Here is a 57,671-nt window from a genome sequence, read left to right as displayed (position 1 = left end):
CGCCTTCGGCACGCCGCCGATCGCGCGCAACGTATTGGCGTGCAGCCCGATCCAGTCGGCCAGCCCTTCCGACCAACGCGCCTCGGCAAAGGTGTAGTTGGATGCTCCTAGCACCGCGACGAAGACATGGGCCAGCCGCTGCGCGCCGGTCGCGGCGTCGAACACCGGCACCGTGTCGCCCGCGAAGTCGACGAACAGCTTCTCTCCAGGCCCATGCGTCTGCCGCATGGTCGGCGAGATCGCCTCGCTCCATTCCCGGTAGAGATCGCAAAACCGGCTGTAGCCATAGCCGTCGGCGTGCTCCGCGCGATATTCCTCCCACAACAGGAGCAACGTCACGCTGCGCCGCTTCAGCTCCCGGTGCACCGCCTTCCAGTCGGGCAACGGCCGCGCCGGCTTCTCCTCGAATGTCGGCGGCGTGAACAGCCGGCGCTCGAGTTCGCCGTCGTCCATCCCTTCCGGCACCGGCCAGGTGATGCCGATCACGGCAGCCCGCCGCAGATACTCGCCAACCGTCGATCGGCTGATGCCGACCGTGACGGCGATCTGCCGCTCGCTCACGCCAAGGGCGTGCCGCAGTCTCAAAACTTCTCGAACCTTCCGCATCGGCGCTCTCTCGGCGGGCATCAGACCTTCCCTTGCTTGGTCGCAAAGGTGGGCTGGTCCGCGATTCGATCGCCGTCTTCGAGAGCGTCAGGCGGTCTCAACAGGGTGGCCGGCTTCGATCGGAATGGGTGGCCGACTTCCGTCGGAATCGGTGGCCGGATTGCGTCGGAATACTGGAGGGTTCAAATAGGTCCCGCGTCGCAGATCTCGCCGCAAGTCCAGCGCGGGACCTATTTGAAGCTGGATTGAACGAAGCCGCGTCTTGTGAGCGAGGACCTATGGGGGCTCGATCTAGGCGCCGGTAGGCGCGATTGACCCGATGTCGGGCCCGCGAGCGAGTGTGGCCGCAGATTGCCGTTGATATTGGCAGCAGAGGATGCCGGCGTCGATAGCGTCGAACGGCGCGTCAAGCCCAAGCGGCTGACTATCGCCCGTTCGCCGCGCGTTGTGAGCGTGCTTGATCGTTCCGACGGAGAACGTCGGCATGGCGATGCCTGCAGTGGGAGCGAACAAGTCGAGGTAGTCGGTCATGATGTATCGCAGCGAGGTGCTGCGCGTCGCGGCGTTTGCGCACGCGGCACAGGCCCAATCTCGACCATGCGGCCTCCGCAGATGGGGCACAAGTCGAGGCGGTGACCAATGAGGATGGCGCAGCGCTCACGATAGTCGACAGCTTCGGCAGGCGGAGGCGGCTCTGGCGCCTTTAGCGCCGCTCGGATGCGCGCGAGTTTGGCGACGCGGCAGGCGTTCGCCAGGAAGCCAAAATGACGGATGCGGCGAAACCCCTTCGGCAATACGTGGAGCAGAAAGCGACGAAGGAACTCCTCAGTGTCGAGCGTCATCACTTTGGATCTGTTGCCAGCGCGATAATCCTTCCACCGGAAGCGGACGTGGCCCTGGTCACAGGTAAGGAGCCGGCCGTTGGCGATTGCAACGCGATGGGTGTAGCGCCCGAGATAGGCCAGAACCTGTTCTGGTCCGCCGAAGGGACGCTTGGCGTAGACGACCCACTCGACCTTGCGGAGGGCGGTTAGATGGCGGGCGAATGCCGCTGGCTCGACGAGGTGCGCGAGATGGCCGAAGAACTGGAGCTTGGTGCCATTGAACGCCGCCTGCAGGCGCTCCAGGAACAGCCGACGATACAATCGTGACAGGACGCGAACGGGAAGGAAGAAGCCGGGGCGACAATGAACCCAGCTTCCATCAGGGGCGATCCCGCCGCCTGGCACGAGGCAATGGGCATGCGGATGATGCGTCAGGGTCTGGCCCCAGGTATGGAGAATGGCGATCATCCCGGTCTCGGCACCGAGATGCTTCGGGTCGGCGCTGATGAGACGGATCGTCTCGGCTGCTGCCTTGAGCAGGATGTCGTAGACCGCCGTCTTGTTCTGCAGCGCGATGGCGGCCACCGGCGCCGGCACGGTGAAGACGACATGGAAATAGGGGACCGGCAGCAGGTCGGCCTGGCGCTCGGCGAGCCATTGGGCGCGCGCGAGCGCTTGGCACTTTGGACAGTGCCGATCGCGACAGCTGTTATAGGCGACGCGGACCAGGCCGCAGTCGTCGCACCGCTCGACGTGGCCGCCGAGCGTCGCTGTGCGACACGCCTCGATGGCCGCCATCACACGGCGCTGATCGGAGGACAGCCGAGGACCCTGCGCGGCACGGAAGGCGCCGCCGTGGCGGCGGAGGATGTCCGCCACCTCGAGCACGGGGCGCATATGCGCAGCTCAGTCGGGTGGGATCACCCTGACGGAGAGTCCATCGAATGGGCTGGTCGTGCGGGCGAGCAGGTTGGTCGCAACCTGAGCGTAGCGCGCGGTCGATCCCAGGTCGGCATGTCCGAGCAGAACTTGAATGATGCGAATGTCGATCCCGCTTTCCAGGAGATGGGTCGCAAACGAGTGCCGGAGCGTATGGACAGTAATCGGCTTGGCAAGCCGAGCGCGGCGGCGGGCGGCGCGGCAGGCCGCCTGGACGCAGCGGACGCTGACATGTTCACTTGGGTCTTGGCCTGGAAATAGCCACAGCCCCGGTCGGGCTCGCATCCAGTACGTACGCAGAATCTCCAGCAGTCGCGGAGAAAGCATCGCGTAACGATCCCTGCCGCCCTTACCGTTCTCGATGTGGATCAACATTCGCTTGCTGTCGATCGAGCTCACCTTCAGGCGGACGACTTCACTAACCCGTAAGCCAGCCGCATAAGCCGTCGCCAGCACGACGCGATTGCGCACCCCTGTAACCGCGTCCAGGAAGCGCTCGATCTCTTCGGCACTAAGCACGAGCGGGAGCTTGTCGGGCTTCTGGCCACCAATGATCCGCTCGAATGCCTCCGTCTGCCCGAGTGTGACGCCGTAGAAGAACCGCAGCGCGCAGGCCACCTGATTGATGTGGGACCACGAGCGCTTTTGGCCGATGAGATGTAGTTGGTAGGCGCGGACCTGCTCGAAACTCAACCGGTCCGGGGCATAGCCGAAATGGCGGCTAAACTTTGCGATCGCATAGATATAGGATTGTTGAGTCGACGGCGACAGATTGCGGACCGTCATGTCCTCGATCATGCGCTGCCGAAGAGGGCTCATCGTAGCCATCTGGGTCTCCTGTCTTGAGAGGGGTGGTGCGAAGACCAACATCCTCTCAGACAGGACACCTCAGTTCAGCAGGTTTGCCCCCTACTGCCGCGTAGCGGGTTCGTTCAATCAGTGGCCGGCTTGCATCGGATTACGCATGCTGGGGCCGGCAGCCATGGCGACGGGCGACGTCTGTGACAACCGCCCCCAGCTCGAGGCTTTCCGCGGCAATCTGTGCCTTCAATTCATCCGGCCACCGCTTGCGACCTGCGCCAGCGAACACTTCAATACGCGGTGACAACGGTCGTCTTATGGTAAGCGCGAATTTCTCCGCACCTTTTGCTTTTGAGTGCCGTGATGCATGAGGTGTCCACCAAAATAGGTGGACACTGAACCTCCTCCGAATGAGTGGACACCTGTAGTAGGCTCGTTGAGCCCGGAGGTGTCGAATGGAACGTCAACGTCGGTCGTTTACCGAGGATTACAAGCGTCGGGCCGCCGAACTGGTCGCGTCGAGCGGTCGCTCGATCGGGTCGGTTGCTAAGGAGCTCGGTCTGCGGGATTCGGTGCTGCGACGGTGGGTAGATAAGCTCCGGCAGGAGCCGGGATCGGCGGCGTGGCGACCCACCACGCAGGCGACGCCGATGCCGGCGGACCAGGCTTCGGAGATCGCCCGCCTACGTCAGGAGAACGAACGGCTGCGCATGGAGCGCGACATTTTAAAAAACTGTCCAGCGTCGTGGCGCGCCTGCGCGGAATAGAAACAGCCTTGTGCTATCCTTTAGCTCGGAGGGTAGCGGCCGTCAGCTTATTGGAGGCGCTGTCCCCGTTAAAAAACGTGGTCCATGGGCGCATGCGGACTTGAGAGTGGTGACGCCGTTTCGACGGCGATCCCGATTAGGAAGATGACAAATTGGCATAGCCCTGACCCTCCAGCCCATCATCGGACGGAGGAGTTGCGATGCCTAACAGGACAACCGACCGCGGCCCGGACCTAAAGCTGGTCAACCTCGGCGCGGCCCTATCGATATCGGATCAAAGATGCACATGGCCGCGGTAAACCCGGCCTGCACCGACAAGCCAGTGCGTGCATTCGGCACATTCACGCAAGACCTGCATGAACTGGCGGACTGGTTCAAGATGTGCGGCGTGACCAGTGTCGCGATGGAATCCACTGGGGTCTATTGGATCCCAGTCTACGAGATCTTAGAACAGCGCGGGTTTGAGGTCATTCTGGTCAACGCGCGGTACGCCAAGAATGTACCTGGCCGTAAAACCGATCTCAGCGATGCCGCTTGGTTACGCCAGCTCCACTCCTATGGCCTGTTACGGGGCAGCTTCCGACCCGATGCCGAGATCGCAACGTTGCGAGCCTATCTACGCCAGCGCGAGCGGCTCGTGGAATATGCTGCCGCCCATATCCAACATATGCAAAAGGCTCTGATGGAGATGAACCTGCAGCTCCATCATGTTGTGTCGGATATCACCGGCGCGACCGGCATGCGGATTATCCGAGCCATTGTTGCAGGCGAACGCAATCCCGACGTCCCGGCAACCTATCGGGACGTGCGCTGCCACTCATCGATCGAGACGATCCGCGCAGCGCTCGTAGGCAATGACCGCCACGAACATGTTTTCGCGTTAGCTCAATCACTGGAGCTCTACGACGTTTATCAGGCAAAGATGCTCGACTGTGATCGCAAGCTCGAAGTCCTGATCAGTGCATTGAACACCAAAGGAGCAAGACCGGTCGGAAACCTAGCCAAGCCGCGCGTAAAGACCAAGCAGGTCAACACCCCCACCTTCGATGTCAGGACCGCACTGTACAGAGTGCGGGGCGTCGATTTGACTGAGATCCACGGGTTGGGTCCGTCGCTCGCATTGAAGCTCATTGGCGAGTGCGGTATCGATCTAACGGCATGGCCGAGCGCCAAACACTTCACTTCCTGGCTCTGCCTCGCACCCGGCAACAAGATCTCCGGCGGCAAGGTGCTGTCTTCGCGCACACGGAGATCTTCAAGTCGCGCAGCTGCGTTGTTGCGTTTGGCAGCCACAACCGTGGGGCGGAGCGAGACAGCGCTGGGAGCATTCTATCGCCGGTTGTCAGCACGTGCGGGTAAATCGAAGGCGGTGACGGCGACGGCTCGCAAGATTGCGGTTTTATTCTACAACACACTCCGGCACGGCATGAGCTACAAGGATCCTGGCGCCGACCAATATGAGCAGCAATATCGTAGCCGCGTCCTCGCCAACCTACAGCGCCGGGCGAAATCGCTAGGCTTCGTGTTGCAGGCCATCCCGGGCGACGCCAATCCGGCTGTTTCTTAGGAAGTCGATCGCGATCTTCGTCGGAACCCGGACATGAGCTTCCGCTTCATCGAAGACCATCGCGAGACCTATCCGGTCCGCCTGATGTGCGCCGTGCTCGAGGTCTCGCCGGCCGGCTATTACGCCCGGCGCGAGCGCCCGGTGAGCGAGCGGGCAAAATCAAATGCCACGCTCCGGGCAGCGATCCGGCTGGTCCATCAAGACAGCAGCGGACGCTACGGCAGCCCCCGCGTCCATGCCGCCCTGCGGGCGCAGGGCCGTGGTCCCAGTCGCGGTCGAATTGAACGGATGATGCGTCGGTACGGTATTCGCGCCATCATGGCACCGCCGCGCCGTGTGCGCACCACCGACAGCCGCCACGGTCTGCCGATCGCACCGAACCTGATCGCGCGGGACTTCACCGCGGAAGACCCGAACCGGGTCTGGCTCGCCGATATCACCTATATTCCGACCGCTGAAGGTTGGCTGTATCTGGCGGCCGTCATGGACCTGTTCAGCCGAAAGATCGTCGGCTGGGCCATGCGGGATCATATGCAGGTCGAACTTGCATCTGCCGCCCTGACGATGGCGATCCAGCAGCAACTCGCGCTCAAGTCCAGAGCGATATCTTCGCCTTCATCGAGGGCTTCTACAACCGAACCAGGCTCCATTCCGCCATCGGATATATCCCCCCGATCGAAATGGAGCTAAAAGCCGCTTAACCCGTCCACTTTTTCGAGGGAAGATCAGGATCGCTTATTATGGGCAATACACCCGCTCAGCGCTTTATCCGTTGGCGCGCTACATCAACCAGACGTTAGGTATTTGGTTGAAGCGAAAGTACAAGCGCTTCCATCACCGTTTAGGACGCGCGCGTCTCTTCCTGGAGAAGATCGTGCGTGAGAACCGCAGGCTCTTTGTGCATTGGCAACTCGGCGGTGGCGGCAAGCTTGCCTGATGGGAGCCGGGTGAGGCGAGAGTCTCACGCCCGGTTCTGCGAGAGGCTGGAGGTGAAATCCCTCCGGCCTACTCACCCCACCATCCGGATCCTGGCGAAGGGCAAATGCACGACCGGCCGGATCTGGACGTATGTGCGGGATGACCGGCCGTTCGCCGGGCCTGCGCCGCCGGCGGCGGTCTATTATGCCTCGGGCAACCGACGGGGCGAACATCCTCAGAGGCATCTGGCCGCCTTCGCCGGCATTCTGCAGGCGGATTGCTATGGCGGCTTCGAGCCGTTGTTCGATCCAAAAAGGAAAGCAATGCCGATCACTCCGGCATTTTGCCTGGCCCATGCGCGGCGGGGATTCTTCGAGCTGGCTGACATCGAGAAAGCCGCCCGGGAAGGCAAGGGCAAACCGGTCTCCCCGATCGCGCTGGAGGCGGTCAGGCGTCTTGACGCCCTGTTCGAGATCGAGCGCGCCATCAACGGCCGTGGTGCCGACGAGCGGCGTGCTGTGCGCCAGGAGCGGAGCAAGCCGCTGCTCGACGACATGCACGCCTGGCTGCTCCGCGAGCGAGAAAGCCTCTCCCGCTCCGCCGAGGTCCTGAAGCCCATGAACTACATGCTCAAGCGCTGGGACGGCTTCGTCCGCTTCCTCGACGATGGCAGGATCTGCTTGATCAACAATTGCGCTGAGCGTGCATTGAGAGGCATTGCCTTGGGAAGGCGCAACTGGACCTTCGCTGGCAGCCAACGTGGCGCCGACCGTGCCGCTATCATGCTGACGATGATCACGACCTGTCGCCTCAACGACGTCGATCCCAAGGCTTGGCTCGCCGACGTCCTCGCCCGGATCGCCGATCTTCCCACCTCGCGTCTGCGCGAACTGCTGCCCTGGGAATGGAAGCTCCTTCACCAAGCCGGCAAGTCCGCCGATCAGCAAGCCGCCTGACCTTCACGCAACGCCATCGTAGAACTCGCCGTGCTCGCGCGCATGCGTCAATCAGGCGGCCTTCGTCGTATGCGTACGCTCCTCAAGCGGTGGAATTGGTGAAAGCTCCTGTCGCGGCTTAGCCCCGGCGGATACCGACAGGCTTGGCACCACGATCGATGATTTCGGCGCGAAAGCCGTCGCCGTCGTACCCTTTGTCACCAATGAGGGCAGACATCGGTGGCGCGAGTTCCAAAAGGGCCGGCGCTGCGGCTATATCTGCATCCTGGCCTGGAGTGAGATGAAATGCGCAAGGTCTGCAGTCAGGGTCGCTCAGCGCATGGATTTTCGTGGTCCGCCCACCGCGCGAGTGGCCGATCGCTTGTTCATGCTCCCCCCCTTTTCCGCCGCTCGCCGAGCGATGCGCTTGATCGAGGTGGAGTCGATGGATAAAGTCACGCCGTCCTTGCCACAGCGGGCGAGCGCTTCAAAGATCGCCTGCCAATGTCCACGCTTGGCCGAGCGATTGAACCGATTGTAGATCGTTGTGTAAGGACCGTAGTCGGGCGGACAATCGCGCCAGCGTGCGCCGCACTGAAGCATGTGAATGATACCGCTGATGATGCGCCGATCGTCATCGCGCGCCGGGCCGGTCTGGTTCATCGGCAGATGCGGCTCTATCTGAGCCCACTGCTTGTCGTTAAGCCAAAACAGCCCTTTGCGCATCGAAGTCCCCCGTGCCGAATCAACTCGGTGCGAGGGAATCAGAACCGGCTAATTAGGTACAGACCCTAAATCCAAAGATCAAATCGCTCAAGCGGCGCGCTGCACGGGGGTCCGTCAGTGGCGAACAAAACACGCTTGCTTAGATCCATAATGATGGCGGAAAGGGTACTATTCGGATACTGCGTATCCTGGTTCGGGTGACAGCAAATGGATGCCGGGTAAGAGAAATGGTCTTTGAGGCCCAACAAAATATGATCCACATCCACCTGCCCGAGCCTTGAGCGCAGATGTCGACCAAAGCGACGGGACCGAAACGGACTGTCGGGCACAAAGCGCTCCCATTCTGAAGGTATTCGTGTTCCCGGCTCAAAATGATTTGCGTGTGAAATTACCCCATCCTCAGGATAAATGTACCGTTTGTCATTGGGGGAGCTCTCAATGTTGATAATCTCGCCATCAGCATGGCCAATCAGGTAGTTCATAGAGATGTTTCGATCAGCGCGGATAATCGCGCTTATCGCGCGGTCGAATGTCGGCGCCTGAAGGATGGACCGGCACCTCAGCTTAAACGGGGCGGTCATGAGTGCCGAGCCATCAATAGGCGAAACCAAGCTGTTGCAGACTAGCCCGATCCCAGCTTCATTCAGTCCCGCTATGGGGCCGGCGCAGCCTGCTTCGAAGATGCCCAGCCATTGCGGGTTAGCGGGCGTCACTACTTTGCCTACAAAAAGGGTGCCCCGAACTGCCGCTTGCCCATCGATCGTTTGCGCCAGCATTGTTGTATTTTGCGCGGTTACCTCGGGCATTAATCCGGCAGACGTGCAGCCATCCAAAATCCCATACGATAGATCGGCGGCTCGACGTGCCATCAGGCGTAGCCAAATCTCATGCCGGACGTTAAGCATCACAACCGTATAGAGGGGCATAAAGGCAGCGTCGGCAATTCCCCTCAGCTCTTCAACGTAGTCGGGTCGTAGATCTTCAAGGAAGCGCAACCAACCAGTTGCTTCAGCTTGAATTTGCGCAAGATTAGTTCCGTTAGCGCAAAAGCGTTTTAAATAAAAGTCAGCATTGGCCGCGATTTCCGATCGCATCAGCTCTCCTTGCTGCTGTCCCCTTTCGCGGGGTATCGCAGTAAAGACGGTAAGCTTAAGACTCATTGAAAGATCTCCTTGCATTGGTATGTCCGCTTCTACGCGGTGGGCGGAGCGACGCGATAACTCGGATCGAAGTCGTGAGCCTTGTACGGTGACCCGGATGGTGTATAGAGATCCGATGGAGAGGCTGCTGGTAGCTGAAGTGCTTGGCACGCTCATTAACTCACAAGCGTATGGCATCTAGTCTAGAGAGCGGCAATCGGTGGGGCGTTAGCTCAAGACCTTCGTCGCCGGTATTGTTCCGGCCCGCAGCCCGCAAATGCAACGACGTTAGACGATCAGTTCAGGTCCGGCGTTACGTCTAACAATTGCTTAAGTTCATAGCCTGTCATCCAGAACAGCCAATCGTTAGCGACGATATTCTCTTGCACCAGGTGAATGTCTGCTCCGCCTGGTTCATTGTGAACCGGATCATAGACGTTCTTATCCAACGACCACCGCCCAGCTAGGCCACAGAGAAAGTCGGGAGCCCACATCGCAAGACTGACGCCACGCATAGTCCCCGTCATGATCTTGAGCAGGCCCGAGCCCCTGAAGTCGGGGCGGATCCAGATATCCCCGTGGTACACCACTTTACCTGTAATGCTGCGCGCCATCTGAGCAGTACAAACGCAGCGATCTTCAGGATGTGCATCTATCGTCGGATTCGCATAGAAGAACTTCAGCGTTTCGAGGTGTGCTGCAAGGGTGGTTTGCGACAGGTCATAGAAGCGCGCGGCCTCGACGAGCGCCACTTTGTTTTCCTTATCAAAACCCACAAGCCAATACCCTTCGCCCGTTCGAATCGGTGAGCGGTCTGGCCGAAAGATGGGATAAGTATTGGGTTTGTCTGCTAGCGAGGCTGTGATCGCGATGTACTCGTTGAAATCACACCCAATGGAAAGCCTGATGCCCATTTTCGCGGCCGCGTCATCGTAAACCTGGAGAAAGCGCAGCAAGGGATTCAAGGTGTATGTCATATTTGTTAGTCCTCTGTGTGAGGCTGGTTGTATCCTTTTATCGATCCTCACTGCTCGGCCGCAAGAGATTCCTGCCTATCTACTCTTGTAGGGTGAGTGATCTAGGCCGACCGCTCGTAGCTAGGAAACGTTCTCTTCCTGGATTGCCTAAGGAAAACCATGCTGTGAAAGCGACGGCCGTGCGGACGGCATGTCCTATCGTTAGGAGCAATAGGATTGAGGCGACGCCGATCCTATGCCAGGATCATGCGTAAACTCGGCGTGAGCCGCAACGAGCTGTTCGCACAGATCGACAAGCCGGCGCTCAACGCCCTGCCGCCGATGCCATATCAGTATGCCGAGTGGAAGAAGTGCCGAGTCGCGCCCGACTATCACGTCGAGATCGCCGGTCACTACTACTCGGTGCCCTCGCGTCTGATCCGCGAAGAGCTCGAGGCGCGCGTCACCGACAGGACGGTCGAGATCCTGCACAAGGGCAGCCGGGTTGCCAGCCACGCCCGCTCTGACGTACCCCAATGCCACACCACGATCCCGGAGCACATGCCGAGCGCGCACCGGCGTTATGCCGAATGGACCCCGGCGCGGATCAAGCGAGAAGCCGCCAAGATCGGCCCTGCCACGATCGCTCTCGTCGAAGCAATCATGAAAGCCAAACCACACCCCGAGCAGGGCTTCCGGGCTTGTCTCGGCATTTTGCGGCTCGCGCGCAGCTACGGCTCGGCCCGCATCGAGGCCGCCTGCCAGCGTGGCAACGACATCGGCGCGACCACCTACGGCTCGATCAAGTCGATCCTGCAGCACGGGCTCGATCGCGCCTACGCCAACGAGAGACCGCCAGACGGCCCACCGATCCGACACGGCAATATCCGCGGCACCGATTACTACCAGTGAAGAAAGGAGAGACGATGTTGACACATCCCACCCACGACCGCCTCGTCGCGCTCGGGCTTACCGGCATGGCGAAGGCCCTCGACGAACAGCAGCGACAACCCGACATTGCCGCGCTGGCCTTCGAGGAGCGCCTCGCACTGCTCGTCGACCGTGAAGCGACCGAGCGCGAGAACAAGCGGCTGGTTGCTCGGTTGCGGTTCGCAAGTCTCCGGCAGAACGCCGTCGTCGAGGATATCGACATGAAGGCGCCGCGCGGGCTCGACAAGCCGCTGTTCCAAAAGCTCGTCGCTGGCGAGTGGATCGACCGGCATCAGAACCTGCTCATCATCGACCCGACCGGCGTCGGCAAGAGCTGGATTGCTTGCGCCTTGGGCCACAAGGCCTGCCGGGACAACCGCTCCGTGCTTTATCAACGGCTGCCGCGGCTGTTCGAGGCGCTCACTCTCGCGCGGGGCGACGGCCGCCACGCTCGCCTGCTCAGGACCCTGGCGCGCGTCGAGCTTCTGGTCCTCGACGACTGGGGACTTGCCCCGATGACTGCCGAGCAGCAACGCGACCTGTTGGAGATGATGGAGGATCGCCATGGCCGCGGCTCGACCTTGGTGACAAGCCAGCTCCCGGTCGAGCATTGGCACGAGCTCATCGGCAACCCAACCATTGCCGACGCTATCCTCGATCGCCTCGTACACAACGCCCACAGGCTCAATCTCAAGGGCGAGAGCCTGCGCAAAGCCGCCGCCAAGCGTCAGACGCTTGACGACGAGCCCGCCAACTGACCTGATGACGACGTCGTCGCGAGACCCCGCCTCGGCAGGCGGCCGGGATCATCGGAATCCACGGCCGGCTTCAATCGGTACAGGCGGCCGGCTTCGCCCGGAATCCGCGGCCGACTTCGTCGGAATACGCACCCAGCAGGTGCACGACTGGCGACGCCGGGCACGTTTGGGCCAGTTGGTGCTGCCGACTTCGGAGACGCTGTCGTTCGTGCCGGTGGTATCGGAATCGGCGCTACCGGCGGCCGCAGAGCCGACCAGGTCGCCGGAAGCAGCCATTGTGACGGTTGAGCTCCAGGGAGCACGCGTGGAGGTGCGGGGGGCGCCTGGCCTTGCTGTGTTGAGCGACGTGTTCTTAGCGCTTCGACGGACACGTTCATGCTGACGCCGCCCGCGAGCCTCATGCTTTACGTGGCGACGCAACCTGTAGACTTCAGAAAAGGTGCGGAGGGCTTGGCGCTGTTGGCGAAGGAGACGCTGGGCCATGACCCGATGAAGGGTGTGCCGGTGGTGTTCCGTGCGATGCGCTCTAACCGGGTGAAGATCGTCGTCTGGGATGGCAGCGGCCTTGTGATGTACTGGAAGCGGCTCGATGGCAGCGGCTTCAAATGGCCTCACATTGTGGCCGGCGTGATGCGGATGAATGCCGCCCAGCTGTCGGTGCTTCTGGCTGGCATGGATTGGACGCGCATGCATGCGCCTCGCGACGCACCGCCGAAAGCACTTGCGTAAAGATACAAATCTTCGCTGCATCGGGGCGCGAAGCATGGCAGACTCGGGGCAATGAGTGATTTGCCTGATGAACTGCCGAGCGATCCGGCCGAGTTGCGGGTCTTTGCCGCGGCTCTGCTGGATCGCTGCGCCAGGCTCGAGCGGTTGCTCAAGCTTGCAAAAGATGCGCAGTTCGGTCGGTCCTCGGAAAAGCTGGACGCTGATCAGCTGCAGTTTGTTCTGGAGGATATCGATCAGGCCGTCGCCGCCCTCGAAGCAGCCGAAGATCGCCCCAATCCCAGAGTTTGCGAGAAGAGAGCTGCCGCGCGCAGAGCCAACAGGGTTTAACTTCCGTGGCATTTGCCGCGCATCGTCGAAATCCTGATGCCAGCGGAGACCAGTTGCCCGTGTTGTAACGGCGACCTCTTCGAGATCAGTCACGATGAGAGTCAGAGGCTCGATGTCGTTCCGGCGCAGTATCGCGTCATCGTAACCCGCCGGCCCAAGCTGGCCTGCCGCGCCTGTCACGGCGTCGTCCTCCAGCAGGCTGCGCCCGAGCGACTGATCAGGGGAGGATTGCCCACCGAGCGGCTGGTCGCGCATGTGATCGACGCCAAGTATCATTGGCATTTGCCGCTTTACCGCCAGGCGCAGATGTTGGCGACCCACGGAATAGCGCTGGATCGTTCCACGCTCGCCTTCTGGGTCGGCTATGCGGCCCAGGAATTGAAGGCATCGTCTGCGCCAGCTTCTGCTCGCCTCCTCGAAGCTCTGTGTCGATGAGACTCCCGCACCGGTGTTAGATCCGGGGCGCGGCAGGACGAAAACTGGCTACTTCTGGGCGCTGTCACGCGATGACAGGCCCTGGGCCGGACCTGACCCACCTGGGTGGTTTACGCTTATGCACCGGGCCGTGGAGCCGTCCGGCTTGAGGCTGCTCGAAGGCTATCGCGGCATCATCCACTGCGACGGAGCTTACAAGACGATGATCCGAGAGAGGCGTGCGGACGCCCTGTCCGGGACGCTCGCCTTCTGGTCGCATCTGCGGCGCCAGTTTGTGAAGATCGAGCGCGAGGCTTCGCCGGCGCCAGCTCCGGTTGCCCGCCAGGCTCTTGAACGCATCGCCCAGCTTTACGCAGTCGAGAAGGCCCTCCGCGGCCGATCGGATGCGGAGGGCTGTGCCGGCAGGCAGGCGCATGCTCGGCCTCTCGCTACAGCCTTGAAGCAGTGGGTTGAGGCCAAGCTTGATCACCTTGCACCGAAGAGCGACACGGCGAAGGCCTTGCGTTACGCGCTCCGTCATTGGAGCGGCCTGACACTCTACCTTGATGACGGGCGCATCGAGATGGACACGAATGCTGTCGAGCGTGCGATGCGGCCGATCAAGCTCAACGCCAAGAACTCTCTTTTTGCCGGGTGCGACGAGGGCGCCGAGGATTGGGCAGTCCTGGCTTCGTTCATTGAGACAGCCCTATGCCGCGCGCGGCATAGGGCTGTTTATGCCGCCCGCCGAACTATGCCGAGTCGGGTCGTTTTCCCCAGATTTCTGGCTGACCGGCGTTTGGTCGGTTCGGCATAGTTCGTTCTGTGCCTCCGCTTTCAACAGCGGAGAACAGGAAGATGGAAGTTGAAAAGTACTTGGGCAGAAGCCGGCTGTACCGGCGTCTCAGAAGCGGGCCGCACGGACAACTCGTCGAGCGCTACGCCGCTCGTCTCATCGAAGAGAGGCTCGTTCGGCACGGCACGTGGCGTTGCCTCAACGTGGTTGGCGGGCTCCTGAGTTGGATGGCGGGCCGTCGCTACAAGCTGGTCGATCTCGATGAGCAGGTCGTTGAGCGGTACCTCCGGCATCGAGGCGGAAGGCAGTCTATCCAACCCGGTGACCGGGCCGCGCTCAAGCGATGGCTGTCGGTGCTGCGCGAGGAAGGCGTGATCGCGCCGTCGGTGCTGCCGCCTCTCACCCCGCACGAACGGATCTTCAAGGAGTTCGATGCCTACCTGCGATCAGAGCGCGGCTTGGCCCCGAGGTCCATCGTCCGCCATCTCCCGGTCATCCGCAGGTTCCTGCACGAGGTGTGCTCCGGCGGCGCCGCCCTGGGCAAGATCAGCCAAGAGGACGTGATCCGCTACATTGAGCGCCACGCCCAGGATTGGAGCCCGGGAACAGGCAAGGCGATGTGCTGGTCGTTGCGCGCCTTTCTCCGTTACCTCCACCATCGGGGGCTGAACGCGCGCCCGTTGGCGGATTGCGTTCCATCGATGCGGCGATGGAAGCTCGCAACTCTGCCGACCTATCTGCCTGCGGCACAGGTGCGGAAGGCTCTCGACGGTTGCGACCGAGAGACAGTGATGGGACGGCGGGACTACGCCATTCTGTTGTTGCTAGCCAAGCTCGGCCTGCGGGCCGACGAGGTCGCGACGCTCACCCTTGATGATATCGACTGGCGCGCCAGCGAGATACTCGTTCGCGCCAAGGGCCGACAGCGTGCACGGATGCCGATACCGCCAGACGTTGGCGCGGCCATCGTTGCATATCTCCGCAATGGCCGCCCAAAGTCGTCGTGCCGACGATTGTTCGTCCGTACGCTCGCGCCACACGTCGGCTTTGCTTCCGGATGTGCGATCACCATGATCGCCAAGGCCGCTCTCGATCGCGTTGGAATCGAAGGTTGCGCACATCGCGGCGCCCATATCTTCCGACACAGTCTCGCTACCGAGCTTCTCCGATCTGGCGCCACCTTGTCGGAGATCGGACAGTTGCTGCGGCACGAGAACCACGACACTACCCGGATTTACTCGAAGGTCGACATCGATGCGCTGAGAACATTGAGCCTGCCCTGGCCGGGAGGCGTGCAATGACCAATCTGCGCGCCGCACTCGATAAGTACCTGAGCATGCGCAAGGGTTTGGATACAAGTACGAGCACCAGACCCGTCGGCTCGCCGACTTCGTCGCCTTCATGGAGAAGCGCAAGGCGAGGATCATCACGACGAAGCTGGCCATGGAATGGGCAACGCTGCCGCCCGATCGTCATGCATCCTGGGCGCTGCGATTGAGCGACGTGCGCGGGTTCGCGCGCCATGTCGCCAACTTCGACCCGAGAACGGAGGTGCCGCCCGTCGGCATGCTGCCCGGATGGAAGCGCGCCAAGCCCTATGTTTACAGCGACGCGGAGATCGATGCGTTGCTGACGGCAGCGCTGGCTCTGCCACCAGCGGACGGGCTGCGCCGATGGACCTACCATGCCTTGTTCGGGCTGATCGCGGTGACGGGCATGCGTATATCCGAGGCGATGGGCCTGGAGCGTGATGACGTCGACCTCGACGCCGGCGTGCTGACGGTCCGGCTGACCAAGTTCGGCAAGTCGCGGCTCGTGCCATTGCATCCGACGACGAGAACCGCGCTGCGCGACTACGCCCACCGGCGCGATGCGCTGCTCGGGTCACGCTGCGGCTCGACCTTCTTCGTTGCCGAACAGGGAGGCCGCTTGCTGCACCAGTACGTTCATCGCGTCTTCTGGCGATTGTCCAGAGAGATCGGGCTGCGGCGCCCAGGTGATCGTACCGGGCCACGCGTGCATGACTTCCGTCATCGCTTCGCCATCCGGACGCTGCTCAACTGGTATCGCGAAGGCAAGAACGTCGAGCAACAACTCCCAGTGCTCTCCACTTACCTCGGCCACGTCTGCGTGCGCGACACTTACTGGTATCTCTCGGCCTGCCCCGAGTTGATGGAGGAAGCCGCGCGGCGTCTCGATCGGCGATGGGAGGTGACGCCATGAAGCCCGCTTGCAATGTCGCCACGTTGATCGAGCGCTTCTTCACCGAGCGCCTCATGCGCCAGCGCAATGTTAGCGGCAACACGATCGCCTCCTACAGAGACACGTTCCGGCTGCTGTTCATGTTCGCTCGGGTGCAGCTGCGCAAGTCCCCATCGGCCCTGACGCTCGCCGATCTGGATGCAACGTTCATCGGCGCGTTCCTCACCGATCTCGAGGTAACGCGCGGCGCCAGTGCGAAGACGCGTAACCTGCGTCTGACGGCCATCCGATCCTTCTTCAGGTTCGTGTCCTTCGAGGAACCGGCACACAGTGCGCTGATCCAGCGCGTGCTCGCCATACCGAGCAAGCGTCACGACAAGCGAAAGGTGCACTTCCTGACGCGCCCCGAGATCGAGGCGGTTCTCGCAGCGCCCGATCGAACGACGTGGCTTGGCCGCCGCGATCACACCTTGCTGTTAGTCGCGGCCCAGACAGGCTTACGCCTCTCAGAGCTGACTGGCCTTGACCGGGATGCCGTCCACCTCGGGTCTGGCGCACACGTGCGATGCGTCGGTAAAGGGCGGAAGGAGCGGACCACTCCGCTGACCACACTCGCTCGGTGTGCGCTCCAGGCATGGCTCAAGGAACCGTTGCGGAAAGGAGCAACAGCGTTGTTCCCGAACGTGCACGGGGGCCGGCTCAGTGCCGACAGCGTCCAGTCCCTGCTGGGAAAGCATGTTCGTGTCGCTCACAAGAGTTGCCCGTCTTTGAAGGCCAAGAGCGTGTCGCCGCACGTGCTGAGGCACAGCGCTGCGATGGAACTGCTGCAAGCCGGCGTCGACTGTTCTGTGATCGCGCTGTGGCTCGGTCATGAATCGGTCGAGACGACGCAGACGTACCTGCACGCCCACCTCGCCCTCAAGGAAGCTGCCCTGGCGAAGCTCAAGCCGTACGAGCGCGGCAAGCTAACCCGCTTCCAGCCGAACGACCGCCTGCTCGCCTTTCTGGAGGCGCTCTGAACGACCAGACTATGCCGAATGGAATGGGGCTGCCCTGCACGCGATCGGCGGTGCCAGCGTGACAACGGCGTGCCATACCAACTCCGTTCGGCATAGTTCGGCGGGCGGCATAAACCTGTAAGCTCAATGGCGTCAGTGCCGAGCACTGGCTCGCTGATGTTCTCGCCAATCTCGTCAATGGTTGGCCTGCGGCGCGACTGGACGAACTGCTCCCTTGGGCATCGATCTACACGATGCTTCCATACGATCCGAGGCTGGCGGCATGAGCCTGAACACGACCGCGGTCCGGATCAAGGTGACCTCAAGGACGTGAAACCGGAGGTGATGCGTCGCCTCGTCGTACCCGTCACCCTGCGCTTGGATCGGCTGCATCTGTCGCTTCAGGCGGCATTTGGCTGGACGAACAGCCACCTCTTCGAGTTCTTCGCTGGTGAGGTCCGTTGGGGGATTCCAGATCCTCACAACGATTACGCCCACCAGCCCATGGATGCCAGCAAAGCGCGGCCTTGCGATGTCGTTCGCGAGACTGGCGCCAAGACGATCCATTATCTCTATGACTTCGGCGACAGCTGGGACCATGTGATCAAGCTCGAAAAATGGTTCGAGAACACCACGACGGAGGGACTTCCCTTCTTGCTCGAAGCCGCCGGTCGTTGTCCTCCGGAAGACGTCGGCGGTGCGCCGGGTTATGCCGAATACCTTGAAGCCATCAGAGACCCTGCCCATCCGGACCACGAACATATGCGCCTCTGGGGTCCGGCGCGGTTCGATCCCAACATCGTCGACCGGAAGGCGCTCGAAGCCGCCGTCAACGCGCTGTCCGACACATGGAAACCGCGGCGACGCGCGACGCGAACAAAATAGGCGTCAAGGGCCAGTCAAAAGCCGCAGAACTGCGCTTACGGTTAAGGCAACGCAGCCGCGGATAAAATGTCCTCCAAATTTCGTAGTCCGATTCGCGGCGCATTGATCAGAACAGCCATGTTTCCGGGCCTGTGCTGATTCTTCCACATCTTCGTATGCGCTCGCGCAACTTCCTCCCACGGCAGGACCTCGCTCATACTCGGGTCGATTCGGCGATCGAGCACAAAACGGTTCGCAGCATTTGCCTGTTTGAGATTCGCGAAATGAGAACCTTGAATTCGCTTCTGGCGCATCCAGATATAACGGGCATCGAAGGTAAGATTGAAACCTGTTGTGCTGCCGCAAACGACTACCATGCCACCGCGCTTTACGACGATCGTCGAGACGGGGAATGTTTGCTCACCTGGATGCTCGAACACAATATCGATATCGCGCTTTCCAGTAACATCCCAAATTGCCCTTCCAAACCGCCGCACCTCCTTGAGCCAAGGCCCGTATTGAGGTGAATTTACTGCCGGCATAGGGCCCCAGCAATTGAATTCAGTGCGGACTATAACACCCTTTGCACCAAGCGATCTTACATAATCGGCCTTAGTCCGATCGGAAACGACTCCGATTGCATTGGCGCCGCATGCTGTTGCAAGCTGCACTGCAGATACCCCGAGCCCGCCCGTAGCACCCCAAATCAGCACGTAGTCGCCAGCCTTTAGAATGTGCGGCGGGTGTCCGAACAACATCCGGTAAGCCGTTGCAAGCGTTAGCGTGTAGCAACAGGCCTGCTCCCAGCTGAGGTGAGCTGGCTTCGGCATCAATTGCCGTGGCTGCACGCGGCAGAACTGGGCGTAAGAACCATCAGGCGTCTCGTATCCCCAGATCCTCTGGGAAGGTGAGAGGAGCGGTTCGCCACCATTGCAATCCTCATCATCCCCGTCGTCCTGATTGCAGTGGATGACCACCTCGTCCCCAACCCTCCACCGGCGCACCCTTGCTCCTACCGCCCAAACCACTCCAGCCGCATCCGATCCGGCCACATGATAGGAGCATAGGTGCACATCAAAGGGGGACATCGGCGCCCCTAACGCCGCCCACACTCCGTTATAGTTGATGCCTGCAGCAGCGACCATGACCAATACTTCATCCTCGCCGATCGGCCAAGTCGGCACCACTTCTACCAGCATCGAACTCTCTGGCGGCCCGTGGCGCTCGCGCCGTATGGTCCACGCGTACATACGTTCGGGAACGTGTCCGAGGGGCGGCACTTCGCCGACCTTGTACAAATCCTTCTGGCGGGAGGCCTGTCGTGATGTATTGGGGTCCAACTTCAACTCCTCTGCGCTGTGATGTGGTGCGCGGGCAGAGTGCTCTCCGCCTTAGTACAGTCGTCGGCCTGCGCAGCCTCTCCAAGCAAGCAGCAATTAACGTGCCGCCACAGTGAGAGGAGTAGACGGAGGCAAACGCTTAACGTGGACACGATGCAAACGGGACAGCTTCACCTTGCACCAGGATCGTCGACCGCGCCTGTCGAGGCTGCACGAAACGCTTCCATTGGAGACTTCGACTTCTAAGTCTATCTGCCACCATCCTAGCACTACGACGTCGGTAAGTCGGAGTGGACACCTCATCGAACGGTAGACCCATCCAGCCGCTTCGTCGCGGCCACAGTCAGCGTAGAGAGGACCAATCAACCCTTCTGTCATCGCGCATCCCGAACTGACGACCTTGCGACAGAGGAGATCCATGACGGCAACCAATTGTAGCTAGCGACCCTCAAGCCGAGGGCCCACGGGCAGAACAGTGCCTTTTCAGATGCGGGGTTTTGTTCCGTCTCGAGTCCTCTCAAATCCTGCGTCCTGACTTCTCCCAATAAGGATCTTTCAGCAGCCTCTTGAATAACTTGCCAGACTCTTCACGCGGAAGGCTGGTCCGGATCTCGATTATTTTCGGAATCTTGTAGTCCGCCAACACCGTCTTCAACTTCTCGCGGATGTCATGGACTCTAAGCACCTCCCGTCGGCGCGGTTCGATCACCGCCATCAGTGCCTCGCCAAAGTCCGCGTCCGGAACGCCAAACACAGCACAGTCTTGAACGCCCGGTATCATATGGAGAGCCGCTTCGATCTCCGCGGGATAAATGTTGACACCGCCTGAGATTACAACCTCCCGTTTTCGGTCACAAAGAAATACATATCCATCAGCGTCGATATAACCGAGGTCACCGGAAGCAGTGAAACCGTCGTCATCGGCCTCGGCAGAGCTCCCAGGTCGATTGTGGTACTTGAACCGTGGGTACCATACGTTGCGTGAACAGATTTCTCCTATTTGTCCGGCCGACAATTCTCTTCCGTCTGCACCAATCACACGCAGCTGAACGTGCTCTAGCGGCTTGCCGACCGTTCCCGGCTTTGCAAGTGATTCTCGCGAACTCGCAAATGTTACCGCACCGGCCTCCGTCGAGCCGTAGAACTCGCATATAATGGGGCCCCACCAATTTATCATGGCATTCTTCACGATCGGGGGGCAGGGCGCAGCCCCGTGGACTACGTGTCGCAAGGACGCGAGATCATAGCTTCGTCGAATACTGTCGGGCAGCTGCAGAAGGCGAATAAACATAGTCGGCACCATCAAGATGGTGTCGATCCTCTCCGCCTCTATCAGCCGCAACAACTCTTCAGGCTCGAACCGCGGCATCAGCACAAGCGCACCACCGCGGCGGCTGAACCACATTCCAAATAAATTCGGCGCTGAATGATAAAGCGGGCCTGGGAGTAGCGCGCGAGTGCCAGATCCATAGACTATGGCTCGCATTTCCTCCAATCCGATCGCCTGCTCGCTGGTTGGTGGGCTACGACGCACGCCTTTAGGACAACCAGTCGTTCCTGAGGTGTAGATCATCGTCATCGGCTGCCGCGCGGGCGCTCCTGCAAAGAGCGGCTGATCCGCTATCCACTCTTCAAAATCCCGCGCGAAGTGCGGCACTTTGAGGCGCGTCCCTTCAATCTTGTACGCCTCTGCTACTTCGGGCGGCGTCGGAACGCTTAGAATTGGCAATCTGCTAGCGAGATCGGCATCCAACAAATGCAAGAGGTCCGCGTGGCCTATTAGCAAACGTGCTCCACAGTCGGCCAGAATGTACCCGATCTCCTGTCGCTTGAAATGCCAGTTTACAGGTACTGCAAGGGCTTCGGCTCTCATGATCCCATCGGTAACTTCGACGAATGCGATATCATTCCGCATTAAGATGCATACACTGTCCCCTTTCCCAATGCCGAAGCGCTTGAGCCCCCCAGCAACGCGAATTGCGCGATCTGAAACCTCAGAATGACGGCGGCGCCTCTTACCTGAGATAATACCCCGAAATCGTTTAGACGGCTGATACATCGCTCTTCCTTTAGTGGAGAAGGGCGACGTCGACGATCCGGCCGTTGGCTGGACATGCCCGAGACACGTGCCCTGCCTTGCCTCAGAGCAAAGCGCGTGCCGATTTCATACAAATTGGGACAGTGTAGAAACGCAAGAGACACCTCAGCTGCTCTGACAACTACTATGCTTTTTCTGACACTCGTGTTTGTCCGCCGCACGCGGGTACCTTTTCATCCGGCTTCACCACTCTGGAGCCCGCGTCGACATTATGGCAAGGCGCGTCGGCCCCCTTTTCCTGCAACACAAGCTCGCAATCGGAGAACTAAACTCAATCCCATTCGATGTGTTGGAATCGGCTTACTGACCGGCGACGACTTATCTGATGTCGGTCCACAGACTTGGTTGTCCCAATATCGCGATCATGATGATGATGGAGATCGACCTGAAGTCGCTGACGAGGGTCGAAATACAGTGCAGGCTAGCTGCGAACCCGGGTCGTGTTGGCTTTCTTGCAGAGGGCAGAACCAGAAGGAGACGACCACATGGACCTGAAGTCCGAAATGGGAGAAGTGGCGGCGCCCGATTCCCGCATCGAAGCCGGTGATCGCGCGAGGGAAACTGCCCCAAGACGACCAACCATCGGAGTTTTCGCGGCACGGTAAAGGCCAGCGGCGGCCGGTATCGACATGCACCGCATTCGCCGGCCTTCCGGCTCCCCGCGCCTCGGATCAGAGAGATTCAGGCTCGACCGATCCGTACGTCTTGATCGACATTCGCGATGCCGTCGGATTTTAGGGCTCCCCAAGGATCGTTTCGTGTGCGGACACACAGTAGTAGCCTCAAGTCATGCTTTGGGCCGCAGCGCGCCGATGTTGCCGATGCGTCCTGGCCACCCAGCCGCAAGGAGCCATGACTACAAGCTGCATGGCGCCAAATCGCTATTCACGTTTAACATTGCGAGGCAAACGCCGAACTGGCACTGCGAATAACCCGAAAGAAACACCTAGATACTACTCAGTAACTGGTTTCAAGTTATTATTACAGCCGCCTCAGGCTTTGAACCGCAGGAGGTCATGGCCCGAAGCTGACTTGAGGCTTTAATCGTTAGGTTGTTTGGACCACAAAGAGTTGACCGTGACACTCTGCGCGGCTGGTTGGATTGACCGCAAGTGCCAGCCCTGAGTGACCCAGCAGCCCCGCTCTTCCCAACGGGGACTGTCGCAGATGCGACAGCTGTCCGCCTCATGGCGCCTTCCCTTCGGCAAATTCACTCAGACTTTCATTGTGGCACAGGTTTTGAAAGGACTTGCTCATCTGCCGGGACGGTAGAAAACGCCCCAATGACAGAGCACTACCTTACGGCACTTCGGCGCATCCTACACTGCGCACTTAACCTCAAGACTAGCTGGACAGCGTTAGCGATACTTTCTTGGAGAGAGAGACGCACCAGCGCGCGGCGCTCACTATGGCGGCTTCCGTACGTTCATCATGTCTTCTTCCAAACCAACATGCACCTTAGCACGTTGATCGCGTTTTCGTTGTCAACGGACACAGGCTCGCTTGGGCCTACCAATGACGGCACTAGCATCGAACCGGGGCACCGTATCCTGAGGGCTGCGACGCACCTGGTTCTACCTTCTTTACAGAATCAACACCTTTTGCACTCGACGCCCAACATCGCGGGACCGTGGGCTCGAGGCGGGCAGGCGTCTTCACCGAGCACGAAATACACCAAATGAAGCAGCTTTCTGCCTTGCGTCGCAATCCAAGGACACGAACGGTTTTGAGTAGATTCGCTGTCGAGCTCCGTGCGACCGCGGTGTTGGCTTGGCCAATGGCACTGGCGCAGCTTGCTCAGGTCGCAATGATGGCGACGGATCTTGCCTTTGTTGGTCGTCTTGGGCCCCGGGAGCTCGCGGCCGCAGCATTGGCCACCACCCTGTATGTCATAAGCTTCACGTTCGGCGCCGGGTTACTGACGCCGATCGCACCTTTGACGGCACAATCTCTTGCCGGCAAGGGTGCGGCCGATGTGCCGCGTGCACTGCGCATGGGGCTTTGGCTGGCCCTGCTTTTCTCGTTGCCTATTATGGCTGTTTGTACGGCAGGCGAACAAGTTCTGCTCGCCCTCGGTCAGGAACATTGCGCAGCACGGCTATCTCAGCAGTACCTGCTTGGACTCGCGTGGGGCGTGACGCCAGCGCTGTGGTTTCAGGCCATTCGACATTTCATGGGCGCAGTGGGACGGCCGCAACCGATCTTCCGAATTACCCTGGCCGCTATCCCGGTCAACGCGGCCATTGTTTATCTTCTGGGCTTCGGAAAGCTCGGGCTGCCACCACTAGATCTTCTTGGCGTCGGCATTGCGACCGCCCTCGTAAATTGGGGCATGTTCGTAGCAGCTCTATGGCCCGCAATAGCTTGCCGCCCGTTCCGCGACTACCAGGTGCTTGCGCACCTGTGGCACTTCGACTGGCCGCTCCTACGAGCGATCATTTTGATCGGAGCGCCGATCTCGGTAGCAGTCATCATGCAATACGGCGTGTTCGCCGCCGCCGCACTCCTTGTAGGTAGGATCAGCCCGAGCGCGCTTGCCGCTCATCAGATTACGATGCAGATCGCCACAATCGCCTACACGGTGCCCTTCGGCATCAGCATGGCGGCCGCAGTGCGGGTCAGTCATGCGGTCGGGCACAATGACGCCTCCGGTATCAAGCGCGCAGGCCTGGCTGCGATCCTGCTCGGTGTTTTGGCCTCTGCGCTTGTGACGGTTGGGGTCATTGCGACGCGTTTTCGGATCGCCGCGTTTTTCTTAAACAAGTCACTGAACGACACGGACACGGCAATCGGACTGACGTCATCCCTCCTTATGGTTGCCTCAAGCTTTTTCGTAGCTGATGCAGCGCAGGTCATTGCGGGTGGCGGGCTCCGTGGGCTGAAAGACACGGCAAAACCGCTTCTGTTCGCAATCTTTGCGTACTGGCTAATCGGCTTCCCGGTCAGTTTCGCCTTGAGCTGGGTCTTTGGTGCAATTGGAGTCTGGATCGGGTTATCCGCCGGCGCAATTACCTATGCAGGTTTCCTCGTCACCCGTTTTCTGTTGCTGGCAAGTCGCTTTACTGTATAGGCCGCTCCTATGCCTCTTAAACCCAAGGAGAAGATTCCGTGCTCGCGCGTGCCTCCGGGGTGAACTTCATGTTCGGCCTTTAAGCAATGAAACGCTGACTGCAGCAGCATTTTTAGCGTTTCGACGGGAGATACTCTCATTACGAAGGCCGCCTTACGAATCGGAGGAGGCCGCCGGCCACGAAAACAGTCATACAAAAACGGGGTTGCACACCGTCCTCACCATGAGCTTACCATCGGGGCTCCCAGTGACTGAATACATCCGTCACAATCTGAGCCCCGATGGTAAGCTCACGGTGCGGGCGTCGAAACTAGCGGCCGGGATGACGCAGCCGGAACACCAGGACGAATTCCTGTGCGAAGTCCCGGAGGGTGCGAAGTTCGTATGGGATCAGTAAATCGAGGGTGTGAGTGACGCTCGATGTAGATGTGATCTGTACTGCGGCCATATTCCATAGCTCGTGTGGCAGCGAGCGAACGGGGCCTTCGTTCAGAACCGTCGCTCATATAAGAGCGCGTATTCCGCTTTTAAATGACAACGGGCAAATATCCCGGCCTCCTCGGTTGTTGATTTACTCAGCGCAGCGGCAGGGCGCTATTTTCGCGCCGTTGGCGCACGCGCAACAATAGTCCCCTTCCTACAAGGAAAGAGCGATCATGGCTAAAGTCCCTCCATTCCATTCGATCAAACCCTATTCAACGAATGTCTATCATGACAACGACAAGTGCACTGAAGGCAACAACATCGAATGGCAGTATCGCCTTCTGGCGCAGCCGGTCGGCCCCGTTGCGAGCCACTGCATCCGGCTTGCCTGACTTCAACGGTGGTCGTGGTGTACGGCGCAAGCAGTCCCACGCTTCGTGATTATCCAATGCGGCACCGAACAACCTTGTTGGGGAGCACGTCCGCTTCCATCACCATCGGAAGCAATATTCGCGCTTTGGCGGCCTTCTTTCCGGCGATAGTTAGCGCAAAACGCCGACAAGTCGCATCCGATATGGATTCTAGCCTGCCCGAGCCGCCCCTGTCTTCAAAGGCTCGGGTCCTGTCGCAAACGCAACACTATAGCGACCGTATCGCACCACGCTCCTCGGCGGCAGGTATTCTAATAAGTTGGGCAGTTCCGAGGTCTGTTTGGGCGAGCTACGAGATCGGTTTGCCCTTAGCAAGTCGGCACATGCAAGACAACTGTGGGTCCACGCTGCTTCAGGCCAGCCTTTGGCAAGGATTTCGCAGGAGATCCCAGCAGATATTGCCGGATTCGCCAAGAGAGCCGATGCCCATCAATGATGAATTGGCTGCCATGCGTAGTCATCGTAACCGCATTCACCGCTACAGCCAGCTCCTGGAACGCGAGCTGCCAGAGCACGATCGCAGCTATTTGGAAGGACGCTTGTCTGAAGAATGCCGCGCGCTTAGACGCCTGACAGACGCCGTTTTTCCCATCGCGCTTGGACTCCCGCGCAGAATTACTCTTTCCGTACGGTCAGCCGAGTAGAGTAGGCGGCTAGCACGTGGCTAAAATCCAGGTCACGCTGCCCGACTGTGCCATACCGTAAACCCAACGGCTCGCCACTCGTAAGCTAGTCCCCCGTGAAGTAACGCGAACAGCCTGAAGTTACGGGCTAGTTCGAGGAATGCCGGCGATTGATTTTGCCGGCAATCGCGATGGCGAGGCCGATTTCCTTGCAAGATCGAATGAGGTATTCCGTCGAATTCAATCGTGATCCTCTGCTCGTCGGAGTGCATGAGCGGAGGTTTTGATGCGGCCACGGGAGCGGCGCGAGACCGGCGAGCAGGATCTGTTTCGCTCCCTGCTCGATCAGATCATCGATAGAAAGCATTCGCTGGCGACGCTGGCGCGCACGGTGGATTGGGGCTTCCTGGAGCAGGCGTTCGGAATGGTCTACACGGACGGTCCTAGCCAGTCGCCGCTGCCGACGCGCTTGATCGCAGGGCTCGGGATCCTTAAGCACACCTATGACCTGTCCGACGAGGTCCTGTGCGAGCGCTGGGTGGAGAACCCCTATTACCAGTTCTTCTGCGGCGAGGAGTTCTTCCAGCACCGGCTACTGGTGTTCGATCACTCGTCGTTGAGGCGCTAGCGCAACCGTATGGGCGAGGAGCGGCTTCAGGCCCTGCTAAGAGAGCCTGTCGGTTGCCGTCAGGACCAAGGCGATCGAACCGTCGGAGTTCTCCCGGGTGATGGTCGACACGACGGTGCAGCCCAAGAATGTGATGTTTCGGACTGATGCCAAGCTTCTGAACCGAGCGCGCGAGAAGCTGGTGCGGCTGGCGCAGCTCACCCGGGTGCGTTTACTCCAGTCCTATGCGAGGGTGGGCAAGTTCGCCCAGATAAAACATTAGCGCTACGCCCATGCCAAGCGGTTCAAGCGTGCCAGGCGGGCGCTGAGACGATGCGTACCTATTTCGGCCGGGTAATGTGTCATTGTCAAGCTCACATTTTTGAACTCTCCAACGGCAAGGTGGTAGCGCTCGTGCCGTCGCAGCTGGTCAGGGTTGCGGAGACGGCACGGGCGCGGGTGATACATGGTTTGCCGGCCAGGCTTGGGATCGCTCGGACCGGTTGACGTCGTCGCTGGGGTCATGGTCCTTTCCGAGGTCGCGCAGCGCCTCATGATGATGTCCGGGTCGGGTGCCTCAACGTCTGCAGCGGAGTACGGTCAAGCCGCCACCAGCCGAATGAACGAGGTCGCCACAACACCGTCCCAGCTGGACATCGCCAGTCCGGCGGACCGGACCAGGAACTTCACAAATCGGATCAGGCTTCCTTCGCCTGGCCCCAGTCGAACGATGTGCCGTCTACCCAGATACAGTGAAGAACTAGGGCGATCTTCCGCGCGATAGCAACCTTTGCCTTTCTCATGCCAATCCGCTTGGCAAGCTTCATTCCCCAAGCCTTGAGAGAAGACCATTTCTTCGTCCGATAAAGCAGAACTGTCGCCGCTTCGAACAGGTAAGTTCGGAGAAGACGGTCGCCCCATCGGGATATCTTGCCATTGATATCCGTTTCGCCAGACTGACTGCGCCGCGGTGTAAGACCCAGATAGGCGCCGACGCTCGATGCTGATCGGAATCGCGATGGGTCATCGATCGTATGCCGGAACGTCAAGGCAGTCACCACACCAACACCAGGAACCGTCATTAAGCGACGCGTCGTCTCATCCGACCTCGCAAGCTGTCGGACTTCATCGTCGAACTTGCTTTGCTGCTTGCAGATCTGCTCATGGATCGACAGAAGCGGCGCGATCACACCGAGGAGCTGATGACCGTCAGCCAACAGGTCACGGACCAGATTGCGGAACTGCAGGCCTATCGCGCGTGGAAACAGCAGCCCGGATTCTTTGATCAGGCTGCGGACCTGGTTTTCGATATCTCGACGAATGGCCACGAGCCGGGATCTCGCGACGAGTATCGCGCGAATCTTCTGACTTTCCTCGCTCTTGACTTTGACTTCTCGATACCAGCCAACTCGCACCAGTTCGGCCAGACCTCGAGCATCATTCTGATCGCTCTTGTTCATGCGTACCGACAAGGCCGCGTGGGCATGCCGAGCGTCGATGCAAACCACCGGAAGATCGACCCTGCGAAGTTCATGCCACAGCCAACTCGCCATCGCGCCGGTCTCAAAGCCGATGCGCTCCGCCTGTGGCGCCCGCTTGCGAAGCAGTGCCGTGAGCGCCCCCGGGTCGGACTTGGCCTTCCCCTCGAACAAGACCTCGCCCTCTTCATTGACCACGCACATCGAAGTTTCTTTTTGCGATACATCGAGTCCGACATATTGCTTCATGACAGGTTCTCCGAATCGGTTGATTGCGAGAGCTCGATTCTAATGGAGCTTTTCGTGCCCACGAGCGCTGACCGCAATTACGTCATCGTTTGCAATATTGACCCCCCGTATTGCCTCACCTGAGGATGTTACTTTCGCTTGACGGATGTAGACCCCACTGTCAGCCGGTCCGAGGTTGCGTCATTGCTCGCAGGATCGGAGGGACTGGGGGACGTCGCGGAATGCCCATCACACGCAGCGGCGGCCCCAGTCCCGGGATCACCGGCCAGTGCCGCACCCTCAGCCGTGCGCGGGATGATCGTCTCGGCTGCTTTGCGTCTGAGCGATCGCAACAATCGCTGCACGATGGTGTGCTGCGGCGGACCGAATTGTTCGGGGCGTTGTTCAGCGAGGCGACCGAGAATTGCCAGCGCGGTTAGACGGGGCTCGGCCGCCAGCCAGCGCTCGATGTCGGCGAGGTGCGGATCGAGCATTGATGGCATTCTCATGCGCTTTTTGTATGGCTTGTGCAGACGCCGATGGATGATGCGCTGCTCCCCCAAATGCACATCATTGCCGAGCCTCTTCGCGAACGCTGCTGCGTTCGTTGTCGGTACCGGTGGGCTGGCTGCTGCCACGAGCTTGCCCGCTCGGGCGTCGACGCGCGTGCCGAGCTCCGCCTGGGCGTCTCTCATCTCGGCCAGCAGGGCCACAGGATCGAGCGTGCGATAAAGCTCTCGAAGACGCCGTTTGACGACCTTGCTCAACCTCGGATGCGCCAGTGCGCGTTCATAGGGCGTGGCTGGAACATGATAGCGCTTGATCACTTTGGCGCCCTCGCGTCGCTTGTCCTTCAGCTTGGGGAATGTCCGAAGTTTTGTGTAAGCGATCGACGACGGCAATCAGGATAGAAGGCAAAGGTAGCCGTTGCCCGGAAGATCGCCGTAATCCTGCACTGTATCTGGGTCGACGGCACATCGTTCGACTGGGCCAGGCGAAGGAGGCCTAACCCTATTTTTTAAGTTCCTGGTCCGGCCTGCCGGACTGGCGATGTCCGCTGGGACGGTGGTCGTGGCGACGGCTCCAGCATCTGCTGGTGGGCTTCGATCGGAATGCTGCTGTATGTTGGAGGGCTCTCGAAAAGATCCCCCTGACGACGCAGTTGCCCAGTGTCGCCCGATCAAGCCGCAGGCCCTGGCGCGCATAGATCTCGGACTGGCGGTAGAACGGCGTATGGTCGCCAAACTTGGAGACGATGTAGCGCGGCAATCTGGGTAGGAGGTGCGCGGCGATCAGGATGGCGAGGCAGTGTCGCGGCCTGATGATGATTGCCGCGATGATTGTCGCGCGCAAGAGTTTTGTTGAACTCTGATTGTCGCGCAGCGTCAATCAGCGACGGTTTTAGGTGTCGCGTGCGATGGCGGCCGTCCTGGACCGCGTTTTCGTTCGAGGGCGGTCCGTCTGCGATAGCTCTCGACGTTCATCTCGACGATGGTTGCGTGGTGAACGAGGCGATCGATAGGCGAGGGTCATGGCGGGATCCGGGAAGACCCTGTTCCATTCGCCGAATGGCTGATTGGCGGTGATCAGCATCGAGCGGCGCTCGTAGCGTGCACTGATGAGCTCGAACAGCACGCTGGTCTCGGCCTGATCCTTGGTGACGTAAGCGAGATCATCAAGGATCAGGAGATCGAAGCGATCGAGACGATTGATGGCCGCCTCGAGGGTGAGCTCGCGTCGCGCCAGCTGGAGCTTCTGCACGAGATCGGTGGTGCGGGTGAAGAGGACGCGCCATCCGTTCTCGATGAGGGCCAGGCCAATCGCTGCCGCCAAGTGGCTCTTTCCGCCGCCGGGCGGGCCGAACAACAGCAAATTGGCGCCCTTGCCCAGCCAGCTGTCACCGGCGGCGAGCGCCATCACTTGCGCCTTCGAGATCATCGGCACGGCTTCGAAGTCGAAGCTATCGAAGGTCTTTCCGGCGGGCAAACGTGCTTCGACAAGGTGTCGTTCGATCCGACGGCGTCCGCGTTCGGCGATCTCGTGCTCGGCGATGGTCGCGAGGAAGCGGCCGGCCGGCCAGCCTTCCTTGTCGGACTGTTCGGCAAATTGCGCCCACAGCACCTTGATGGCAGGCAGACGGAGCTCATTGAGCAACAGATTGAGGCGCGCGGCATCAACCGTGTTCGTTACGCTCATGCGGCACCTCCGGTCTCGGCGGTACCGATGAGGCATTTGTAGGTCGCAAGCGGCACGAGCTGCACCACGACGTTCGGCAGGTTGGCGGGATCGGGGGCGAAGTGAGCACCTAGCCGGTTGAGGTCGGGCAGTCGGCCGGCCTCGAGGTCGGCGGTGAGCTGACCGGCGAGTTCGGTCTCGCAGCCGCGTTCATGAGCGAGCGCGAGGAGATCGACCATGATCCGGCAGGCTTTTTTGTCCGGCAAGCGTTCGCGCAACCGATCGAAGGTCTTCCGATAGGCATCGCGCGGGAACAGCCGATCTCGGTAGACCAGATTGAGAAGCGCCATCGGCTTGCGCCGCAGGGAATGGATCACGTGCCGATAATCGACGACCTGGTCGTACTTGCCATTGGGATGCGGCCGCCCACGCGGCAGGGTGACGAGATGGGTGCCGCCGACGAACACGTCGAGACGATCATCGTAAAGGCGCACCCGCAGCCGGTGACCGATCAGGCGCGATGGCACCGTGTAGAACACCTTGCGCAGGGTGAAGCCGCCGGACGATGTCACGCGGACGATCACCTCTTCGTAGTCGGAGGTGCGGCGATCGGGCAGCTCCTGCAACACCATGCGCTCGCTATCGATCCGCTTGGCGTTGCGGGCATTGCGGCGGCTGACGATCTCGTCGATGAAGCCGCGATAGGTGGCAAGATCGTCGAAGTCGACAGTTCCGCGCAGCAGCAAGGCGTCCGCGATTGCTCGCTTGAGATGACCGTGGGGCCCTTCGATCGAGCCATTCTCGTGGGCGACGCCTCGATTGTTGCGGGAAGGCCTCATGCCGTAGTGGGCACAAAGGGCCTCGTATCGCTGCGTCAGATCGTCCCGTGCATCACGATCGAGATTGCAGAATGCGGCCGACAGACTGTCGGTCCGATGCTCCCGCGGCGCCCCACCGAGCGACCAGAGGGCATTCTGCAGGCCTTCGGCCAAGGCAACGAAGCTCTCACCGCCAAGCACGACGTGGGCGTGCTCGAACCCGCAATAGGCCAAACGGAAGTGACAGAGACGATGATCGAGCGGGACCCCCGCGATCGTCACACCCAACTCGCCCATGTCTGTGAAGTCGGAGAGCCCTAGTTGGCCAGGCTCGTGGGTTTGGCGGAAGATCACCTGCTGCTCCTCGCCGTGGATCGCCCGCCAGGCACGGATACGGCGTTCCAGGGTACGACGGATACCGCTGCCGAGATCCGGATGACGTCGGAGCATCTCCTTGAACACCGCCACCGGGCGTAAGCCAGGGGCCGCCTTCAGGATCGGGACGATCTCGGTCTCGAACACCTCGCTCAACGGGTCCGGTCGTCGCCGGCCGCGGGGCGCCTTCCTTTGCGATGGAAGTCGGGGGTCTCTCTCGATCCGATAGGCGGTCGACGTACTGAATGACGCCTTGGCCGCCGCCACTGGCGGGCTATCGGTCTGACGGTACTTCATGTAGAGCCTTCTGTGGTTGCCGCCCGCAATGCAAGAAGTTTCTGACCCTTTGGCGTGTGATCGAGTGCGGTCTTCTGTCAGGCCTTCCTTTACGGCATTTTCAGAAGCCGCTGGCCGGTATGGTGATCCGCGGACCAGGTCCAATTCTCATCTCCGAGCACGTCGGCTCTTTGGCTCTAGCTGGTTTCCTGATCCAGATCTGTTCGATCGTTGCGCCCATTCGGGTCGTCGCCTTCTCACACCCCCTTCGCCAACGTCAGGCTATTTCGTGCTGCATGCAGTCATGCCGTCACTGCCTGCGCTGGGTTCCGATAATCCTCCTTCCGGGTGAGCATGGCCCAAATCGTCCGAGCCATCTTGTTCGCCAAGGCGATCGCCACAAGCATGCGCGGCTTCCTCGCCAGCATCTGCGCCAGCCAGGATCCGCTAGGGATCGACTTGCGCCCGAGCCAGTTCAGCCGCGACATCGCCCCAACGATGAGCAACTGGCGAATGTCCGCCTGTCCTTCCTTCGAAACGCGTCCGAGCCTTTCCTTTCCCCCTGAGGAATGTTGCCGTGGGACCAAGCCGAGCCAAGCCGCGAAGTCTCGGCCACGTCGAAAGGCCGCCATGTCGGGCGCGAAAGCCTCGATCGCGAGTGCGGTCAGCGGGCCGACCCCCGGCATTGTCTGCAGCCGCTGCGCCGTGACCGTCCGCGTCGCCAACTTCTTGAGCTGCTCTGCCTTGGCATCGATCCGCTCCGTCTTGTAGGCGATCTGATCAATGAGACTCCGACATTCCTCGCGGACCAGTTCTGGTAGATCGCTGTTCGGATCTTCGAGGATTGCGTCAATGCGTTTAAGTTGTTCGATTCCTTGCGGGATGATATGGCCGAATTCGTAGAGAACAGAACGCAGCGCATTCACCAGATCGGTGCGCTGATGAACAAGGCGCTTCCGAGCCCGAAAGAGCACTGCCCTGGCCTGCTGTTCTTCCGATTTCGGCTCGACGAAGCGCATCTCGGGGCGCTGTGCCGCGATCACGATTGCTTCGGCATCAGCCGCGTCGTTCTTTTGGCGTTTCACAAAAGGCTTCACATATTGCGGAGCGATCAGTTTCACTTCATGGCCGAGCTTGACCATCTCCCGTGCCCAATAGTGGGCGCTGCCACAGGCTTCCATCACCACCACTGCCGATGGGTGGCCCGCCATGAACTTCCGAAACTGAAGCCGCGACAGTTTCTTTCGAAATTTCAAGTGTCCCGCCATTGACGCCCCGTGGAGCTGAAACACATTCTTGGCTAGATCCACTCCGATCACCGTATCCATCAATTTGCCGTCCTCTTCGCTTCGGGGTTCAAACACTGCGTTCTTGGCACATTACGATGCCGTCTGGGGAGGGCGGCAACCATCCCATCTCATCTGGTGATCTGTGATGTGTCGGCCGGGCACGCGAGTGATTCCTCTTGGCGGAAGAACCACTTGCATAATCCCGACCGGCCGCGATCACCAGTCGGCGCGGTCCTCCTAGGGATCGCGCCGACGCTGGGCTCGTAACTCCGGTCGGGCTACGCCCTCCCTACGTCACGAGCCCAGCGAAACTCTCTCACCTTGATTGACGCTGCCTTCCATCCTGATCGCCGCGCGACAAGACGATCACGTGCGCAATGGCCGCTTCGGTCGGCGGCCCGCTGAGTACGACGTGCTCCGGCGCATGCGCCTGCACGACAGTGCCGGAGTAGCGGCGGCAGATGTATTTCGGGCGGCGTGTGACCAGCACGCGCCATTGCGCCGGGATCACGTCAAGGCGCTTGCTGACGTCCTCGCCGATCTTCGTCATGGTCCGCAACCGCACGGGCAGAGCGTGCTCGCAGGCTCGATGATCCGTTCCACGCGCGGCAAATGGGCAGGCAAGCAGCCGCGATTGCGATGAGAACCTTGATCCGGTACGCTCCGCGATCGGCCCTTGATCACAGCCTCGGCTCTCTCCTGCGCCGCGTCCAGGATGCCTTGCGCGATCTCCACGTCTTCCAACGGTAAATGATACTGATCTGGCCGCAGCTTCTCGGATTTCGCGCCGAACCTGTCGCGCCGCAATTCGCCGAGGATGACCTCCAGCCGACGCTGCGCTTCCTCCGACGCCGCCAGCGCCCCCTGATGCTCGCTCAAGGCCGCCCGCGTTTGCGCCAAAAGGGCTTTCAGTTGTTCATTTTCGTCGCGCAGCGCCGCGATGCTCATGCGCTATTTCGAGCACATCGCCGCCGCGCGTGCCACGCTCAAAATAGCTGCCGAGTCATTCTGCCGCAGTTATCCCGCCGCCTGGGGGCGCCGTGCTTCTTCCGGGCGGACCAACCTCCAATCCAGCCCCTCGAACAGTGCCGCGAACATCGCCGGTGATATCCGCATCACGCCGTCTGCGATCGTTGGCCAAACGAACTTGCAACCTTCAAGACGCTTGTGCACCAACACCAGGCCCGTTCGATCCCAGACAAAAGTCTTGATCCGGTCCGCTCGTTTCGATCGGAACGCGAAGGCGCCTCCGCTGAATGGATCAAGACGAAGTATCTCCTGCACTTCGCCGTAAGCCCATCGTGGCGACAGTGGAAGTCGATCGGCCGGTTGCAATGTAACTCTTATCAGCAGCGGCCGCGATCATCGTGACGCTCGCACCTTGCGGATCACCCCGGACAGCTGCTCGCCATCTGTCGCCGTATCCGTCTGCAACACGACATCGTCGATTGCGGCGTCTCAAGCTTGATCGCGGAACTTGACACTCCTCCGACGCATCTCCCACGATCAGCGGCGCGAATGTCGGATGCGACTCGGATAAGTCGCCGAGAGTCTGTTATCCCGTGTCGCGGTGGCCGAGGGGCGCGCAAGCACGGAGCGACGCGCTAGCAGATCTACGATTGGCGACGGCAGTTTCGGGAGCGAGGCGTGTTGCCGCCGTGCGAGGCGGCTCTCAGCCTCCGAACGCACGCGGCGCCCCGAAGGTCCTCCAAGAACCTCCAGCCGGCTCACCGACCTCGCCGATGAGACGTCCAAATGGACATCCTTTTTGCCGTCTAATCCCATCTAAACCTCGATCCAAGCCGGACGCTTCTTCGCACAGCTATCCGCTCTCGCTAAGCGCTTACGCGCTCTCGTTCCGCATTCAACAAAAGCCTATAACGGCGTATACATCCGGGCCGCAGCCGGCACGCACTGTCAGCTATCATTTGCTACACGAGCCAACACGCAACATCGAGCGCCGCAGGCGCCTTCGTTCGCCTCGAATTCCGACGCCTGCGCGCCATGCTCGCACTATCTCTTCACAACCTGACACTACGTCAGGTTCGGCTCTGCTATCGTCGAGCTCTGTTGCACTTCAGGTACAGCAATTCGCGTAAGCGCTGATACAACGGCCACACTGGGGGCCATTAAAGAGAGTAACAACCGAAATGAAAAAGCAGTCACTCGTTTGCGCGAGCATTCTTGCGATGGCCGCTGCGACGTCCGCGTCTGCCGCAGATCTCGCCGCGCGTCCCGCATTTCCGAATACGCCGACGCCCAGCCCGGCTGTCATCGCGCTCTACGACTGGAGCGGCTTCTATGCCGGCGTCAATGGCGGCTGGGGCTCGAGCCATAACTCCTGGGATTTTCTCGGCTCTATCCCCGAGGGCTCTCACGACGCAACCGGCGGCACAGTAGGGGGCCAGATTGGATATCGTTGGCAATTCGGCAATACCGTGCTCGGACTCGAAGGGCTGGGCAACTGGGCCGATCTCAGCGGCTCAAACGTTAGCATTGCCAACCCGGGCACCACCAATCACACAAACATCGACGGTTTCGGCTTGCTGACCGGCCAGATTGGCTATTCGGCCGGCAACGTACTGCTCTACGCCAAAGCGGGCGCGGCTGTGGTAGGGAGCACTTATCGGATCACTAATTCGGCTGGCTTTCTGGGCGACGCGGATACCACACGTTGGGGAGGTACGGCCGGTGCCGGTCTTGAGATTAGCCTAACACCGAACTGGTCAGCTGGCATCGAGTACGACCACGTGTTCATGCCGGCTAGTGACGTTAGCTTCGCAACAGGACTAGGAAACGACCGCATTCGTCAGGACTTTGATCTCGTCACCGCCCGCCTCAACTACAAGTTTGGCTGGCCACTCGCGAGCAAATAAGGATCTCAGTTTCTCAATCAATGATCGAGGGCCCCGGCGCCTGCCGGGGCTCTTTGTCCAGGGTCATCGTCCTGTATCGCCGTCGGCCTTTCAATAGGTGTTATCAGCTCTCTTGATCCATGAGGGCTGCGTATAATTAGGCTCGCTTCGCCCGGCGATCACGGTCTGGCCTCCGACGAGTCCCTATATCGCCGCCTCAAGCTCGATGTTGGAAGCTTGATATTGCCACGGCGAGCCGTCCGGCATCGGCAACAGTGCGCATGCCAGCCGTATTCAAGCCGCGCTTAGTGAATGGCCTCCTGACCAAACCGCAACAGCGTCGCACCGGCTCGACGATTCTCCCTCGCTCGACGAGGGACTACCAACGCTGAGAGGTTTAATATTCCGCATGGTGGAGTATGTCACGTGCACCAGCCATATTCATGGACAAAGTGAAGGTGCGATCATGAATAACTCTGCCGACCCCTCACGTACTCTTCGAACGTTAGAAACGTTGGAATCCAACGTTCGCCTGTACTCGCGTCTCTTCCCAGCGTGCTTTAGTCATGCGCGCGGGCCCTTTCTGCTAAGCGAGACGGGCGAACGGTTCATCGACTTCTTTTCCGGGGCTGGAGCGCTCAATTACGGCCACAACAATCATCAGCTAAAGGCAGCTATTACAGAATATCTGGGATCTGATGCTGTCGTTCACGGCCTCGATATGGCCACTCCGGCCAAGGTCGACTTTATGGAGACTTTCAACTCAGTTATTCTTCGTGAGCGGGGCTTGGATTATCGATTTCAATTTACTGGACCTACAGGTGCCAATGGCGTTGAGGCGGCATTGAAGCTGGCGCGTAAAGTAACCGGGCGCCACAACATCATTTCATTCACACGTGGTTATCATGGCCTCAGTCTCGGCGCCGCGGCTGCGACCAGCAGTCGCTTTCTTCGCGAAGCCAGTGGAGTCCCCCTGTCCGGCGTCACGATAATGCCCTATGATGGTTATCTTGGAGATGAGATTGATACGGCGGAGCACCTGCGGAACATATTGCTGGACTCTAGCAGCGGCATCGATGCGCCAGCCGCCATTCTCCTTGAAACAGTACAGGGGGAGGGCGGCATCAACGTCGCTCAAAAGGAATGGCTACGATCCGTACAAGCCCTAGCGGCAGAGATTGGAGCCATATTTATCGTCGACGATATTCAGATGGGTTGCGGCCGTACTGGCGATTTCTTCAGCTTTGAGTTCGCCGAGTTGTCACCAGATGTCGTAATATTGTCGAAGTCCTTAAGTGGATATGGTCTGCCGTTATCCATGTTGTTGATCAAAGAGGCAATTGATATATGGGAACCGGGAGAGCACACGGGCACCTTTCGAGGAAATAACCTAGCGCTTGTCTCTGCAACTGCAGCTTTGAATATCTACTGGCGCACTGAGATCTTTTCGCAAAGCATTTATCGACTGGGAACGCTGATGCGTCACCGGCTTAATGCTATTGCGCGCGCGCATGGAGACCACTTCACTGTCCGCGGCCGCGGAATGGCGCTCGGCTTTGATTGCCGAAATACTCACCTCGCTGAGACTGCAGCACGCAAGGCGTACGATAGGGGCCTCATCATTGAACGATGCGGCCCGGCGGACGAGGTCATCAAATTCTTTCCTCCGCTAACGATCGACCCGGAGACGCTGACTAAGGGTTTGGACATCTTTGAAGATAGCTTAGCGGAAGCAGCCCCGCTCTGACATGACATCTGCATCGGGCCTCGCTGCCTCGGCGAGGCCTCACGCCAGACGCTTGATCACCGCGGCAGGCTAGCACCTGTTCCGCATCTCGCTGGTGCTACACTTCGAGTACCACGACCGTCTAACTCTTGTTTCTCCCTGAACATGTTCCAGCTTCAGTCGACTAGCTCCCTGGGGACGGGCCTAGTCGTCGGGCAGGTCGCCTACCCGCATCACACTGCGGCCCAGGTCAACCTGGACTCGGATACGGATACGCTAACCGCCCGCACTCACGGTGAGCCCGGCTACAGAACCAGTAGGCTAACGAAGGCCGTTTGCATGTTGGGCGCGCGGTAATTGGTTGCGCATCACTTGCCTGGCAGGCACCTGGCAGATCGTGCGTTCTGGCGTTGCGTAACTCAACTGCCCAGTAGCGGAATGCACTTATCGAAGGATCGGTCCGCTCGGCGATGGTCATCGTGACAAGCCATCTCAAGACTTCTACAAGGGAGGTGAAGTTGCCGCTGACGACTCATTTCCGCGGTGAGTAGCCGGCTCTCCCGACCTGCAGCGCGGTATATCGCCAATCAGGAGGTGATGGCTAGTGAGGTGCTTCCACCCCACTAGTGCGGAGCTCTGCATGGACCCTCTGAGCACAGTAAGAAGCGGCCTCAAGATCTCGCAATTCGTATGTCTTTGGCTTGGACCCGGTGAGCGCTAAAACAACAATCTTCTGCGCACTCCTCACGGGGTGGATGCCTTCCCGATGCAGAGCGGTAAGCGCGGCCTCCGCGTCATGCGTCAAATACCCCTCGGGGCTTTCATCCTGCTCGAGATCGATCCACATGATACCAAGCCTTCGTAAAACGTCTTCAGCATTACGTTTTTCGAAGACGCTTTGAAATGCAACCCGTGTTGCTGACGGGTTGATGACCACGCAAACCCCGCCTCCTGCGTCAGTCACCAAAGTACCGGCCATCTCATTCGGCAGTAACGATTTGCAGGAGATGGCTATTCTCCGGCCGGCAGCATAGTCGATTGCGCCATGGTGAAGCACTTTCGCCCCGCAGCGTGCTATCCGACTTGCGTTGGCATAGGAGACTGTCGGGAGCAGCCTTGCTTGCCTCACAATCCTCGGATCGGCGGAGTAGATGCCACAGACATCCGAGTAGACTTCGCAAACGCCACTTCCCACCATATCGGCGGCTATTACCGCAGTCAAATCCGAGCTATTGCGGCCGAGCATTGAGACCCGTCCACCTTCATCCAGACCCTGCGCTCCGGCAAGGATTACCACGCGGCCATAATCGAGCGCCTTTAGCAGCGGTTTGTTGTCGACCTCCTCGATGACCGTCCTACCTAGAACCAAGGATGTCTTGATTCCAATCGAATAGCCAAAGAGCGATGATGTCGGCACCGAGTGTCTTTGCAATGCTGCCTCAAGAAGTCCAGCGGAAATCATTTCTCCCGCTGTCAGGACGGTGTCCAAGGCAACGGTGCTGCAGATTTCATTCACAGAGAGCGCTAGAGACTTCAGTACGTCCGTCTGGCCGTGCATCGCGCTAACGACGACCACGACTTGCCGCGCGTCATTTGCAAGCCTATCTACTATATGTCTGGAGACAGCGCGGTACGCCTCCGCATCACGAAAGCTCGATCCCCCAAACTTCATTACTTTGATTGACATGCGCCGTGGCCCAACGTGCGAGATCACTTGCTTTAACTCACCCGGCGCCGCATTAGATCAGACGACGAGCCGCTTCGCGCGCTCGACATCCGGCTGCTTCTTGAGAGCTGCTCCTCGCGCTAGGCTTGTCATCGTCGCAGCAATAGCTGTACCACGAGATAGCTCACGATTAGCGCCGCCCGGCATCTCGCTGGCGGCTTGGGCGTGTTGCGGCAGCACAGGACGATGCACCTAAACAATGGCGCGCTAGTTGCCTGAGACCTCCATCCCGCGTTGTTCGATGTCGCCCATCTTGATTGTTGCGGTTGCCACAAAGGTCGATCGGGCCGCTAGTTCACACACCGCAGCGAGCTCCGTCGTACTGCATCACTACCTGAGATCATCAACAAGGGACATGAGCGGCATCCGGCGTACTGGCTTGGCACACCTCTTGCTGATGCTTCCACTGAACAGATCTCGGGAGGCCTCTTGCTCAGTCCGTTGAATGATGTCCGGCACGCCGCGTTGTTGCTGCCCGGTCTCCGGCACTTGCCGCCCCAGACCTGCGATGGAGCGACGTGTTTCGCCCGGTTCACTCGAACGGGCGACCCACTGCGCCGAGCCAGAATTTGGCCAAATACGGCCTTGCACGGAAGAGCTCGCCTCTGGGAACGCGTTCCCAAGATGGTGCTGCGACCGCAGCGGCAAGCGGAGCGTTGCAAAAAGCGCTCCGGACCCTATGCCACCCTCGGCGGGGACAGCACCAAGCGATTATATGCGCTCTACCTCAGCCCGGGCCCCGCCGGGACACAAAGCCCTCGCTTTTTTTCAGCTGGAGCGACCACCGCCGGTAAGCAGTCCGGTCCTGCGCCTGTTAACAATCGAGGCGCGCCAATCGTGTCAGGCCAAGAACGTATTGTGTGGAAAGGCCGGACGATGACACACGCCTGCGGCGTAGGTCGCCGCGACAACTTCGATGCGAAACCCGGCAAAAACTATGGCCTCTGGCAATCAGAACGCAGATTCTATTTGCCAACTGGACAGTTCATTGTCGTGGCGCCCTCGTCTCGGTTCACCAGAACCAGACTATCAACAGCAGGCCGCATCCTTGGCCTCCCCACAGGCGGCCATCAAACATTCTATGAAGATAGAGCGAGAGGGGACTCTGCGCCTGTAGGGCGGGAGATCGCCTTGCGCTTCCATATCCACAACCGTCTGCGTGCCGAACATCAATTGGTAACTCGCATACAGACGCCGTACATCAGCCGGGGAGAGACCTTACAATGAGCCTGGGATATCAGCAGAATGTTCGGCAATCGCAATCAGCCGTACTATCGCCGCGCCTGGCGAAGGCGATAAAGCTGCTGAAATTGTCTAATCTCGATCTGGCTGATTTCGTGGAGGAGGAGCTCGAGTGCAATCCATTGCTGGAGCGCGACATAGACATGCTGACGCAAGAGGATGCCGGAACAACGACCGACCTCTTCAGCGAAGCCAGCGGTCCGGACGACGCTAGTGATCTTGACAGCGACGCGTTCGACAATAGCCAACAAGACGGCTTGAGCGTAGACCCTGGCACTCGCCCCGAGCTCGACGCGGCGCCCAGCCCGGAGCTTGACGATCTTCATTCCGAGCCATTTGATGAGGACATTCCTCAGAATTCGGACCAAGATCGGCTGGACGTCGGCACAGAGGCGTCCCGCAGCCGATCTTGTCAGGAAGACTATAATCTAGAGGCGTGCGTACCGAAAGAGATCACCCTCCGCGATCATTTGACCGAGCAGCTCGGACTCGCGCTGACGTCGCCCACAAAGCGACTCATCGGACGCTATCTAATCGACCTCGTCGATGACGCCGGATACTTGCCGCAAGACCTAGGAAATGCCGCCAAACGGCTGGGGGCCTCGCAAACAGATGTTGATCTCGTTCTGGCAACATTGCAGACGTTTGACCCTCCTGGCGTCTTCGCTCGTTCTTTGAAAGAATGTTTCGCGATCCAGCTGCGCGAGCGCAACCGCTATGACCCAGCGATGCAGGCACTGGTTGAGAACCTCGCTCTTGTACCTGAGGGGGTTCCTGCCCTGCGCAGCGTTTGCGGAGAGAGCGATGAGGACATCGCCGATATGATTGCGGAACTTCGGTCACTCGACTCGAAGCCGGGACATAAGTTTGGTTCGGTGCGCCTGGAACTTTTGATCCCAGATGTCTTTGTTCGCCGGGGTCATCACCACAATTGGGTAGTCGAGCTGAACAGTGAAGCGTTTCCCAGCATTTCGCTGAATCAGGTTTATTATCGCGATTTCAAGGGCAAAATGCGCAACCGTAATGACAAGGCCTACCTGGCCAATAAGTGGTCTGATGCACGCTGGCTGGTAAGTTCACTTGAGAGACGTGCGAACACAATCTTGAAAGTTGCGAGCGAAATTGTGCGTCAGCAACATGACTTTTTCTCCTACGGCGTAGAGCATCTACGACCCCTCAATCTGAAAGCAGTGGCCGACGCCGCGGGGGTGCATGAGTCCACCGTTTCACGCGTAACGAACAACAAGTACATGGCCTCCAATCGTGGACGGTTCGAGCTCAAATACTTCTTCAAACCATCCATTGCTTCAGCCGTCGGCGAGACGGCTCACTCGGCAGAGGCTGTTCGCCACCGCATTAAGAGGCTCATCGACTCCGAGGCCCAAGCATCAGTGCTCTCAGATGACGCAATCGTCGAGCTATTGCGTTCCTCTGGGATCGATATAGCGCGCCGGACGGTCGCAAAATACCGTGGCAAAATGGGCATCCCTCCGTCCGTGGAGCGACGGCGCCAGAAGCAAGCTGCTCTCGGCTATGTTTCCTCAACGACTCCGCTCAATTCCCCAGACCGTACGGAGGCGGCTTGATCCTATTGAAGGATTTCGTTCACAGCGGCGGAGAAACGCATAGTTGAGCTGTCAGGCAGGACCATCAAGCTTGCTAGGCGCCGGGGATTGCCCCCAACCGCCTAAAGCCCTTAGATTGAAGACGGCCAATTGGGGCGTTAAGTCGCCCCGACGGCCGTTCTGCTAGGCTCAGGGGCAACGGCTGCATCCTTTCGCAGCCCCGATGGCCCCGCGTGAGCGTGATCCTCTCTCAGGCTGCTACGCGATTTTCATAAGCAAGAAATGGGTTGACTGGTTTAAGCAGGGCATCCGAAGCATCGATTGGAGCTCTGCCGCTAAATTGCTTGGTCAACCCTGCACTGATGAACCATAAGATGCCATCGGCGAGCATCCTGTGGGACGCTTGAACACTTCGTCTCACAAGATCGCCGTGTTGATGCCTAGGCCGCTCCTCGACGGGTAGATACCGCGCCTCAAATGCTGAGAAACGAAGAGACGTTCGATCCAATTGACGCAAGCTCCGCTGCCAGCACCCTGCCGGGGCATGGTGTAGCTGACGGTAGGTTACCTGCGATTTTCCGGCAGGCGGGTCGGAAGGCATCAGCCTGCCACGTCGGGCAGACCGACGATGAATTCATCGCTTAATGGCGCGATGCTTTCCGGCGTCATGTAGCGGGCGCCTGGACCGCACATTCGTCGTTCTGCTCGACAGGGTCGCATCGATTAGGTCGGCGATTGCGTCTCCGTTAGGGAAGATGCCGACGACCTCGGATCGCCGCTTGATCTTGCCGTTGAGGCGCTCGATCGGATTGGTAACCGGTATTTGAGTTTCTCGGTGCCGATGTCCCGCTGCGATATTCAAGATAGTGGCGTATGGTGCAACCATCGGGAGAGAGGCACCGGGAGCACCAAGGTGCGGGCAGGCCGATGCATACGATCAGCCACGAGCTCGGGTTAGTAGCTGGCCGCCTCTGCGACCAGCCCGGTTGCGCTGAGAGCGCGCATCCGTAGTTGTCGTGTCGCCCGTAGCTCCCGTCATGTGGTCTGATTTGGCAGGAGGTGCAAGTGCGACGGGTGATTGACATCGACGTCCGAACCTCGGAGAGGTGGTGGTTTGGGAGGATGGCAGCCTCCGACATGCGGGCCGTATTGATATAGACGCGGACTGCGTTGGACGGTTTTGGCAAGACCCTGCTGGCCAGTGATGCGGTGGTGGTCGAAGCGACCGCGAACAGAGTGGCGGTGTCGCCGGTTCTGGCGTCGTTCGTGGCACGCGTGATTGTCGCCAATTCGCATCAGGTGAAGGCGATCGCCCAGGCTCAAGTCGAGACCGACAAGATCGATGCCGGCACACTCGCGTGTCTGCAGGCGCCCGCGGCACCTGCCGCAGATCCGGACGCCTGACGCAGAGACGGAACGCAAGCGTCGGCTAGCGGCGCGGCGCTACCAGGTCGTGCGGCATCGCGCGGCTCAAGAACGAGGTGCAATCGATCCTGCACGCGCACCTGATCCCGAAGTGCTCCAGGCCTGCTCGCGGTCCCCGAGATCGTCCGCGCCACTTGTCGGGCCAAGCGCGCGTCCGCCGGGTTTCAGCAACGGTGCGCTTGATCTAACACCAGGCAGTACGATTATTGTTAGTTTTGCGCCAGCTGCCCATGTTAGATGTCCAACGATGGCAGCATGGGCGCTGCAACTGCTGCCGCGCATACCGTCATGGACCGCCTACATGCGGCAAGAGCCTCTCCCTCATAGCGCCAGGACCTATCTCAGGAGATTGAGCGTCACTCTCAAGCTTCTGGGCAACGGCCCAAATGTTCTGCGGCCGAGGCAATGCTGCGAGCAGGAGCATAGTCTCTCCCACACTCCTACATCACCAGAACCAAAACGGCAGAGCAACCTAGTCGGCAGTTGGTCCCGTTGTCATAAGGCGCGGCACGCTACTTGCTTAACGGCCAATGAGAATAGATGCATTGGTCTCTCGCGAGAACAGGTGCTCGATGACTTTTGTCAGGATACTTCTGCCAACACTTTGGCGCCGAGGCGCTGCAATCGCAAGCGGCGGTGCATCTTATATCCGAAGTAGCGACATGAGCTCTCGCTTGGATTCCATGCGAGCGGCCACAGCTGCCCCCACTAGCGCCGTGTCCGCTTTCACCGCCGTAGATCTCATCCAAACCGACCGGCGCACTTGCTCGACCGCTTTGCGCCGAGCGGTGCGCCTGACGGCGAATGACGGTCACCACCACCTTTCACTCTTCTTCCAACCTGCGTCGCTCGGACATGCGATAATGACGCCTTGCGTTGAGCAACGGCAAGCTGACAGTGCACCAAAGTCCGCAATCTTGTCGCGCCGCGATCGCACTTTTCATGGAGCACAAGCGAGCGCATCAAGTGAGATACGCAATTGTATGGCATACCGACGGCTTTTTACCTTCTTTCGCAATCTTACATTGTTCTACAGCGCCCTTGCGTGCGGCATGAGCTTCGCTGGCTGAGTGCGTACTTTTTGTTAGCTTTTGAAGACGCCGGAGTTCGACACATGGCAACAGGTATCGTGAAATGGTTCAACGCAAGAAAGGGATATGGCTTCATCAGACCGGATGACGGAGGTCCGGACGTATTCGTACACGCCAGCGCGGTCGCAAAAGCCGGAAGAAGCGACTTAGCCGAAGGCATACGAATTTGCTACGAGCTCAGGACCAGTGCGGCAGGCCGAACCTTTGCAGAGGACCTCAGCATCCCCTAGACCCTTTGTCCGCCCTGTGAGGTGACGGGCGGCCCCGCGGCAAGCTCCTATCGAGGGTTGCGCCGGATGGTCCGGCGCCGAACCCCAAGCATGGGGAGCGGGCCTGATGAACCATAGCATTTTCGTAGGGCTGGATGTACACAAGGCAACGATTTCGGTTGCGATGGCCCAAGGAGTGCGCGGCGAGGAAGTTCGCAACTTAGGGATCATCCTAATCGCGCCGACCAATCAACAAGCGGGCAAAGAGCCCAGGTCAAGCTGTGCATCCTCTATCACCCCTTGTCGGCGGCCAGCAAAGCCGGGGTGATCGTCACCACCGCCATTGCACGCGAGATGGTCGGCTGCCTGTGGGCGACGCTCTTCAAGTAAGAACTCGGCCCGGCCGCGTGTGAAGAGCGCTGGTCGAGCGTATCGGTGCCAGGGCGGGAGGCAGGGCGCGGTGGGGACTCCTCGTATGAGCCGGCATTGTCGACGCTCGCTCGCAGATCTCGCCGCAAGTCCAGCACGGGACCTATTTGACGCTGGATCGAACGAAGCCACGTCTTGTGAGCGTGTAACTATGGGGGCTTGATCTAGGCTGTAGCGCGGCAATCTGGGTAGGAAGTGCGCGGCAATCAGGATGGCGAGGCGTGTCGCGGCCTGATGATGATTGCCGCGATGATTGTCGCGCGCAAGAGTTTTGTTGAACTCTGATTGTCGCGCAGCGTCAATCAGCGACGGTTTTGGGTGTCGCGTGCGATGGCGGCCGTCCGGGACCGCGTTTTCGTTCGAGGGCGGTCCGTCTGCGATAGCTCTCGACGTTCATCTCGACGATGGTGGCGTGATGAACGAGGCGATCGATAGCGGCCAGGGTCATGGCGGGGTCCGGGAAGACCCTGTTCCATTCGCCGAATGGCTGATTGGCGGTGATCAGCATCGAGCGGCGCTCGTAGCGTGCACTGATGAGCTCGAACAGCACGCTGGTCTCGGCCTGATCCTTGGTGACGTAAGCGAGATCATCAAGAATCAGGAGATCGAAGCGATCGAGACGATTGATGGCCGCCTCGAGGTTAAGCTCGCGTCGCGCTAGCTGGAGCTTCTGCACGAGATCGGTGGTCCGGGTGAAGAGGACGCGCCATCCGTTCTCGATGAGGGCCAGGCCGATCGCTGCCGCCAAGTGGCTCTTTCCGCCGCCGGGCGGGCCGAACAACAGCAAATTGGCGCCCTTGCCCAGCCAGCTGTCACCGGCGGCGAGCGCCATCACCTGCGCCTTTGAGATCATCGGCACGGCTTCGAAGTCGAAGCTGTCGAAGGTCTTTCCGGTGGGCAAACGTGCTTCGACAAGGTGTCGTTCGGTCCGACGGCGGCCGCGTTCGGCAATCTCGTGCTCGGCGATGGTCGCGAGGAAGCGGCCGGCCGGCCAGCCTTCCTTGTCGGACTGTTCGGCAAATTGCGCCCACAGCACCTTGATGGCAGGCAGACGGAGCTCATTGAGCAGCAGATTGAGGCGCGCGGCATCAACCGTGTTCGTTACGCTCATGCGGCACCTCCGGTCTCGGCGGCACCGATGAGGCATTCGTAGGTCGCAAGCGGCACGAGCTGCACCACGACGTTCGGCAGGTTGGCGGGATCGGGGGCGAAGTAAGCACGTAGCCGGTTGAGGTCGGGCAGTTGGCCGGCCTCGAGATCGGCGGTGAGCTGATCGGCGAGTTCGGCCTCGCAGCCGCGTTCATGAGCGAGCGCGAGGAGATCGACCATGATCCGGCTGGCTTTTTTGTCCGGCAAGCGTTCGCGCAAGCGATCGAAGGTCTTCCGATAGGCATCCCGCGGGAACAGCTGATCTCGGTAGACCAGATTGAGAAGTGCCATCGGCTTGCGCCGCAGGGAATGGATCACGTGCCGATAATCGACGACCTGGTCGTACTTGCCATTGGGATGCGGCCGCCCACGCGGCAAGGTGACGAGATGGGTGCCCCCGACGAACACGTCGAGACGATCGTCGTAAAGGCGCACCCGCAGTCGGTGACCGATCAGGCGCGATGGCACCGTGTAGAACACCTTGCGCAGGGTGAAGCCGCCGGACGAGGTCACGCGGACGATCACCTCTTCGTAGTCGGAGGTGCGCCGATCGGGCAGCTCCTGCAACACCACGCGCTCGCTATCGATCCGCTTGGCGTTGCGGGCATTGCGGCGGCTGACGATCTCGTCGATGAAGCCGCGATAGGTGGCAAGATCGTCGAAGTCGATAGTTCCGCGCAGCAGCAAGGCATCCGCGATTGCTCGCTTGAGATGACCGTGGGGCCCTTCGATCGAACCATTCTCGTGAGCAACGCCTCGATTGTTGCGGGAAGGCCGCATGCCGTAATGGGCACAAAGGGCCTCGTATCGCTGCGTCAGATCGTCCCGTGCATCACGATTGAGATTGCAGAATGCGGCCGACAGACTGTCGGTCCGATGCTCCCGCGGCGCCCCACCGAGCGACCAGAGGGCATTCTGCAGGCCTTCCGCCAGGGCGACGAAGCTCTCGCCGCCAAGCACGACGTGGGCGTGCTCGAACCCGCAATAGGCCAAACGGAAGTGATAGAGACGATGATCCAACGGAGCACCCGCGATCGTAACACCCAACTCGTCCATGTCTGTGAAGTCGGAGAGGCCGAGTTGGCCAGGCTCGTGGGTTTGGCGGAAGATCACCTCCTGCTCCTCGCCGTGGACCGCCCGCCATGCACGGATCCGACGTTCCAGGGTACGACGGATACCGATGCCGAGATCCGGATGACGCCGTAGCATCTCCTCGAACACCGCCACCGGGCGTAAGCCAGGTGCCGCCTTCAGGATCGGGACGATCTCGGTCTCGAACACCTCGCTCAACGGGTCCGGTCGTTGCCGGCCGCGGGGCGCCTTCCTTTGCGATGGAAATCGGGGATCTCTCTCGATCCGATAGGCGGTCGACGCACTGAATGACGCCTTGGCCGCCGCCACTGGCGGGCTATCGGTCTGACGGTACTTCATGTAGAGCCTTCTGTGGTTGCCGCCCGCAATGCAAGAAGTTTCTGACCCTTTGGCGTGTGATCGAGTGCGGTCTTCTGTCAGGCCTTCCTTTACGGCATTTTCAGAAGCCGCTGGCCGGTATGGTGATCCGCGGACCAGGTCCAATTCTCATCTCCGAGCACGTCGGCTCTTTGGCTCTAGCTGGTTTCCTGATCCAGATCTGTTCGATCGTTGCGCCCATTCGGGTCGTCGCCTTCTCACACCCCCTTCGCCAACGTCAGGCTATTTCGTGCTGCATGCAGTCATGCCGTCACTGCCTGCGCTGGGTTCCGATAATCCTCCTTCCGGGTGAGCATGGCCCAAATCGTCCGAGCCATCTTGTTCGCCAAGGCGATCGCCACAAGCATGCGCGGCTTCCTCGCCAGCATCTGCGCCAGCCAGGATCCGCTAGGGATCGACTTGCGCCCGAGCCAGTTCAGCCGCGACATCGCCCCAACGATGAGCAACTGGCGAATGTCCGCCTGTCCTTCCTTCGAAACGCGTCCGAGCCTTTCCTTTCCCCCTGAGGAATGTTGCCGTGGGACCAAGCCGAGCCAAGCCGCGAAGTCTCGGCCACGTCGAAAGGCCGCCATGTCGGGCGCGAAAGCCTCGATCGCGAGTGCGGTCAGCGGGCCGACCCCCGGCATTGTCTGCAGCCGCTGCGCCGTGACCGTCCGCGTCGCCAACTTCTTGAGCTGCTCTGCCTTGGCATCGATCCGCTCCGTCTTGTAGGCGATCTGATCAATGAGACTCCGACATTCCTCGCGGACCAGTTCTGGTAGATCGCTGTTCGGATCTTCGAGGATTGCGTCAATGCGTTTAAGTTGTTCGATTCCTTGCGGGATGATATGGCCGAATTCGTAGAGAACAGAACGCAGCGCATTCACCAGATCGGTGCGCTGATGAACAAGGCGCTTCCGAGCCCGAAAGAGCACTGCCCTGGCCTGCTGTTCTTCCGATTTCGGCTCGACGAAGCGCATCTCGGGGCGCTGTGCCGCGATCACGATTGCTTCGGCATCAGCCGCGTCGTTCTTTTGGCGTTTCACAAAAGGCTTCACATATTGCGGAGCGATCAGTTTCACTTCATGGCCGAGCTTGACCATCTCCCGTGCCCAATAGTGGGCGCTGCCACAGGCTTCCATCACCACCACTGCCGATGGGTGGCCCGCCATGAACTTCCGAAACTGAAGCCGCGACAGTTTCTTTCGAAATTTCAAGTGTCCCGCCATTGACGCCCCGTGGAGCTGAAACACATTCTTGGCTAGATCCACTCCGATCACCGTATCCATCAATTTGCCGTCCTCTTCGCTTCGGGGTTCAAACACTGCGTTCTTGGCACATTACGATGCCGTCTGGGGAGGGCGGCAACCATCCCATCTCATCTGGTGATCTGTGATGTGTCGGCCGGGCAAGCGAGTGATTCCTCTTGGCGGAAGAACCACTTGCATAACCCCGCCGGCCGCGATCACCAGTCGGCGCGGTCCTCCTCGGGATCGCGCCGACGCTGGGCTCGTAACTCCGGTCGGGCTACGCCCTCCCTCCGTCACGAGCCCAGCGAAACTCTCTCACCTTGATTGACGCTGCCTTCCATCCTGATCGTCGCGCGACACTAGGCGCCCGTCGGCGCGATTGACTCGATGTCCGCGAGCGAGTGTGGCCGCCGGTTGTCGCTGAACTGGCAGCAAAGAACGCTGCCTATACCGGGACGCGACTTGCACGAGCGGCTCAGGCGCCACAGTTTGCTCGTTTTGACCGATGGCGGCGACGGTGCGAGGAACGCGATGCTCCAGCTGAAGCGGCAGGCCTGCTGTAGAGTGAGGGCAGCTGTGCTACGTCTGATTATGGGATCAACACCAGAACGCAACTGACGTCCCCGTCTGTCAGACTCGGGACAGTTGTCGCACTAACATGGCGTCGCGACGCTCTCGCAATGGTGCTCAGAATCCCCTAACTCATTTATACGTGTCAGAACTGTCATGCTCCCGCCGATGGCATCGGACTTGCTGATCCTCTCCTTGAGAGGCTTGCCCGGAGCTACTCCGGGGAGGTTTATTTGGCCCTGGAGGGGAATTGTAAATGGCGGAGAAGGCGTGCTCGAGATGCGGTCGATATCAATAAGATCAGGCTACGCGCTGACCAATACGTCCATTATCCAAGATACTGTTCGACCGATCCCACCTTCGGGCGCTCACGACCGCCTAAAACGGTAAAGCATGGAGCGCGCGGTGATCTTGGCACTCTGCGTGGCCGCTCTCGCAGCCGGTGGAGTGCTGCTTTCGTTCGCCAAGCAAGCGCTATACGTCTTGGCATTGGGGTAGGAAAGTAGCGTAGCGATCATGTGGCTGTGGCACTTGATTGGCGGCAGCCAATATTTGGATCAGCAGCACTGGCTGCGCAGGCCGCCAGGCGGGAGCTTTTTGACGACATCTTGGAGCCGACTGTCGAAACGACCGTGATAAGGAGTCGAACGATGAGCAGCTGGAAGTCCCTATTGAGCTGTACGGTGGTGGGAGTCCTGATGGTTGTCCAGTTGGAGCTGGCGACGGCAGCGCCGATGCCGAGGAGTGTCGGAGTCGTGCAGGCCTTTCCTGGAGGCACGACCACGATGTCCCCTGTCTCTCACTGCAACTGCGAACGGAGGATCTCCAGTCTTGCAAGAGCCGAACTCTTCCGTGGCGCAAGTACGAGCGGCGGCTGTTATGGCCCTTATTGCGTATATGCGGAGCCGCCTTATGGATACCCTCCGGTCAGTTATGGCTGCAGTCCGTACCATACCGGCCCGCGGTCGTACCCGTTCCGCGCATATCCCTGCCACGGTTATAGGCACGGTTGTTACGGACGCCACTGTTGTTATCGCCAGTACGACTGCCCGGATTTGTGACCGACCGGCGAGACGAAACTGTCGGCTACTGGTGAAGCGGATCTATAGCAAGGAGCAATATAAATGACCCCGATGTATGGTCCGGCCGTGCGTTGCAAGTGGTTTCGCCGAGCTGGCGGTGAGCGGTCTTGCATCAATGTATCCGGCCTTTGATTGGAGCATTTGCTCCGGCCACCATGGATATCAGCGCGCGTGCGTTCTCGTTAGCGGACAGGCCTCGATTGGACCATTCGGGTCACCAGTGTTCGCATGCGCCGGGAAGACCGAACCTCCATCTCGTCTCATCCTCTCGCAGACCTCGGCTGGAAATTATTGATAGGGGCTTACGTCATCGCTTGCTCCTCATTTTGCTCAGTTCCTTTGTTCGAGCCAAGGGCCGTTCCTTCGTCCCGGCCCGCAGAACGTCGATCGCGTCGCGCGCAGGGGCGGTCAAGGCCAGCCGTCGCGCTTGGCTTGCGGCTGGCTCCGGCGTTGCCAGGCTGCGCCTTGACCGCGCCCAGCACGGCGCGAGGATCAAGCGGGTCGGACGCCTGCATCGTCAGTCCTCGTCAGCTCGAAGGCGCGTCCTTTGGCCAGCACCGCCCAGGCGATGCGGGCAAGCTTGTTGGCGAGCGCGATCGCGAGCACGTTGTGGTGCAACCGCCTTTTGGCGGCTTCGATCCAGGACTTGAGCCCATAACTTTCCCAGTTCTTTATCCTGACCAGCACAACGCACGCCGCCTGCACGAACAGAACGCGCAGGTAGCGATTGCCGCGCCTCGAGATTTTGCCGAGGATCGTGCGGTCTCCCGTCGAGATCTGCTTGGGCAAGCCAAGCGCCGAAGTCGCGGCCTTTGGAGAATACGTCTCCGGTGCCGATCGCGGCCACCATGGCGCTCGAAATGATCGGCCCGATGCCAGGCACCGTCATTAGGCGCGAGCATGCCTGATCTTGACGGGCCAATGCTTCAATCTCGCCGGAGAGGCCATCGATGCGCTGATCCAGCCGGTGCCAGTCGCCTGCCAGCTCCTCGATGACACGCAACATGCGTGGCGACAGGGCATCGGCGCGCGTCGCAAGGATGGTGGGCAGTTCGGTGCGCAAGAAGCCGATACCTTGGCGCACGGCGATCCCGCGCTCCAACATGAAGGCGCGAATCTGGTTGATGATGCCGGTGCGTTGCGATACCAGCCGCTCGCGCACCCGGTGCAGCGCCTGCAGATCCAGTTGCTCCGCGGTCTTGGTCGCCACGAACTTCATCGTCGGGCGCTGCACGGCTTCGGCAATCGCTTCGGCGTCATTGAAGTCGTTCTCCTGTCCCCTGCTATAGGGGCGGACATATTTGGCCGGCATCAACCTCGCATCGTGACCAAGCGATGCGAGTTTGCGGCTCAGGTGATGTGCGCCGACGCAGGCTTCCATACCGATCAGGCAACGCGGCAGATTTGCGAGCCGCGCCTCCACTTGCCCACGCGGTCACTTTTGACGCAGAACGATGGCGCCGCGCGCATCGTGGCCGACGACGTTGAACGAGTTCTTGCCGATATCGATGCCGATCACGGCGATCGCGGTATTGGGTGTCTGAGACATGGTGTGCTCCTTGTCTTTGCCGCCCCTTACCAGCTTCGCTTGCTGGCGGGGGCAGGAGGCCCATTAGCGGAGCTCGGAAGAGGAGGCGAACATGCCGTCGATATCGGGAGAATCAGGCTCCGCGATGACCAATATGTCCGTGAGTTTATTCGAACCTGATAACGACGTTCCAGGCGGCAAGCAATTGTAAAAGAGAACGCATGGAACACGTGGCGTCTAGGCACTCCGGGGCGTCGCTCTGTCGAGGAATGTCTTGGCCATCTCGCTGTCAGTCATGCAGGTATACGTCGGCATTCATCTCCAGTGCCGGATCGAGGTCTGCATCCAGGTGCATCTCCGGCGCCGACATGCTCCGGCAACACTATCCATGCCTGTTGCGAGTGACTGTCGAGTTACGAAGAACTCATGACCGCACATGGACGCATGGAGCACGCAGAGCATGCTTTGCTGATCGCCGTGCTGGCGCTATTCCGGTATCCTGGGCGATCTCGGACAAGCTCGGTAAGAGTGCACAAACCGAAGCGATCAGCAAACCTGTGGACGCCGTCATCGACTGGGCCTTGTTCATGGCCAAGACCAGCCGCCGCACAATGGTGGAGATGGTAGCTGAGCTGGAATCTCCTGCGGCGTCTATGTCACGCGTTCGCCGAGCTTCGACAAGCCAGGCCGATCGCCAGGACGGGCACTACGTTGGGGCCGGCAGCAATCACGCCCTCCCGCTCGATGCCGTCGGGAGCGCTGACCTAAGCGATGTGAGGTTGATACTTTGTGCCTCCGTTATGAAAAGGCTTGAATCGCACCTAGCGTCACATTGTACGATCCTGGAATGAAGTCGAGACCTCTGGTGAACCAACGCCGGCTACTCCTTAGCACCTGGGATGGCATACTTGGCTGTGGAGTTCTCGTATCTGTTCTAGTGGAAACCGGATGAAACGCGCGCTTTTGACTACGGCCGCACTGCTTTTGTTGGTAGGCACTGCTTCAGCCCGCACGCAAGAGGGCCCACCGGAAGGCGCGCAGGAGCCCCCCGCCCGGGAGACTCCCTGGGACCCTGATGACCCGGGTGCGGCGTGCCGCCGGGTGCCGGTTCCTTGTTCTGAGGAAGAGAGAATTAAACATCCAGGCCGGCTGATTTGCGGCCATCAACGGCGCGGCAACTGCCGCACCTGACAAAGAGAGCCCGCCGACGACCGTGCAACTTGATCGATCGGCCGCTATTTGGACTTGTGTTAGTTACCGCCGTCCACATCGAGCCTCGACGTCAGCACACCGAGGCCTACTCACCGCGCCGCAACCTAATCTCGGCAGAGGCTACACTTATCGATGCGGAGATTCCGTTCCGGACAGCAGGGACCATAAGAGCCCGTCGATGGGGATAGTGCTCTAGGGTTGGGTGATGGCTCCGCGACAGCTGCAATGTCGCGGTCGATCTCTTGCGCAAGCGAGGCCAGTTCGCTCCTCGCAGTATCCACGATCCATTGATCGAGACCGAAAGCATCTTTGCCCCCATAACAAAGCCGTGAGCCGTCGAGCGAGCTCGCCGGCGGTGACGAACTTGCATTCCAGATGACTACTGTCCTGACTCACAAGTTCGCAATCGTAAAATCGCATTGGATTCGCTTGGTTGTGCCAGAGCTGGGTGCTGGAATAGCGACGAAGGATTTGATGTCGGTCCAGCTACTTGCGCCCCTGATATTGAGCGATGATGAGCGTGCCGCACTGACGTCACTGACGAAGCGGCGGAACACGGCGCAGGCGCTGGCTCTGAAAGCCCGGATTGTGTTGACCTGCGCGGAGGGAGGACAGAACAAGAAAGTGGCGGCCAAGCTGCGCCTGGAGCGGCGGGACGGTAGGCAAGTCGCGCCACCGTTTTTGTAGAGCAGCGCGTGGCCGGGCTTCACGACGAGCCGCGTTCCGGGGCTCCGCGCACGGTTGATGATGTCCGAATCGAAGTCGTGACCGTGCGAACGCTGGAGAACTGCCCCGCCACGCATTGGAGCTCCCGCAGCATGGCAAAGGCGAGCGGTCTGTTGGTGTCGACGGTTCAACGCATCTGGCGGGCCTTCGGGCCAGCCGCATCGGATGGAGACGTTCAAGCTCTCGACAGACCCGTACCTACTGGCCAAGGTCCGCGACGTCGTCGGCTTTACGTCTCGCCGCCGCAGCACGCCATCGTCCCGTGTGTGAGCGACAAATCCCAAATCCAGGCTCTGGATCGCAGCCAGCCGATGTGGCCGATGCGACCTGGCCAGCCGGCCCGAAGGAGCCATGACTACAAAAGGCATGGCACCACCTCGCTGGTCGCGCCCTCGATATTGCGACCGGACGGGTCATCGGCAAGTGCTACCGACTTCACCGCGCCGCCGAATTTTGCAAGCTCCTCGACGAGACCCAGCCCGCGCCGGCTCGACGTCCATCTCGTCATGGACAACTACGCCACGCACACGACCCCGCTGATCCGGCGATGGCTAGTTAAAAGGCCGCGTTGGCATGTGCACCTGACCCCGACCAGCTCGTCATGGCTCAATCAGGAGCGCTTCTTCGAGCTCCTGACCGACAAGAACATCAGGCGCAGCGTCTATCGGAGCATTGCCGCCGTCAGGGCCGACATCGCTTCATTCATCGAACGGCACAACGCCGATCCAAAACCATTTCCATGGACCAATTCAATCGAGCGCTTCTGCCGATCCAATGCTCTGGTTCAGGACACTAGACTTGCAGCAGCACCCAGTGTGGGGCTCTGCGCATTTGGCCATAACGTTAATCATGGGCATGTACTCGAAGAGCGACCAAACACAGTTCGGCCCGCCGAACGGAATCGAGGCAAGAATGTGTCGACCCACGATCACGAGGATAAGTCTGGCCAGACCGCCCAACTGCTCGCAACGGCCAGGCCACTGAATGCCGAAGTGATACTTCATTGAAAACAAGAACGCCGCGGCATTGCTTGGTCGATTTCGGACAAGTCTGTCGAATTAGCCACACATCGGTGTCGCAACGGGTGAATACATAAGCCTTCCCTTCACCAGCCACGTGACTGCCGCCGGTCAGGATCGCGGTCGCTATACGGACCTCGTTTGCGATGGCACAACTATTGCTACCCCTTTACTCTGACACTCCATCTAACAATCGAGGAAGTACATGAAAGAGGCCTTCTCCGTAAACGAGAACAAGGACGAGTGCGTGGACGAGTGCGTCGACGAGTGCGTGGACCAGTACATGGATCACGAATTCCATCTTAATGCTGCGCTGTGGGCGCGGAGCGGCACGACCTTCCTCCCAGTCTCTGACGCTTCCTTGGAATTGCCAGCAGGTGCTTATCGCTGCCGCGAAAATAGTTGCACCGTTTTTTTCGAAAAGGTGCCGACTGTAACTGACACGCTCTTGAACTTGCCGGACACCGCCGCGGAGAGGCTTTTGGTCGAGTTCGACAAGTTCTGGGCTCTGCGCGAGAAGTACGTCGAGTACGGCTTCACGCACAAGCGCGGCATGCTCCTGTGGGGCCCTCCCGGTAGTGGCAAGACCTGCGCAATCGGACAAATGACACAGGTCGTTGTCCGAGATCATAATGGCGTAGTTGTCTTTATCGATCGCCCGCAACTGGCTAGCGCGTGTGTCGGTCTGCTGCGTCGCATTGAGCCCGAGCGGCCCGTGGTCATGGTTATGGAGGATCTGGACGAGCTCGTGGAAAGATGGGGCGCTGAGCACTTTCTTGCGTTGCTCGATGGCAACGCGCAAACTGCGAACGTGCTGCACGTTGCGACCACCAACCACCCTGACCGTCTGGACAGGCGCTTTGTCGATCGCCCTTCTCGCTTTGACACCATCATGGAAGTTGGTATGTCGTCCGCCCAGACCCGCCGCGCCTACTTCAAAGCCAAGGAGCCATCGCTTGACGATGCTACGCTCGACCGCTGGGTCGAGCAAACCAAACGCTACAATATAGCACATCTGCGAGAAGTCATCATTGGCATTAAGCTCTATGGCCAGAATGAGCGATCAGTGTTCGAAAGGTTGAATAGCATGCGTCAGAATCGCTTCGACTGCGAGAGCGAGGACAAAGAATGATGTCTTACTCCTAAGCTATGGCGACGCTGATCCTGTTTTAGGACCCGAATAGCTCGGCCGGAAGGTGGTGGCTCGGCACGCGTCATCCGGGTGTCAACTCGGGGGACGGACAATGGAGCCCTGCCGCCTGAGGCAAACGTACGCTACGCTCCATTGATCCTGACGAACCTCTGGCGGGGGTACGGTCACCCTGCGGCACGTTTCGTCGGGCCTTCCGCTGGCGCTACCGAAGCACGGACGCGTCGATCAAAACAGCGGTCTTCGAGCTTTGAATACCCGGGAAGGAGTACGTAGCTTGATCGTTCCCGTCATTAGTGTGACCGTCGCACTTCAAACATGATGCGGAGCCGAACCATGGCGGATGAGCAGCGAGCTTCTGTCCAAACTGCACGCAGGATACTCTATTTTACAAGGTCCTACTAACCCTTCAGCGTCGCCTTAACTCTTCGCGAAACGAGCAGGCGAACGCGCTGCTGCTTGCATCGGCCGTCAGCACAGCACGAACTGACGACGTCGCAAATGCCTAGTAACGAAAGGAGCCGGTCATTGCGCAACCCCGGCCAGCTCCACGGCCGGCCTTCTCCTCCGTTCCCCCCGGGGGCGAATTTGCACGGGGCAACCACCGCACGTTCGGGAGCCTCCACATACGCTCTCACCCTGACCGTCGCGCTAGGTCGTTCTCGATCCGATCATGAGAGACCGTGAGATATCGTATGGAAGAGTTCACTCCTGCGCGCCTTTTGCTTCGTGGTCTCAATCCAGGAGTGTATAACGATGCCTGCCCTGCGGGCCAGCCGAGAGGCCTCAATCAAAACCACGGCGCCAACTCGCCCTTCGCAAATGCGGCGAGCAGCTTCTC

General features: G+C 59.9%; 41 protein-coding genes and 12 pseudogenes (1 of these 53 cut by a window edge). 28 read left to right on the top strand and 25 right to left on the bottom strand.

Going from position 1 to position 57,671, the window contains the following annotated elements:
* The 5 genes from istA (XH83_RS38950) to XH83_RS38930 form a co-directional block, all read right to left on the bottom strand.
* A protein-coding gene (gene istA / locus XH83_RS38950; protein ID WP_164934314.1) for an IS21 family transposase crosses the window boundary here: on the bottom strand, nucleotides 1–606 show its 5' portion. The gene continues 294 nt to the left of window position 1, outside the view; only the first 606 of its 900 coding nucleotides appear in the window; its start codon is at nucleotides 604–606; the stop codon falls past the left edge of the window.
* 291 nt (nucleotides 607–897) lie between these two features.
* A complete protein-coding gene (locus tag XH83_RS38945) occupies nucleotides 898–1,137 on the bottom strand; it encodes a hypothetical protein (RefSeq protein WP_128929832.1) in 240 nt (79 codons plus the stop codon).
* Nucleotides 1,134–2,327: an IS91 family transposase gene (locus XH83_RS38940; protein ID WP_128929833.1), complete on the bottom strand. Its 1,194-nt coding sequence runs from the start codon at nucleotides 2,325–2,327 to the stop codon at nucleotides 1,134–1,136. Before XH83_RS38940 ends, XH83_RS38945 begins: the two co-directional genes overlap by 4 nt.
* Before the next feature lie 9 nt (nucleotides 2,328–2,336).
* On the bottom strand, nucleotides 2,337–3,197 hold the full coding sequence (locus XH83_RS38935; RefSeq protein ID WP_164935788.1) for a site-specific integrase: 861 nt from the start codon (nucleotides 3,195–3,197) through the stop codon (nucleotides 2,337–2,339).
* Nucleotides 3,198–3,327: 130 nt separating this feature from the next.
* Nucleotides 3,328–3,459 carry a transposase gene (locus tag XH83_RS38930; protein WP_371746382.1) on the bottom strand — a complete coding sequence of 44 codons (132 nt, stop codon included), beginning with the start codon at nucleotides 3,457–3,459 and terminating at the stop codon, nucleotides 3,328–3,330.
* Nucleotides 3,460–3,625: 166 nt separating this feature from the next.
* On the opposite strand from XH83_RS38930, the gene XH83_RS38925 reads away from it, so the two are divergent.
* The 5 genes and pseudogenes from XH83_RS38925 to XH83_RS38905 form a co-directional block, all read left to right on the top strand.
* Entirely contained in the window at nucleotides 3,626–3,937 is a 312-nt protein-coding gene (locus XH83_RS38925) for a transposase (RefSeq protein WP_128929863.1), read from the top strand.
* A gap of 280 nt (nucleotides 3,938–4,217) precedes the next feature.
* Nucleotides 4,218–5,504: an IS110 family transposase gene (locus XH83_RS38920; RefSeq protein ID WP_371746375.1), complete on the top strand. Its 1,287-nt coding sequence runs from the start codon at nucleotides 4,218–4,220 to the stop codon at nucleotides 5,502–5,504.
* Between the two features lie 33 nt (nucleotides 5,505–5,537).
* On the top strand, nucleotides 5,538–6,194 hold the full coding sequence (locus XH83_RS38915) for an IS3 family transposase (protein WP_128929865.1): 657 nt from the start codon (nucleotides 5,538–5,540) through the stop codon (nucleotides 6,192–6,194).
* Nucleotides 6,195–6,276: 82 nt separating this feature from the next.
* Nucleotides 6,277–6,441 carry a hypothetical protein gene (locus XH83_RS38910; RefSeq protein ID WP_164934318.1) on the top strand — a complete coding sequence of 55 codons (165 nt, stop codon included), beginning with the start codon at nucleotides 6,277–6,279 and terminating at the stop codon, nucleotides 6,439–6,441.
* 79 nt (nucleotides 6,442–6,520) lie between these two features.
* Nucleotides 6,521–7,378: pseudogene (locus XH83_RS38905) on the top strand (IS66 family transposase); the annotation flags it as partial.
* Nucleotides 7,379–7,514: 136 nt separating this feature from the next.
* Here XH83_RS38905 and XH83_RS38900 read toward each other — a convergent pair.
* The 3 genes and pseudogenes from XH83_RS38900 to XH83_RS38890 form a co-directional block, all read right to left on the bottom strand.
* Nucleotides 7,515–8,083 (bottom strand): annotated as a pseudogene (locus tag XH83_RS38900) (IS5 family transposase); the annotation flags it as partial.
* Nucleotides 8,084–8,148: 65 nt separating this feature from the next.
* Complete coding sequence (locus tag XH83_RS38895) at nucleotides 8,149–9,243, bottom strand: C45 family peptidase (RefSeq protein ID WP_164934298.1); 1,095 nt, start codon at nucleotides 9,241–9,243, stop codon at nucleotides 8,149–8,151.
* Between the two features lie 275 nt (nucleotides 9,244–9,518).
* Nucleotides 9,519–10,199 (bottom strand): hypothetical protein, encoded by a 681-nt coding sequence (locus tag XH83_RS38890; protein ID WP_128929867.1) that lies wholly within the window; start codon nucleotides 10,197–10,199, stop codon nucleotides 9,519–9,521.
* A 216-nt stretch (nucleotides 10,200–10,415) separates the two neighbouring features.
* Between XH83_RS38890 and XH83_RS38885 the strand changes: the two genes are divergently transcribed.
* The 10 genes and pseudogenes from XH83_RS38885 (at nucleotide 10,416) to XH83_RS38845 (ending at nucleotide 18,217) form a co-directional block, all read left to right on the top strand.
* Nucleotides 10,416–11,090: a transposase gene (locus XH83_RS38885; protein WP_164939080.1), complete on the top strand. Its 675-nt coding sequence runs from the start codon at nucleotides 10,416–10,418 to the stop codon at nucleotides 11,088–11,090.
* Between the two features lie 14 nt (nucleotides 11,091–11,104).
* Nucleotides 11,105–11,866, top strand: a complete 762-nt coding sequence (gene istB / locus XH83_RS38880; protein ID WP_128929869.1) for an IS21-like element helper ATPase IstB — start codon at nucleotides 11,105–11,107, stop codon at nucleotides 11,864–11,866.
* 375 nt (nucleotides 11,867–12,241) lie between these two features.
* A complete protein-coding gene (gene tnpB / locus XH83_RS38875; RefSeq protein WP_128929870.1) occupies nucleotides 12,242–12,595 on the top strand; it encodes an IS66 family insertion sequence element accessory protein TnpB in 354 nt (117 codons plus the stop codon).
* Nucleotides 12,596–12,646: 51 nt separating this feature from the next.
* Nucleotides 12,647–12,922 (top strand): transposase, encoded by a 276-nt coding sequence (locus XH83_RS40125; protein WP_232995629.1) that lies wholly within the window; start codon nucleotides 12,647–12,649, stop codon nucleotides 12,920–12,922.
* A gap of 36 nt (nucleotides 12,923–12,958) precedes the next feature.
* Nucleotides 12,959–14,153, top strand: a pseudogene (locus XH83_RS40115) (IS66 family transposase).
* Between the two features lie 41 nt (nucleotides 14,154–14,194).
* A complete protein-coding gene (locus XH83_RS38865; protein WP_128929871.1) occupies nucleotides 14,195–15,433 on the top strand; it encodes a tyrosine-type recombinase/integrase in 1,239 nt (412 codons plus the stop codon).
* A pseudogene (locus XH83_RS38860) lies at nucleotides 15,430–16,355 on the top strand (tyrosine-type recombinase/integrase). The gene XH83_RS38865 and the pseudogene XH83_RS38860 overlap by 4 nt, the downstream one beginning before the upstream one ends.
* Nucleotides 16,352–17,353: a tyrosine-type recombinase/integrase gene (locus tag XH83_RS38855; RefSeq protein ID WP_128929872.1), complete on the top strand. Its 1,002-nt coding sequence runs from the start codon at nucleotides 16,352–16,354 to the stop codon at nucleotides 17,351–17,353. Before XH83_RS38860 ends, XH83_RS38855 begins: the two are co-directional and overlap by 4 nt.
* 113 nt (nucleotides 17,354–17,466) lie before the next feature.
* Nucleotides 17,467–17,619: pseudogene (locus XH83_RS40590) on the top strand (transposase domain-containing protein); the annotation flags it as partial.
* A 58-nt stretch (nucleotides 17,620–17,677) separates the two neighbouring features.
* On the top strand, nucleotides 17,678–18,217 hold the full coding sequence (locus XH83_RS38845; RefSeq protein WP_246767934.1) for a plasmid pRiA4b ORF-3 family protein: 540 nt from the start codon (nucleotides 17,678–17,680) through the stop codon (nucleotides 18,215–18,217).
* A gap of 41 nt (nucleotides 18,218–18,258) precedes the next feature.
* Here the strand turns inward: XH83_RS38845 and ccrA are convergent, their stop codons facing one another.
* Nucleotides 18,259–19,536: a crotonyl-CoA carboxylase/reductase gene (gene ccrA / locus XH83_RS38840; RefSeq protein WP_232995631.1), complete on the bottom strand. Its 1,278-nt coding sequence runs from the start codon at nucleotides 19,534–19,536 to the stop codon at nucleotides 18,259–18,261.
* A 517-nt stretch (nucleotides 19,537–20,053) separates the two neighbouring features.
* On the bottom strand, nucleotides 20,054–21,595 hold the full coding sequence (locus tag XH83_RS38835; RefSeq protein ID WP_128929873.1) for an acyl-CoA synthetase: 1,542 nt from the start codon (nucleotides 21,593–21,595) through the stop codon (nucleotides 20,054–20,056).
* A 1,717-nt stretch (nucleotides 21,596–23,312) separates the two neighbouring features.
* Here XH83_RS38835 and XH83_RS38830 point away from each other — a divergent pair.
* From XH83_RS38830 to XH83_RS38815, 4 genes and pseudogenes are all read left to right on the top strand, one after another.
* Nucleotides 23,313–24,704, top strand: coding sequence for an MATE family efflux transporter (locus XH83_RS38830; RefSeq protein ID WP_128929874.1), 1,392 nt, complete (start codon nucleotides 23,313–23,315; stop codon nucleotides 24,702–24,704).
* 656 nt (nucleotides 24,705–25,360) lie between these two features.
* Nucleotides 25,361–25,519, top strand: coding sequence for a hypothetical protein (locus XH83_RS38825; RefSeq protein WP_164934297.1), 159 nt, complete (start codon nucleotides 25,361–25,363; stop codon nucleotides 25,517–25,519).
* Between the two features lie 461 nt (nucleotides 25,520–25,980).
* Nucleotides 25,981–26,202, top strand: coding sequence for a hypothetical protein (locus tag XH83_RS38820; protein WP_128929875.1), 222 nt, complete (start codon nucleotides 25,981–25,983; stop codon nucleotides 26,200–26,202).
* Between the two features lie 265 nt (nucleotides 26,203–26,467).
* Nucleotides 26,468–27,148, top strand: a pseudogene (locus tag XH83_RS38815) (transposase); the annotation flags it as partial.
* Nucleotides 27,149–27,486: 338 nt separating this feature from the next.
* On the opposite strand, the gene XH83_RS38810 reads toward XH83_RS38815, so the two are convergent.
* Both XH83_RS38810 and XH83_RS38805 read right to left on the bottom strand, forming a co-directional pair.
* Complete coding sequence (locus XH83_RS38810) at nucleotides 27,487–28,515, bottom strand: IS110 family transposase (protein ID WP_128929876.1); 1,029 nt, start codon at nucleotides 28,513–28,515, stop codon at nucleotides 27,487–27,489.
* Nucleotides 28,516–28,643: 128 nt separating this feature from the next.
* Nucleotides 28,644–29,321: a hypothetical protein gene (locus tag XH83_RS38805; RefSeq protein WP_128955123.1), complete on the bottom strand. Its 678-nt coding sequence runs from the start codon at nucleotides 29,319–29,321 to the stop codon at nucleotides 28,644–28,646.
* Between the two features lie 84 nt (nucleotides 29,322–29,405).
* Between XH83_RS38805 and XH83_RS40110 the strand changes: the two are divergent.
* Nucleotides 29,406–29,516: pseudogene (locus XH83_RS40110) on the top strand (IS110 family transposase); the annotation flags it as partial.
* Nucleotides 29,517–29,648: 132 nt separating this feature from the next.
* Here the strand turns inward: XH83_RS40110 and XH83_RS38800 are convergent.
* From XH83_RS38800 to tnpB (XH83_RS40585), 7 genes and pseudogenes are all read right to left on the bottom strand, one after another.
* Nucleotides 29,649–29,751, bottom strand: a pseudogene (locus XH83_RS38800) (transposase); the annotation flags it as partial.
* 128 nt (nucleotides 29,752–29,879) lie between these two features.
* Nucleotides 29,880–30,690 (bottom strand): annotated as a pseudogene (gene istB / locus XH83_RS38795) (IS21-like element helper ATPase IstB).
* Complete coding sequence (gene istA / locus XH83_RS38790; RefSeq protein WP_128955187.1) at nucleotides 30,687–32,159, bottom strand: IS21 family transposase; 1,473 nt, start codon at nucleotides 32,157–32,159, stop codon at nucleotides 30,687–30,689. The pseudogene istB (XH83_RS38795) and the gene istA (XH83_RS38790) overlap by 4 nt, the downstream one beginning before the upstream one ends.
* Nucleotides 32,160–32,440: 281 nt before the next feature.
* Nucleotides 32,441–33,466 carry an IS110 family transposase gene (locus tag XH83_RS38785; protein WP_164934317.1) on the bottom strand — a complete coding sequence of 342 codons (1,026 nt, stop codon included), beginning with the start codon at nucleotides 33,464–33,466 and terminating at the stop codon, nucleotides 32,441–32,443.
* 277 nt (nucleotides 33,467–33,743) lie between these two features.
* Nucleotides 33,744–33,977: an IS66 family transposase zinc-finger binding domain-containing protein gene (locus tag XH83_RS40105; protein ID WP_232995632.1), complete on the bottom strand. Its 234-nt coding sequence runs from the start codon at nucleotides 33,975–33,977 to the stop codon at nucleotides 33,744–33,746.
* A complete protein-coding gene (locus XH83_RS38780) occupies nucleotides 33,974–34,375 on the bottom strand; it encodes a transposase (RefSeq protein WP_232995633.1) in 402 nt (133 codons plus the stop codon). The genes XH83_RS40105 and XH83_RS38780 overlap by 4 nt, the downstream gene beginning before the upstream one ends.
* A gap of 69 nt (nucleotides 34,376–34,444) precedes the next feature.
* Nucleotides 34,445–34,711: an IS66 family insertion sequence element accessory protein TnpB gene (gene tnpB, locus XH83_RS40585; protein ID WP_367401008.1), complete on the bottom strand. Its 267-nt coding sequence runs from the start codon at nucleotides 34,709–34,711 to the stop codon at nucleotides 34,445–34,447.
* Between the two features lie 866 nt (nucleotides 34,712–35,577).
* Between tnpB (XH83_RS40585) and XH83_RS38770 the strand changes: the two genes are divergently transcribed.
* Entirely contained in the window at nucleotides 35,578–36,303 is a 726-nt protein-coding gene (locus XH83_RS38770; RefSeq protein WP_128955124.1) for an outer membrane protein, read from the top strand.
* Between the two features lie 445 nt (nucleotides 36,304–36,748).
* Nucleotides 36,749–38,029 (top strand): diaminobutyrate--2-oxoglutarate transaminase, encoded by a 1,281-nt coding sequence (gene ectB, locus XH83_RS38765; protein ID WP_128929879.1) that lies wholly within the window; start codon nucleotides 36,749–36,751, stop codon nucleotides 38,027–38,029.
* Nucleotides 38,030–38,609: 580 nt separating this feature from the next.
* On the opposite strand, the gene XH83_RS38760 is transcribed toward ectB, so the two are convergent.
* A complete protein-coding gene (locus XH83_RS38760; RefSeq protein WP_128955125.1) occupies nucleotides 38,610–39,695 on the bottom strand; it encodes a uridylate kinase in 1,086 nt (361 codons plus the stop codon).
* Between the two features lie 1,262 nt (nucleotides 39,696–40,957).
* On the opposite strand from XH83_RS38760, the gene rpoN reads away from it, so the two are divergent.
* Nucleotides 40,958–42,562: an RNA polymerase factor sigma-54 gene (gene rpoN / locus XH83_RS38755; RefSeq protein ID WP_128929881.1), complete on the top strand. Its 1,605-nt coding sequence runs from the start codon at nucleotides 40,958–40,960 to the stop codon at nucleotides 42,560–42,562.
* 579 nt (nucleotides 42,563–43,141) lie between these two features.
* Here the strand turns inward: rpoN and XH83_RS38750 are convergent.
* Nucleotides 43,142–43,403: pseudogene (locus XH83_RS38750) on the bottom strand (transposase); the annotation flags it as partial.
* A gap of 203 nt (nucleotides 43,404–43,606) precedes the next feature.
* Here XH83_RS38750 and XH83_RS38745 point away from each other — a divergent pair.
* Together XH83_RS38745 and XH83_RS38740 are read left to right on the top strand one after the other, a co-directional pair.
* A pseudogene (locus XH83_RS38745) lies at nucleotides 43,607–44,061 on the top strand (transposase); the annotation flags it as partial.
* 1,019 nt (nucleotides 44,062–45,080) lie between these two features.
* On the top strand, nucleotides 45,081–45,287 hold the full coding sequence (locus XH83_RS38740) for a cold-shock protein (RefSeq protein WP_128929882.1): 207 nt from the start codon (nucleotides 45,081–45,083) through the stop codon (nucleotides 45,285–45,287).
* Between the two features lie 706 nt (nucleotides 45,288–45,993).
* Here the strand turns inward: XH83_RS38740 and istB (XH83_RS38735) are convergent.
* The 4 genes and pseudogenes from istB (XH83_RS38735) to XH83_RS38720 all read right to left on the bottom strand — a co-directional run bounded on the left by istB (XH83_RS38735) (nucleotide 45,994) and on the right by XH83_RS38720 (nucleotide 52,576).
* A complete protein-coding gene (gene istB, locus XH83_RS38735) occupies nucleotides 45,994–46,806 on the bottom strand; it encodes an IS21-like element helper ATPase IstB (RefSeq protein ID WP_206736872.1) in 813 nt (270 codons plus the stop codon).
* On the bottom strand, nucleotides 46,803–48,275 hold the full coding sequence (gene istA / locus XH83_RS38730) for an IS21 family transposase (protein ID WP_128955127.1): 1,473 nt from the start codon (nucleotides 48,273–48,275) through the stop codon (nucleotides 46,803–46,805). The genes istB (XH83_RS38735) and istA (XH83_RS38730) overlap by 4 nt, the downstream gene beginning before the upstream one ends.
* A 281-nt stretch (nucleotides 48,276–48,556) precedes the next feature.
* On the bottom strand, nucleotides 48,557–49,582 hold the full coding sequence (locus XH83_RS38725) for an IS110 family transposase (RefSeq protein ID WP_164934317.1): 1,026 nt from the start codon (nucleotides 49,580–49,582) through the stop codon (nucleotides 48,557–48,559).
* A gap of 2,105 nt (nucleotides 49,583–51,687) precedes the next feature.
* A pseudogene (locus tag XH83_RS38720) lies at nucleotides 51,688–52,576 on the bottom strand (IS110 family transposase).
* Nucleotides 52,577–54,310: 1,734 nt separating this feature from the next.
* Between XH83_RS38720 and XH83_RS38715 the strand changes: the two are divergent.
* The 3 genes from XH83_RS38715 (at nucleotide 54,311) to XH83_RS38705 (ending at nucleotide 56,812) form a co-directional block, all read left to right on the top strand.
* On the top strand, nucleotides 54,311–54,622 hold the full coding sequence (locus XH83_RS38715) for a hypothetical protein (protein ID WP_128929884.1): 312 nt from the start codon (nucleotides 54,311–54,313) through the stop codon (nucleotides 54,620–54,622).
* Between the two features lie 131 nt (nucleotides 54,623–54,753).
* The gene (locus tag XH83_RS38710; RefSeq protein ID WP_128929885.1) at nucleotides 54,754–55,668 is read left to right on the top strand and encodes a transposase; all 915 of its coding nucleotides are present in this window, start codon (nucleotides 54,754–54,756) and stop codon (nucleotides 55,666–55,668) included.
* Between the two features lie 217 nt (nucleotides 55,669–55,885).
* Complete coding sequence (locus XH83_RS38705) at nucleotides 55,886–56,812, top strand: AAA family ATPase (protein ID WP_128955128.1); 927 nt, start codon at nucleotides 55,886–55,888, stop codon at nucleotides 56,810–56,812.
* The last annotated feature ends 859 nt before the right edge of the window (nucleotides 56,813–57,671 follow it).

Source organism: Bradyrhizobium sp. CCBAU 53351 (assembly GCF_015291745.1).
Lineage (GTDB): Bacteria > Pseudomonadota > Alphaproteobacteria > Rhizobiales > Xanthobacteraceae > Bradyrhizobium.
Note: the sequence above shows the minus strand (reverse complement) of the source record. Positions and strands in the feature narration are given on the sequence as shown.

Coding starts and splice junctions, on each gene's coding strand:
- XH83_RS38945 (WP_128929832.1), bottom strand. CDS start 1,137: ATGACCGACTACCTCGACTTGTTCGCTCCCACTGCAGGCATCGCCATG.
- XH83_RS38940 (WP_128929833.1), bottom strand. CDS start 2,327: ATGCGCCCCGTGCTCGAGGTGGCGGACATCCTCCGCCGCCACGGCGGC.
- XH83_RS38935 (WP_164935788.1), bottom strand. CDS start 3,197: ATGGCTACGATGAGCCCTCTTCGGCAGCGCATGATCGAGGACATGACG.
- XH83_RS38925 (WP_128929863.1), top strand. CDS start 3,626: ATGGAACGTCAACGTCGGTCGTTTACCGAGGATTACAAGCGTCGGGCC.
- XH83_RS38920 (WP_371746375.1), top strand. CDS start 4,218: ATGCACATGGCCGCGGTAAACCCGGCCTGCACCGACAAGCCAGTGCGT.
- XH83_RS38915 (WP_128929865.1), top strand. CDS start 5,538: ATGAGCTTCCGCTTCATCGAAGACCATCGCGAGACCTATCCGGTCCGC.
- XH83_RS38895 (WP_164934298.1), bottom strand. CDS start 9,243: ATGAGTCTTAAGCTTACCGTCTTTACTGCGATACCCCGCGAAAGGGGA.
- XH83_RS38890 (WP_128929867.1), bottom strand. CDS start 10,199: ATGACATACACCTTGAATCCCTTGCTGCGCTTTCTCCAGGTTTACGAT.
- istB (WP_128929869.1), top strand. CDS start 11,105: ATGTTGACACATCCCACCCACGACCGCCTCGTCGCGCTCGGGCTTACC.
- tnpB (WP_128929870.1), top strand. CDS start 12,242: ATGCTGACGCCGCCCGCGAGCCTCATGCTTTACGTGGCGACGCAACCT.
- XH83_RS40125 (WP_232995629.1), top strand. CDS start 12,647: ATGAGTGATTTGCCTGATGAACTGCCGAGCGATCCGGCCGAGTTGCGG.
- XH83_RS38865 (WP_128929871.1), top strand. CDS start 14,195: ATGGAAGTTGAAAAGTACTTGGGCAGAAGCCGGCTGTACCGGCGTCTC.
- XH83_RS38855 (WP_128929872.1), top strand. CDS start 16,352: ATGAAGCCCGCTTGCAATGTCGCCACGTTGATCGAGCGCTTCTTCACC.
- XH83_RS38845 (WP_246767934.1), top strand. CDS start 17,678: ATGCGTCGCCTCGTCGTACCCGTCACCCTGCGCTTGGATCGGCTGCAT.
- XH83_RS38835 (WP_128929873.1), bottom strand. CDS start 21,595: ATGTATCAGCCGTCTAAACGATTTCGGGGTATTATCTCAGGTAAGAGG.
- XH83_RS38830 (WP_128929874.1), top strand. CDS start 23,313: ATGAAGCAGCTTTCTGCCTTGCGTCGCAATCCAAGGACACGAACGGTT.
- XH83_RS38825 (WP_164934297.1), top strand. CDS start 25,361: ATGGCTAAAGTCCCTCCATTCCATTCGATCAAACCCTATTCAACGAAT.
- XH83_RS38820 (WP_128929875.1), top strand. CDS start 25,981: ATGCCCATCAATGATGAATTGGCTGCCATGCGTAGTCATCGTAACCGC.
- XH83_RS38810 (WP_128929876.1), bottom strand. CDS start 28,515: ATGAAGCAATATGTCGGACTCGATGTATCGCAAAAAGAAACTTCGATG.
- istA (WP_128955187.1), bottom strand. CDS start 32,159: ATGAAGTACCGTCAGACCGATAGCCCGCCAGTGGCGGCGGCCAAGGCG.
- XH83_RS38785 (WP_164934317.1), bottom strand. CDS start 33,466: ATGGATACGGTGATCGGAGTGGATCTAGCCAAGAATGTGTTTCAGCTC.
- XH83_RS40105 (WP_232995632.1), bottom strand. CDS start 33,977: ATGACGAAGATCGGCGAGGACGTCAGCAAGCGCCTTGACGTGATCCCG.
- XH83_RS38780 (WP_232995633.1), bottom strand. CDS start 34,375: ATGAGCATCGCGGCGCTGCGCGACGAAAATGAACAACTGAAAGCCCTT.
- XH83_RS38770 (WP_128955124.1), top strand. CDS start 35,578: ATGAAAAAGCAGTCACTCGTTTGCGCGAGCATTCTTGCGATGGCCGCT.
- ectB (WP_128929879.1), top strand. CDS start 36,749: ATGAATAACTCTGCCGACCCCTCACGTACTCTTCGAACGTTAGAAACG.
- XH83_RS38760 (WP_128955125.1), bottom strand. CDS start 39,695: ATGTCAATCAAAGTAATGAAGTTTGGGGGATCGAGCTTTCGTGATGCG.
- rpoN (WP_128929881.1), top strand. CDS start 40,958: ATGAGCCTGGGATATCAGCAGAATGTTCGGCAATCGCAATCAGCCGTA.
- XH83_RS38740 (WP_128929882.1), top strand. CDS start 45,081: ATGGCAACAGGTATCGTGAAATGGTTCAACGCAAGAAAGGGATATGGC.
- istB (WP_206736872.1), bottom strand. CDS start 46,806: ATGAGCGTAACGAACACGGTTGATGCCGCGCGCCTCAATCTGCTGCTC.
- istA (WP_128955127.1), bottom strand. CDS start 48,275: ATGAAGTACCGTCAGACCGATAGCCCGCCAGTGGCGGCGGCCAAGGCG.
- XH83_RS38725 (WP_164934317.1), bottom strand. CDS start 49,582: ATGGATACGGTGATCGGAGTGGATCTAGCCAAGAATGTGTTTCAGCTC.
- XH83_RS38715 (WP_128929884.1), top strand. CDS start 54,311: ATGACTACTGTCCTGACTCACAAGTTCGCAATCGTAAAATCGCATTGG.
- XH83_RS38710 (WP_128929885.1), top strand. CDS start 54,754: ATGGCAAAGGCGAGCGGTCTGTTGGTGTCGACGGTTCAACGCATCTGG.
- XH83_RS38705 (WP_128955128.1), top strand. CDS start 55,886: ATGAAAGAGGCCTTCTCCGTAAACGAGAACAAGGACGAGTGCGTGGAC.